Here is a 57671-nt window from a genome sequence, read left to right as displayed (position 1 = left end):
CCAGTATGATCGCCTCTGGCGATTTAACTCATAATTTACCGCATGTTCAAACGGATAATCACCTGATGAGTTGGTTGGCGCGGATGCAAACTAAGCTCAAAGAAATCATCAGTCAGCTGGTGGGCGTTGGGCATGAACTTGAATCCGCCGCCGAACAAAATTCTGCCGCCATGACCCAAGCCGATTGCAGTATTCAGATGCAGGCGAAAGAGACTGATATGCTGGCTACTGCGGTTGAAGAAATGAGTTATGCCGCCGCGGAAATCAGCACTAATACAATGAAATCCTCCGATGAAGTGTCTGCTTGTACCCATTCGAGTGAAATTCTGTCGCAAAATTTGGCCAGTACACGTAAAAGTTTGAAGGTGACCCTGAGCAGTTTTGCGACCATTCATCAACAAGTCGGTAGTCTTGAGGCCGACAGTCAGAAAATCGGCTCGGTATTGGCTGTGATTAATGCGATTGCCGAACAAACGAATTTGCTGTCACTTAATGCGGCGATTGAAGCGGCGAGAGCTGGTGAGCATGGCCGCGGCTTTGCCGTAGTTGCCGATGAGGTACGTCAGTTAGCGGTTAAGGTTCAGTTGGCGACTCAGGACATTGGCCAAGTACTAAAAGGCATTCAGCAGCAGTCTGGCGTGCTGGCGCTGCATAGTGTGACTTGTACTACTGAAGCCTCTAAAACCGCAGAAGATGCCGATGGTATGCAAACCGCAGTGGATGACATAGCTTTGCGCTTAGAAACCTTAAAGGCACTAATGATCCAAACCGCCACCGCCGCTGAGGAGCAAACAACAGTTTCGGCAACGATTGCACAGGGGATTGCGGGCTTGAGCGTGGCGGCGGAAGAAAATAGCGCGGCGATCAGCCAAGTGGCGGCGAGTACGCGCAGTTTGTTAGGGTTAGCGAATCAGCTTGGTTTAACTACGGCACAGTTTAAGGTGTAGGTATTTGCGCGGTATTTGCCGTATTCAACCTTAGTTGATGCTGCAAATATGACTGAGCTGGATGTTACACATCCGCCAGAAATGGATTTCTGGCGGATATTTTTATTGAGACTTCAGCTGGTTATCCCATGAGTGACAATTAGCGCTTACGCCAAATGGTCATTTCTGAGATGGAATGTTGGAATTTACGTTTTGTCTCGCGGATGACGAAGGGAATCTCCTTCACTGCGACTAGCTCAAATTGGCCGATCAAGGTTTCGGTCAGGCCATCTAAGGTGGTGAAGTTCTCTCCTTTGACTTTAACGCCACCGAGCCATTTATCCTTGGGCGTATAATCCTCTAGCCAAGTATAGGGCGAAGCAATCACAAGGTATCCACTTTGATTAATCCGCTGGGCAATACTGGTTAAAAAGTGCTTAGGTTCGTTCAGTCTGTCGATAAGATTAGAGGCATAAACCAAGTCATAACCTGTGTACATTGGCTTTAAATTACAGGCATCACCCTGCATAAAGTTGACCTTTTTCGCCTCAAGCTCATATCCCAGTTTCGCGAGACTCGCACTCTTAAATTCTTGTAAGTCGCCTTCGGTACGTATGGTGTAGCGTTTTTCACCTTGTTCGGTCAGCGCATAGGCCTGTTGAATAAAGCGTGCAGAAAAGTCGATACCATCAACATGATCAAACACTTTTGCCAGTTCAAAACTCGCGCGACCTACGGAGCAGCCGATATCGAGGGCTTTGGCGGTATGGCTAAGCTGAATTTCACTGAGCGCTTGTTGCACGCCATTGACGCAGAAGTTAGCCACCCCGAAATATTCGGCACCATAGTGAAACTCAAGGTATTGGGAAATCAGTTCATCGGTTTCGTACACATTGACCTCGGCCATTTGGGCAGGATTTTGCGTGGATTCCACATAGCGGAAGCCAGCGTGTTGATAAAAATGTCGACGAAACGCATAGCGAGACGAAGCAATGGCTTCATTACCCGTGGAGATCCACGAGCCACCTTTGATGAGATTATGTTTACCATCGAAGGTTGGGGTCGAAAAATCATCGTAGAGTGGATGTACGGCAAAACCGTTAAAGCCGTCGATTGCGGTTTCTGTCCATTGCCAAACATTACCGACAATATCGAAAAAGCCATTATGCTCGAAGCGATTCACTGGGCAGGAAGAGGCGTAATAAGCCAAAGCAATATTGCCCGGCACTTCATGCCAGTCTGGCGCATCGGCAGGTACATTCTCACGTAAAATGTACCATTCGGCTTCCGTCAGTAGGCGAATATTGCTTTGCTTTTGCTCGGCTTTCCAATTGCAGAAGGCCTTAGCTTCGAGTTGATTCACTTCTACAGGCCAGTTTAATGGCAGCGGGATTTCTTCCGCTAAGTTACGTTGCCACCATTTATCTTGTTTTAAGCGCCAAAAGCGCGGCATTTGAGCTTGGGTATAGGCAAGCCAAGCTTGGCCTTCTTCATTCCAAAATTGGGGTGAGCGATAGCCGCCAGCTTCGACGAATGCGAGATACTCTTGATTCGAGACTAAGAATTTAGAGGCCTTAAAGTCGGCAACATTAAAGATTTTATGGCCGTATTCGTTGTCCCAGCCGTAGGTTTGATCTTGTTCAGTTTTACCTAAGGTCACTTTTTGCCCTTTTACAGCTAATAAACTGTTGGTCTCGGCAGGGGCGGTGTCTTGGCAAGCAGGCCAGTAGCTGTTAGGTGCGACAAGTTCCAGTGGCAGTTGGCGGATGATCACCGATGAGGTTTCTAAGTGAATACGCTCATGTTCAATGCCCATTAAAATGATCCAAGCTGGGCTGTCTTGAGTGAGCGGCAGCGCCAGCGGCATTTCATCAATCACGCGATTGACGACAGCGTTAACTTGCTGGCGATAGCTGCGCACTTCTGCCACGTTCGGCCATGGATAATGTTGCTCGTTCAGATCGTCCCAAGACATCTCATCGACACCAATGGCAAACATGGATTCGAAGTTATCGTTTACCCGTTCGTCGAGAAATTTGCCGAGTTTGAGCTTGTTGATATAGAAAGTGGCCGTATGGCCAAAATAAAAGATCAACGGATGACGCAGCGGCTCGGCTTTGAGGTAATAGGCGCTATCTTCTTGGATCAAATCAAACAGTGACTCGTACAGAGCCCATGTGTGATTAAAATACTGCTTAAGCTCTTGACGCTTTCCGGCCTCAGTTTCACCAATGAGCTTAAGGGTTTGAGGGGGTTGCGTTATGGGCTTATCCATAGGCAAGTAAACTCCGTATTTATCGGCCTGCGCTGCAAGCATGGGGACATGAATCTATCGTGTGTGACTCTATACGCGATTACTGGGCTCAGGATCACTTTGTCAGCTTAATGTGTCGATTTGATTTACAAACTAACAGAAACACGAATTGAGTCCAACATCAGCCACTGGCGCTAAAACATCTCGGATATGACCTGTAGAGTTAAGATTATCTTACAAAGGAAGTGAGCACTGCGTTTTGTGATGCCAGCCTTTTTAGGATTAAAATTATTTTATCCCTGAAGAGTATTTTCTCTGTCGGGGTTAAGGCAGAATGATCCCGTCCGTAAAATTATTATGCAGGATATAACGGGATGACAATTAACGCATTATGGATACCCGCCTGGTACGAACTTGATCAATCGATCGTAGTGGGTGTGACTGAGGAGTTTGTCTTTCATAAGACTGTCGCAAACGAGGCGTTAACATTTTACAGCGGTGCAAAGGGGAGTGATGCCGTCAAGGCTACGGGAACCATTTCGGCCATTAAACATAATGTCTTGGGGGGCATTGAAAGTGTCGATGCACAGGGGCTCGATTATACGCTGGTATTGCAAGATGGACGGCGTTTATTAGTCAATGCTGAGGAAAATCCAGGATTGATTTATGAGTGGGTTGATGACAGTTGGCAGCCGTCAGATATGGTCATCACAGATTGGACGTTGGCAGTACAATTTGCGTCTTTATCACCATTGACGCCAATAAAGTAATTGAAGATTTATGGTTGAGTGACTAAATAGGTAAGTGCAGTTAACGTTCGGGATCTGACGTTGACTGCGCTTTTACTAATTCTGCAAGTTGTTGGTATTCTTTTTTAATTTCTGCGACATATACATCGTGAAAATCCAGCTCATTAAACTCATCAAGGCAGAGCTGGTAACGGCGTAGCTGCTCAGCTTTTTCCTCAGCGGTATCCCATCTTTTCATTAGCATAGCGTTTGATTCCATTCATCAATTAATTCCTTAATTACTTCACTTATTTTAACGACAGTGATTGCTATTTAACTCAGCGGGTTTGAAATTTATCGGATGTCTCTATGCCGTTGGGCGTCATGCAATATAGAAATCTATTTTAAACAGAGTGTTGAAGCCAAAAAGTTGGTTTTACCGTATGAAGATGTATTTTTTCCCTTATCTTATTCGGGACAAATGCTTACACAGGCATCAGCCATAGCCTGATTGTGTTGCTAGCTTGAGGATGGGATTGTACCTATGAGCATTTTGCTCTAGATTGATATTTCTTTGTTTTTATCTTCTGGCCTTGAGTCTTTTTTGTCCTTTGGAGCCGCGTAATGGCGAATATTATGTTAGTTGCCAATCTCAACTGTGATCGGATCTTATTGCTTGATAAACCTTTAAAAACAGGTGGGCGTTTCCATTATCAAGATGGTGGGCAAAGGCTAGGTGGTGGCGGGGCAAATACTGGATTAGGTTTAGTTTGGGCTGGGCATAGCGTCGCGTTGGTGAGTCAAGTTGGTCGTGATGATATGGGGGATTGGTTGATTGCAGAAGCTAGCACTCAAGGGCTCGATTGCCGTTTAGTGCAGCGCCGTGCCGGTAACACTTGCGAAATGCTGCTCGTAATGACGCCAGACGGCGAGCGAACAATTATTCGGCCACAAAGACCCATATTTGAATTATCGGTACCGCCGAAATGGCAACCATGGGATGCGTTATATTTTAATACTTCCGCAGAAGGCACTGTTAGTTGGGCAAAAACAGCTTTAGAACATTGCCTAGTGGTCGCGCAATTAGCCAAGGATGATAGGCAGAGACCTTGTCATATTTTGCTGGCCTCTATGAGCGATATGCAGGGGAGGTGTGAAGCGGCATTCTGGGAGTATGGTGTGAGTATTGCTGGCAATTCATTAGGTTATTTTATTGTCACCGATGGCATCAATGGGGCTAAGGTTTACACGCACGATCAAGTGCAGCATGTTGCGGCTATCCCTGCCACTGTAGTTGATACTACAGGCGCTGGCGATGCCTATGCCGCAGGGCTTATTCATAGTCTATGCACAGGCCAGTCGATTACTGAGGCAATGGCAGAAGGCTCAGTGTGGGCGGCGTTTGCAGTGGCAACCGATAGTTCTATTCCTGGTGAGGCACTAAAACAGTATTTAGAGGCGAAGCAAATCGCATGAAAAATCTGTGGGCGAGCTGTTTGAGTCATCTTTCTGTCATACGCCCTTGCTAGAGTATGTCTTGTGGCGCATAGCTCTTGTCCCTTAACGTTTTCTTGTGCTTTTCTCCCATTTATTGGTTAGTATGTTTTTTGCCTCGTTTCCCCAACGAGGCATTTTTTTTGCTCAAAATAAAGTTATTCCATCGCAGAACATTCATAAGGTTGAAATGTTGTGCGGCCATGGCGCAATTGCGTTAACATTTATTCAACTAAAATAGTTATCGTGACATTAAAATAATAAGCCACTCAAGGTGTTCTGTAGTCTTTGGAGTTGAGAATGGGCAATAACGCTTGGAATGATAAGAATAAATTTATTTGGTTGCTCTCTGTTCTGCTTTTGGTCGCCTTTTTAGTGACCAGTGGTATCAGTTACAAGGTGGCCCATGACTCACTGAGTCAACAAATCGAGAGTAATACCCTACCACTCACAAGTGACAATATTTACTCTGAAATTCAGCAGGATCTGCTGCGACCTATCTTTATTTCATCCTTGATGGCGCAGGATACCTTTGTTCGCGATTGGACATTAAGTCACGAGCAAGAGCCAGAAAAGCTGATCCGTTATCTTAAGGAAATCCAAGAAAAATACGATACTGTCACCAGTTTTTTTGTGTCAGAAAAGAGCCGAAATTATTACCACTCCACGGGGATTTTAAAACAAATCCAAGATGTTGAGCCAGATGATGCTTGGTACTTTCGAGTGCGATCTTTACCCGAATCTGAGCATTATGAGGTTAATATCGACGCCGATACGGCGGACCGCAGTAAAACAACCGTATTCGTAAACTATAAAGTTTTTGATTTTGAAGGCAAATTTATAGGCGTTACCGGTGTGGGTTTGGCGGTTGAAAAGGTTAAGTCCCTCATCGAACTTTATCAAAAACGTTATAACCGCCGAGTGTTCTTTACCGATAGGCAGGGCAATGTCACCTTGCATGGCGATGAATATGATGGTGCAGATTCGCTGCAAACCAGCTTAGGGCTTGAAAATTTAGCGACGCGTATTTTAACGAGTCCAAGTGCGGCTTTTAGCTACCAGAGAAATGGTAAAACCGTTTATCTCAACAGCCGTCTAGTTCCCGAATTTAAGTGGTATTTGATTGTTGAGCAGGAAGATGCGCCACAGGAACGCGAGTTACTAAATACTTTTTGGGGCAACTTGGCGTTAAGCCTAATGGTGACTCTAGGGATTTTATTCATCTCTAACATGACTTTAGGTCGTTATCAGCGCAAATTAGAAGTAATGGCGTCTACCGATAAGCTCACTGGCGCCGCTAACCGTCAGGTGTTTGATGGGTACTTTAGGCAGGCATTAGATAAAGCTAAGCTGACACAATCGCCGATTTCAATACTCTTGCTGGACATCGACCATTTTAAAAAAGTGAACGACAGCTATGGGCATGGGATTGGTGACTTAGTATTAAAAACCATGACAAATATGCTGCGGAGCGCACTGCAGCAACAGGATATCTTATGCCGTTGGGGCGGCGAGGAGTTCTTGATTTTACTTCCGGGGATGGATTTAACCCAAGCGGCAGAGCTGGCTGAGCAGATCCGTGAGCTTATTTTTCAGCGGGAAATTAAAGTGAATGGCTTACACATTTCTATTACCGTTAGTATTGGCGTTGCTGAGCATCAGGCGCAAGAGCCTGCGGAAGATCTGATCAAGCGTGCCGATCTGGCCTTGTATCAGGCTAAAGAAGCCGGTCGAAATCAAGTGGTGTTAAATCATTCATAGATTTAGCCTCGTGCTTACTGGCGGCAAGATTGCGCCTACTTTTATGAGTTATTGAGCGAGTTGATTGTGTTACTGGCGCATCGCAGTTTACACTCTGGCGGTAATGCGAGATGGGTTATGGATTGGGAGTGACAGATGTCAAAGTTGTTGATCAATAAGTTATCAGGATTGTACTTAGGAACCCATCTTCAAGACATGTCCGGTGTTGCTACTGGGATTGATGGTAAGCAAGCGGCTCAACAACTGTTAGTGCATATCGACCATGTAGACGGGGACGCACAGGCCGATCCTAAACACCATGGCGGACTCGATCGCGTGCTACATCACTTTCCCCGCGAGCATTACGGCCAATATCGTCGTTGGGATTTAATCACTCAACTCGAAGATGCGCCCAGTATGGGAGAGAACATCAGTACCGTTGGGCTGAACGAAACCCAAGTTAATATTGGTGATATCTTACAAATTGGCGCAGTAACAGTGCAGGTTACTCAGCCACGTTCACCTTGCTTTAAGTTGAATCTGCAATTTGGGCACAAAGAATTTGCCCTCGCCATGCAGCAGAGCCAATTATGTGGTTGGTTTTATAGAATTTTAACCCCAGGGATTATTCAGTTAAACGATAGGATTGAGTTGGTTGAGCGCCGCACGGACATTAGTGTTGCCGAGGCTATGTCACTCTATTTCTCGCCAACGTTTAATGCTAGCGGCTATGATCGTTTAGCTTGCTGTGAGGGATTAGCGCAGAGCTGGGTGAATAGCCTACAACGGCGCTTAGCATTACAGACAGTAGAAGATTGGCAAATGCGCTTATATGGACCGAGCGGTAAATAAGTATTTATATTCATAATGATAAAACAGGGATGACCTTATGATTGAACCCGTTACAAAAAGTGATAAAGATTTTGGCTTACTGGTATACGCCTCAAGCTTTGTTGGATACCTAGTGCCGCTGGGCTCGATTCTGGGTCCTTTGATTATCTGGCTAATGAAGCGTGAAGAGTCTGCATTTGTCGATCAATGTGGCCGTAGTTGTTTGAACTTTAAATTGAGCCTGCTGATTTATGTAATCATCAGTGGCGTACTCGCTTTGGTCGGGATAGGGTTCATCTTTTTAGCCATACTCGGCATATTCGATTTGGTGTGCACAGTGCTGGCGATTATTAAAGCCAGTGAGGGTAAGGTATATAAATATCCATTAACGATTAAATTCATTGATATGGATTAATCGCTTTTTCGAATTAAAGAAAAACGCCTTAGATGTTTCCATCTAAGGCGTTTTTTTATGGCGTAAGTTTAAGGTGTTACACCTTAAACTTGGCCACTAAGGTATCTAAGCGGTGTGACAGTTGATTCAAGGCTAAACTCGCCTGTGCTGCCGCTTGTGCAGTATTGGCAGTACGTTGAGTAATGTCATTGATTTCAGTGACGTTACGGTTGATGTCCTCCACCACTGTGGATTGTTCTTCCGTTGCCGCAGCAACTTGAATGTTCATGTCGCTGATAAGACCAATGCGATCGCTAATGCCAATTAACGATTTGCTGGCTTCATCGACGGCCACAACCCCCTCGTGGGAGCGAGTACGACTCTGAGCCATCGCATTAACCGCGCGGCTGGCTTCCGATTGCAGCTTGTCGATCATGCCTTGCACTTCATTGGTCGATGCTGCAGTGCGTGATGCTAAGTTACGTACTTCATCGGCGACGACAGCAAAACCGCGCCCAGCTTCACCGGCACGTGCCGCTTCGATGGCCGCGTTGAGGGCTAACAAGTTGGTCTGCTCAGAGATAGCGCGGATCACATCTAAAATCCCACCAATGGATTTAGTGTGGGTCGCGAGGGACTCAATCACTTCGCCCACTTGGCCAACGTCCTTCGACAATTGGTTAATGGTATCACGGGCACGGGTCACGACCACTTGACCGCTGCTGGCTTCAGTGTCGGCATCTCTGGCGGCAACCGCTGCTTGGGCGGCATTACTGGCGATTTCGTTAACCGTCGCGCCCATTTCATTAATGGCTGTGACCACCATCATAGTTCGATCTTTCTGCTCGTGGCTGTCTTCTAAGGTTTGCTGTGCCTGATTCGACACATCCTTAGCCGAGAAGCCGAGTTGTTCGCTGGTTTGCGCTACTTCGATGACCGAATCTTGGATCTTGCTGATAAAGCTGTTAAATCCTTTAGCGAGTTGCGCAATTTCATCTTCACCATTGACGGGTAAGCGTTGGCGTAAGTCACCTTCACCTTCGCCTATGTCGCGGAACATAGCGGCAACTTGGGCTATGGGGCGGCTCACAGAGCCCGCAACAGCGATAGCGAGGACAATAAAGCCCGCAGCAATGATTAGCGTCCAGATTAAGATCTGATAAGCGGCTTCGGTTAATAGCGCAAACACTTCGGCTTCTGGCACTTGTGCCACTAAATACCAATCCATAGATGCGATATAGCTACTGGCAACCAGCATGTTTTCGCCATTGATCTTGGTATTGATCAGATTGAAATCGCTGCGGTTTAATAATGAGCTTGAACTCGCATCCTTGTATAAGTTGCTTAGGCTGCTCTTACCAATTTGGCTCGTATCTGGGTGGAGTTTTACCTCACCTTTAGCATCCACTAAGTAGACTAAACCGGTTTCCTCAATCTTAAACGAGCTTAGTAAGCGCACCATATCATCGAGTGATTTAGCGAGCCCAACTAAGCCACGACCATTGGGTTGTTGGTAGTTGATGAAGAGTTTGACTTCGCCGTTGGCCTCAGTGAATACGTTCAACATACGTTCTTGGCCACTGTCGCGGTAACCAAAAAACCAGCCATCCTGCGCGGGGGTGAGCACGCGCAAAAATCCATCCTGAGTGTAATAGGCGGCAGTTTGTCTGTCGGCGTAGGAGGCTTGCGCTAGCTTATATTGACGCGTGATGTCTTTCAGTTGGGCAACCACTTGGGTTTCTTGGGCCTGCGGTCTGCCATCTTCGAGCCATTGCAGTAACATGCGGCTACTGGCTAATTGCTCTGCAGCATTCATTAAAGTGGAGATGTCGAGATCGATCTTATTGCGGATCTGCATCATCAAACTCGGCAGTTCCGAACCTAACATCCGTTGTTGTACGACATTTTTAGCGCTACGTTGGCTTAATACGCCGACGAGTATGGTCGACAGCAGTACTGCAAATGTCACTGTTAGCAGAATTTTCTGCTTAATGGTGAGGTTATTAAATATCATAAATATCAATATGCCTGTGTTGGACTGTTTTGCGTTATCGGTCAACGCACTCTTGTACGGTAAAAGATTATCGGACAGGAATGTGAAAAGTTAACCTTAGTCTAGGCCGAATGCCGAATAAAACAGCGTATAAAAAACTTATTTGGCTTAACCCGTTGGTCTTGCAGTAGATCTAATTATGTAGAGTATAGATGGAAATGAGATGGTGATTGAAAACGAACTCTTTTTTGTGTGGCAATTGTGGCTAATGTCGTAGCTAAGGGCAAGCAAAAAAAGTGAGATATTTGTGTCAAAGGTGAAAAAAAGGCGCTCTATTGAGCGCCGTTATTAACATTTGTTGGCAACTAATTACATGTTGGGATAGTTAGGACCACCACCGCCTTCCGGCGTAACCCAAGTGATGTTTTGACTAGGATCTTTAATATCGCAGGTTTTGCAGTGAATGCAGTTTTGCGCATTGATTACAAATTTAGGCTGACCCGCCTCTTCGACAATTTCATACACACCAGCTGGACAGTAACGTTGTGCTGGCTCATTAAACTGAGTCAGGTTGATGCCCAGTGGAATGCTGCTGTCTTTAAGACGTAAATGGCAAGGCTGGTCTTCTTCATGATAAGTGCTCGACAGATACACTGAGGACAGTTTATCGAAGCTAAGCTTGCCATCCGGTTTTGGGTAATCAATCTTGCTGTAAGCGCTCACTGAGGCCATTTGTGCATAGTCTGGGTGTTCATCACGTAGCGTGATCGGGAACTTTCCACCAAACCAGTTTTGATCTATGTAATTGAATGCGCCGCCTAAATAGGTGCCAAATTTATGCATCGCTGGGCCAAAGTTGCGCGATTTATACAGCTCCTCATGTAGCCAGCTTTCTTCGATATGAGTCTGGTAACAGTCGAGATCTTTACCGCCTTCAACACCCGCCATCATGGCTTTGCCTAAGGTTTCTGCCGCAACGATACCGCTCTTCATCGCAGTGTGAGTGCCTTTGATTTTCGCGAAGTTCAAAGTCCCTGCGTTACAGCCGATGATCAGGCCGCCGGGGAAGCTCATCTTAGGAAGCGAGTTCAAGCCGCCTTTAGTGATAGCACGGGCGCCGTAACTGAGACGTTCGCCACCGGTTAAATACTTTGCAATCACAGGATGGGTTTTATAGCGCTGGAATTCGTCAAATGGGCTCAGATGCGGATTTTTGTAGTTCAAATCAATAATAAGGCCGACCGCAATTTGGTTATCTTCCATGTGATAAAGGAAGCCGCCACCCGATGCGCCCTCGGTTAATGGCCAGCCACCTGTGTGAACGACTTTGCCTTGTTCGTGTTGCTCGGCGGGGACTTTCCAAATTTCTTTGAAGCCTAAACCATAATGCTGTGGTGTTTTACCATTATCTAAATGGTATTTTTCGATAAGTTGCTTGCCTAAGTGGCCGCGGCAACCCTCGGAGAAAACGGTATATTTAGCATGCAACTCCATGCCTGGCATAAAGCTGTCTTTGGGTTCGCCATCGGCACCCACTCCCATATCGCCAATTAAAATACCTTTAACGCTGTTATCGGCGTTAAATAGCAGTTCGCTGGCGGCAAAGCCGGGGAATATTTCGACACCGAGTTCTTCTGCGCGATTGGCAAGCCAGCGGGACAGATTACCGACGCTGATAATAAAATTGCCGTCGTTGTGCATGGTTTTTGGCACAAAAGCATTAGGCATGACTCGGCCGTCGGTGGCTGAGCTGAGTAGGTAGATTTCGTCGTGGGTGACAGCGGTTTTTATTGGGGCATCTTTTTCACGCCAGTCGCTGAATAGCTCGTCTAGCACTTTTGTCTCGAACACTGCGCCTGACAGAATATGCGCGCCCACTTCTGAGCCTTTTTCTACCACACAGACGGTAATTTCTTTACCTGAATCCTGTGATATTTGCATTAATCGACATGCCGTGGCCAAGCCAGCTGGACCAGCACCGACGATAACAACATCGAATTCCATTGATTCGCGTTCCATCAGTTCACCTCTTCCTTCACGTTTCCCCGATTTTTATCGAGTGTTGTAGTTTGTAAACGGGCGTTTTATTGCTTGTACCACCTTACCTGAAAATAAGATAAGGTCACAGTGGATTACGCTGCTGTTTAGTCTAATTCAATACAAATCTTTAGGTGAGGACTGTCACAGATTATTCACGCTAGCGTGATCTAGGTTAAGAAATACCTGTTTAGGGGTATAGCTAGTGGGTACTTTCGGCCTATAATCACCGACGACGGTTCTCCGAGCTTGCCTGCCTAAGTCGAAAGATATGGAGGTGTAGCCGTGGTAATAATGCCACCGGGGTGGGATAAGAAATGCTCTCACCTCCCACACTTGGAAAGGTGATCATGTCTCAATTACAAGACAGCTTTGGTCGAAAATTTCACTATTTACGGATGTCAGTCACTGACGTTTGTAACTTCAAATGCAGTTACTGCCTCCCTGATGGTTATCATCCTGAAGGTAAACCAAAATTTTTATCTCTCAATGAGATAGAAAACTTAGTCTCCGCATTTAGCCACGTCGGCACCCAAAAAATCCGCATTACAGGCGGTGAACCTACCCTGCGTAAAGACTTTACCGACATCATACGTGTCGTCGCCGATAACCCGCGCATTCATACTATTGCGACGACCACTAATGGATATCGACTCGAAAAGCATGCCAAAGAATGGTTCGATGCGGGCTTGCGCCGTATCAATGTGTCCGTGGATAGTTTAGATCCCAAAATGTTTTACCAAATCACTGGCGAGAATAAATTCGATGAAGTGATGCGGGGGATTGATGCCGCCTTGTCGGCGGGTTTCGAGCGAGTAAAAATTAACGCCGTCCTGCTTAAAGGCTTAAACGATAAAGATTTGCCACGTTTTTTACACTGGATTAAACACACGCCAATCGACCTGCGTTTTATCGAGCTGATGGAAACGGGTCTTGGTCGTGAGTATTTTGAAGCACACCATTTAGCGGGCGCCGACATTAAAGCGCAGTTATTGGCAGATGGCTGGCAATTAGATACGCCAAGTGCCTCCGATGGCCCAGCGCAAAATTTTAGCCGCAGCGATTATCAGGGCCGTATCGGTTTAATCATGCCTTACGCCAATAATTTTTGTGCCACCTGTAACCGTTTACGGGTATCTGCTAAGGGTAAGTTGCACTTGTGCCTCTTTACCGAATCCGGTGTCGATTTACGTGATCTGCTACAGCATTCCAGTCAACAAGCGGAATTGATTGAGCGTTTGCACGGTCAATTAGCCCAGAAGAAAGAAACCCATTATTTGCATCAAGGCATCACAGGTGTCACTCAGCATCTTGCCTCTATTGGCGGCTAGACCAGGTTTTAGGTCTGTTGCCATAGCCAATTTAGCGCGAGTATAAGCACAATTTCCCTTGTACCCTGTTTTGACCTCAATTAAAGGATCGCTCCAATGAGCAATGTATTTACTCATATTAATGCCGATGGCAATGCCCATATGGTTGATGTCACTGAAAAAGCCGTTACCGAGCGCGAAGCCCGTGCAGAAGCTTTTATCGAGATGGCGAGCACGACACTCGAGATGATCATGAGTGGTAGCCACCACAAGGGTGATGTGTTTGCGACCGCGCGTATTGCGGGCATTCAAGCCGCGAAAAAAACCTCAGACCTTATCCCTCTCTGCCATCCGCTGATGCTAACGAAAGTTGAAGTCGATTTAGAGGCACAACCTGAACATAACCGCGTGCGTATTACTAGCCTGTGCAAGTTATCCGGCAAAACGGGCGTAGAGATGGAAGCGTTAACTGCGGCTTCAGTGGCGGCGTTAACTATCTATGACATGTGCAAGGCCGTGCAAAAAGATATGGTGATCTCCCAAGTCCGTCTGTTGGAAAAGCGTGGCGGCAAGTCGGGACATTTTAAGGTTTAGCGTATCAAAAACGAGAGAAGACTATGATTAACGTGTTGTTTTTTGCTCAAGTTCGAGAATTGTTGGGCACAGCTAAATTAAGTCTAGAGGCGAGCGAGCAGACTCAAACTGCCGAAGCATTACGGGCAACGCTGGCGGCCACCGACGACAAATGGGCTAAAGTATTAACCTCTGACAAATTGCTGGTGGCGGTAAATCAGACCATTAGCCAATGGGATACACCTGTAAACGATGGTGATGAAGTCGCCTTTTTTCCACCCGTTACCGGAGGTTAATATGCGTTTATTACCCGCAGTTAGAGTGCAAGAGGTCGATTTTAGTGTGGCTGACGAATATCGCCAGCTAGCTCAAGATGATAGCGATGGTGCCGTAGTCACCTTCGTCGGCAAAGTGCGTGATTTTAACGATGGCGCCGCGGTGACAGACCTAACCTTAGAGCATTATCCTGGCATGACCGAAGCCGTGCTAGAACAAATCGTTGCCGAGGCGCGTAGCCGTTGGCCGCTCAATAAAGTGACGGTTATTCACCGTGTCGGTACTATGACTCTGGGTGAGCAGATTGTGTTTATCGGCGTAACCAGCGCCCATCGCAAGGCCGCTTTTGCTGCTTGTGAATTCTTAATCGACTTTTTAAAAACCAAGGCGCCATTCTGGAAATTAGAAGCGGGCGTGCAAGGTAAAAGCTGGGTTGAGGCGAAAGATGCCGATGAACAAGCGGCTAAGCTATGGCAACACAAAGACTAGTCGCGTGGCAGAGATACTCGTAGTCACAACGCAGCTTGCCAGTTTAAGACCCGCGCGAATATTGCACTAAGGTGACCCAATGCAGAGTTTGACCCGTTTCTTTCATATTCTTGGTTTTGCATTACTCTGGTGCTTGGCGGTCGCGCCATCGTTCAGTCGAGCGGCGGATAATACAGCGATTCCCGCAATTGCCGCTGCCTCAGATTTACGTTTTGCCCTCGATGATATTAGCCAAAAATTTACCAATGAAACTGGGCTAAAAGTAAAAATATCCTATGGGTCATCGGGCAATTTTGCTACTCAAATCCAAAACGGTGCGCCCTATGAATTATTTTTATCTGCGGATGAAAAATATATTCAACAATTGCATAGTGCTGGCGTTGCCCGCGATGCTGGTGTGCTTTATGCCCAAGGGCAACTCGCTATTGTTGTACCTAAAACTGGTTGTTTGTCCGTTGATCCTGAACTTAAGGGGTTAGCCGAAGCACTCGCTGCAGGAAAAATTACCCGTTTTGCTATTGCTAATCCTGATCACGCTCCCTATGGCGAAAAGGCCAAAGAAGCATTGCAGTTTGTGCAGTTGTGGGATGTGATTCAACCTAAATTGATCCTTGGGGAAAATGTGTCCCAAGCAGGGCAGTTTGCGATTAGTGGTTCAACCCAGGGCGGGATTATTGCGCTCTCTTTAGCTATGTCTCCTACATTTGCCAAACATAGCGATTACGCCATAGTGCCAGCAAAAATGCATAGTCCACTGTTTCAGCGTATGGCATTAATGACCAAGGCGGGTGAAACAGCTCAGCATTTTTACGATTATTTAAGAGCCGATAGTGCCCGTCGTGTTTTGGCCGATTATGGTTTTTCATTGCCAGAGCAACCATGATGGATTGGCAGGCACTTTGGTTATCGGTCAAGCTGAGTGGCATCACAGTTTTAGTGTTGATTCCTTTAGCTATTTTGGCTGGACGGGCATTAGCCTATCGTCAATTTGTCGGCAAATCTTGGGTCGAGGCGCTGATCATGGTGCCCTTAGTATTACCGCCAACTGTGATTGGTTATTACTTGCTGGTGGGGCTTGGCAGTCAAAGTTGGCTCGGACAATGGATTGAGCAAGTCATGGGTCAGCAACTCGTGTTTCACTTTTCTGGTCTGGTTATCGCCTCCGTTTTAGTCAATATTCCCTTCGCTGTGCAGCCGATACAACGCGCATTCGAAGCTGTGCCGAATGATGTTCGCGACGCAGCCGCTTGTTGCGGCATGAGTCGACTTAAAATTCTACTTAAAATTGAATTGCCTATGGTGTGGCCGGGTGTGCTAACGGCATTAGTTCTGTGCTTCTCCCATGTGCTTGGGGAGTTTGGCGTTGTGCTGATGATGGGCGGCAATATTGCTGGCGAGACTAAGACTATTTCGATTGCAATTTATGACAGTGTGCAATCATTCGATTTTAATGCCGCTGGCACTATGTCATTAGTCTTATTGCTGTTTGCCGTGACGGCGTTAGCACTAACAACCAGCCTATCGCGGCGTTTAGGAGGTCAGCGTGGCGCAAATCATCGCTGATCTGCAGTGTCAGATCCAAAATCATAAACACATTAAACTCAACGCCGATTTTCGCTGTAAAGCGGGTGAAGTACTTGCTGTGGTCGGGCCGTCTGGCGGTGGAAAAACCACGCTGCTACGGATGATCGCTGGGTTGAATCATCCAGATACGGGACAAATCCACTTTGGCGATCGGCCTTGGTTTGATGATAAAGCGCATATCGCCTTAAGCCCGCAGCAACGCCATATCGGTTATATGCCGCAGCATTTTGGCTTATTTCCGAATCTCACTGCCTTAGAGAATGTAGTCGCTGGGCTTGATCATATTCCCAAGGCGGAGCGGATAGCGCGTGCAAAAGATTGGTTAGAAAGGGTTAATCTACAAGGCCTACCCGATAGATTACCAGCGCATTTATCTGGCGGTCAGCGCCAACGCGTCGCACTCGCTCGAGCACTTGCCCGTGAACCTTCAGTGTTATTGCTCGATGAGCCTTTCTCGGCAGTTGATCGGGAAACTCGCGAGCGTTTATACCTCGAACTGGCGCGCCTCAAAGAGCAGTTACTCTGCCCAGTGATCATGGTTACCCATGACTTAAATGAAGCCTTGTTGCTGGCTGATTCAATGATTTTGATCAGCCAAGGTCAGATGTTACAGCAGGGTGCCCCTTTCGAAGTGTTGTCGCGGCCACGCAATGAAGCGGTAGCGCGGCAGATGGGGCTAAGGAATATTTTCGACGGTGAAGTGGTATTTCAAGACGGCACTAAGAACATTACTTGGCTTAAGTTTGGTGAACAGTTAGTTGCCTGTGACTATGGCAAAGATCGCCCTGTGGGAAGTCGAGTTCGTTGGGTTATCCCCAACCAAGGTATTCGGTTTAATTCGATTTCCAAAGGGCGTTTATGCCGCAGTTTTAATAAGTTAGATGTCACGATCGACGCCATGCTGGTGATGGGTGAGTCGGTTCGCCTTATCTGCTATGTCACGGGGACTCAGTTACAACTTAACACCGAAGTCTCGCTGTATTTTGCCCAAAAGCTTGCACTCACTAAAGGAATGCAAACCACAGTGGCACTCAAATCCGAGCAAATTCATATTTTGGAATCCCCCAGATGATCAAAGCTTAATCTTGTTTCCATCGGTGTTTCAGCTGGTATTAGGTAGACTTAACAGATTAGCCACAAGATGATTGAGTGTTTGGCTTAAAAGCTAATAACTTAGGTGATGTTCAAAGGTTTTTTTGATCCATTTATGACCCAACCTGAGTGAAGGCTTATGTAAGGTGATGCTGTATCCAGTGGTAGATTATGGGGGATTAGCTTGGAATCGCGCCTAGGGGCAATTGGTCCCATCGACTTCTAACTGATTGTCTCATAAGATACAAACTTAGCTGATTTATATGGAGGAGCCATGAGACTATGGTTGCTAGGATTCATGTTGGTATCTGGCGTCGCAACTGCGGCTCAGAGCATGTATTCGATGTTTGCGGGTGGAGACTATGTACCGCCGCTGAGCGTTATGCAGCAGATCGAAAAAGGGTTCTCCGGCGTGATTGCCGAATTTAATATGGAAGAGCAAGAGGGTGAATTAGTCTACCAATTTGAGTTGATTAATCCCTTGGCCAATTCTATAACACGGTTTGAATATCGTGCCCGTGATGGTAAGTTGCTGAAACAAAAGGCGAGTAAAGTGAGCGCGGATGATCTCGGTGAGGTTGAGGCGACACGTTTGATTGCGGCAAAAGATCAAACCTTTTCAGGCTTAATCGCTAAGGCGACTAAAGATCATAAAGCCTTCTTAACCGAGGCAAAGTTAGATCACGACTTAGGTATCAGTTATTTAGAGCTTAAGCTGCTAGACGATACGGGTAAGTTTAAATTGGCTTTTGATGTCGAAAATTTACGCCCGTTACCTTTACTCAAGTGGGATTGAAACATCTAAGTCAATCGAGTGCTCAAACGAGTATTTAGGATTGAGGAGCGCAACATACAGATGAAAATACTTTTAGTTGAAGATGATGCGACAACAATTGATTACATCGTCAAAGGATTTCTTGAGCAGGGCCACAATATCGAAACGGCGAGCGATGGCCACCAAGGTTTGTCACTCGCCACAAGTAGTCAGTACGATCTCGTGATCCTCGACCGCATGTTACCCCAGCTTGATGGCTTAAAATTATTGGCCGCCTTAAGGGCAACGGGCAATCAAACTCCAGTGCTAATTTTATCTGCCTTAGCGCACGTCGATGAGCGAGTAAAAGGCCTGCGCGCGGGCGGCGACGATTATATGACTAAGCCGTTTGCCTTCTCAGAGTTATTAGTGCGCGCCGAAAAACTCATGCACCGTGGCCAATCTGTACCAGTCACTACTGATCTTGTTGTTGGCGGCTTGAAGATGGAATTACTGACCCGTAATGTGACCTTAGACGGGCAGGAGTTAATGCTGCAGCCGAAAGAGTTTCAGTTACTTAAGTATTTGATGGAACATGCGAATCAAGTGATTAGTCGCACCTTGTTGTTTGAAGCTGTGTGGGATTATCACTTCGATCCACGCACGAATGTTATCGATGTGCATATCGCAAAATTACGCCGTAAATTTGAAGAGTTAGGCCATGGCGAGCTTATCGAAACCGTGAGGGGAGCGGGTTATCGCTTACGACAAAGGCATTAAGCCTTACCAAAGCAGCGCCTGGCGCATCACAATTGTCTTTTCGACCTTAGTGACTGTGATCATTGGTGCGCTGCTATTTGCCCTCTATCGACAGTTGATCATCGAGCAACAGTATCAAGTGACTCAATATTTAGAGTCAGAGACCCAACGTTATCAGCAACTTGCCCTAACGGTTGATCGCCGTAGTTTTGCCGCTCAAATCCGCGCCGCCGATCCACAAACGGCGCTCATCGCTTGGCGCAACAGTTATGATATGGTTGGTGCCTTAAGCTTTATGCCCGAAGGCATGCCCATGCTGCCGCAAACGCGAGATTTCCCCATCTTAACCGGTGGCCCAGATAAGCTGCATATTCTTACCGGCGGGCTAGTGATGACCCGCTACGGCCCAGTGTTGATTGCGACCCGTACCGATAACTTAGCGACGTTAATCGATAAGTTTATCAGCGCTGCGGCGACAGCCGTGATGCTGACGATAGTGTTGACCTTAGCGCTCGGCTATCTGTTTTCTAAGGCGATTTTACGTCGATTAGTGCAATACAACCGCTTGAGTGAACAGATTGAACGCGGTCATTATGACACCCGCTTACCCTTGAGTTGGCGTCAGGACGAGTTCGATATGTTGGCGCTGCAGTTTAATAATGTGCTGGATATCCTCGAAAATAACCTGATGGCAGTGCGAGGTGCGACCGATAATATCGCCCATGATTTACGTACTCCATTGTCACATATCCGCATTGGGCTTGAAGAGCTGGCGAGTAAACCCAGCGATGAGATTAGCGAGGGTTGCGCGATTTTGACCGAGGAGCTCGACCATTGTTTAGCGACATTTGATGCCATGTTGTCGCTCACGCGTATCGAAGAAGGTCAGCAGACGCTCGATTTGCAGGAGTTAAGCCTAGCGCAACTGTGTACCGATTTATTGGATATGGCCGATGCTGTGGCGGAATCTAACGAGCAAACCTTAAGTTTGTCGCTGCTGGCTGATCATAAAGTTTTTGGGGATAAATACTTATTATTCCAAGCTTTATATAATCTCGTCGATAACGCGATGAAGTATTCTGGTCAAGGTGCGCGGATTGAAATTATCCAATCAGGCCCGCAAATTCAGATCCGCGATAATGGCCCAGGTATTCCCGACGACAGTAAAGAAAGAGTGTTCGAACGCTTAGTGCGCCTCGACCCTAGTCGGCATTTACAGGGTACAGGTTTAGGATTATCTATGGTCAAAGCGATTCTCTCACGGCACAATGCCAAAATTAATCTCACGGATAATCATCCTGGCTTAGTGGTCACTATTCAGTTTTAAGTCGATGATCCGCATTACCAACGCCGAGTACTCCATGTATCGAATCATAGCCGATGAGGCTGATTTTATTGTTATTTCTAAATCAGCCAAAGTGCATTTCCACAGTCAGGATGGGACGGCAGGCGTGGTGGCGCAGGCTGAGCAAGATTTAGGGATTAAGCTTTTTGCCGTACATAGATTAGACACGCCCACCTCAGGTCTGTTGATTTTGGCCAAGAGCGCGGTCGCCGCCAAGCAATTTACTGAGCTATTTACCGCCCATAAAGTGCAGAAATATTACCTCGCCCTCGCGAAGGGCAAGCCGAAGAAGAAACAAGGCTGGGTGATTGGTGACATGGCAAAGTCGCGTCGTAGCATGTTTAAGTTGCTGCGCACTAAAGAGAATCCTGCGATTACGCAGTTTTTTTCATTAAGTGTCGGCGAGGGATTACGTTTATATTTGCTGAAACCTCACTCAGGTAAAACCCATCAATTAAGAGTCGCCTTGGCCAGTTTAGGCGTACCGATTTTAGGGGATGATTTATACGGTGGTGCGGCAGCGGATCGGTGTTATTTGCATGCCTACTGTCTGCATTTTCGTTATGGTGACGAAGTCACTGGCTGGCGTGATTACGCGTATAGGGATGTGCCGACTCAAGGTGAGCATTTTGGCGCTGCAGGCGTGATTGAGGCGCTGGTCGAATGGCGTGAGCCCGATACTTTGGCTTGGCCAGCGAAAGGGGATTAATACGGGCAGCATTATTTTTGCGTAAGGCTAGCAAGATTTTTGCAAAAGCCTAGCAAGCTTGGCAAATACGGTCTCGACCTTCGGATTTGGCGCGGTACATGGCTTGGTCTGCTTGAATAAGTAGTTTGTCAGGCTGGCATCCTTGATAAATCGTGGCGTAACCTAAACTGGCATGAATGTTTATCGTAATGCCTTGCCAGATAATCGAATTTTCTTTAAGTACTTGATGTAATTTCTCGGCGACGGCTCTGGCGGCGGGGGCATCGGTCGCGGGTAAAATCACCAGAAACTCTTCTCCACCGTGACGACATAATGCGTCATTTTCTCGCAATACCGATCCAAACAGTCTCGCCGCCGTCAATAGGGCGAGATCGCCCGCATCGTGACCATATTGATCGTTAATCTCTTTAAAATGGTCAAGATCCAATAAAATCATACTGTAAGGCACATTATCCTTTAGCCAGCGTTGATGGATATTGTTGAGAAACTTATGCATAGCCCGCCGATTCCACAGGCCTGTGAGTTGATCCCGCTCCGCTAACATACGGATTTTGCTGACGAGTCGCGTCATGGCATTTCCTATCATCACGATATTGATTAATAGGGTTAGAAATACATAAAACCACAGTACAGGTATCGCTTCTTGGGTGTGCATGGCGATAAATATCGGGCTTTCTTCGGGAGACAACAGGGCGATAAAGATACGAATGGTAAAAATACCCACCATAGCGACTAAAGGCATTACCATAGCGATGGCGACTCGGTTACCTGTATCGCGTTTGATGGCCTGATAGTTATCCCGCGTCAGCATGGTAAAAATCAGTGCGGCGCAGGCGGAGAAAGCAACGGCTAAGGTGCGTTCGGAGCTGAAGTTGGGGGGAACCGAGAGCATCACACCGGCTGTGATTGCTAAGAGAATAAGGTCAGATTTAACGCTGGGACCCAGTCTGAAGAGTGCCTTAGTGCCCCAGCGTAATAGGATGAATCCAAACAAAATCGCCATATCGGAGCAGAACCAAAAAAGGTAACTAGAGGCTTCGGAGCGTTGGCTGTTGAGTATGATACCAAGGAGGACGAACAAGTTCGCCAGAGAAAAGCGCATACTGGCTTGAGTCGCAATTTTTAAAGGTTGTGCAATGAGTCCCCATGCGACGGCAGCCGTGCTAGTAAGCAGGCAAATAAACTTGATGAGTAATAAGGCTTGGGGATCAAATATCATTCTTTTAGTTCATATTTTTCTTTAACTATAGATGCTTTTAGGCATTTTCGGTTGAAGTTTATAGGATATCTTAACCTGTATTTAACGGCATGAGGCGGGCTACATCTTCCTTTAAATTTATAGCGATATTAAGTGCTTTGGTTTAGAGAATCACTTGGAGTATTTATCATTCTGTAAGCTAAAAGGTTTGCAAATTCTGAGTCTTCCTGCGAAGTTAGATCTTGTTGATTTGCCTACAATCTCCGTTTTGAGGATGTTCTGTTATGGATACAAATAAACTACTTTTAGTCATTATTGCGATTTTATTGCCCCCAGTTGCTGTATTTTTGAAGGCGGGAGCGGGTAAAGATCTGCTAATAAACATCGTGTTATGTTTACTGTTCTGGTTCCCTGGTTTATTACACGCACTCTGGGTCGTGACCAAGGCATAATTTGCTTTCTTCCACACAATAAAAAAGCGCAATTTAATTGCGCTTTTTTATGTTTCAAAATGGGCCTTTCACTTAGAAAGGTAAGGTGTAGCCTATTGTTGCAGTACGTCCCATCCCTTTGAAATAACGATCATTTGTACCCATGGTTTGTGAGTAATAATTGAAATAATCCTTATTAAATAGATTTTGCAAACCTAGGCTCAGGGTGCCAGTGTAAAGCGGCATTGAGAAGGAAGCATCGACTGTCGTGTAACCATCAAACTCTGCATACTTATTGCCCGCCGCGTTTTTAAAATCGCGGTCCATGTAGTAATTGGCTTGAACGCGGGTCGACATTTCATTATCGAAGCTATGGGTCCAGAACAGGTTGATACGGTTTGGCGAAATATTTGCACCATCGAGATCGGTATCGACTTGGCTATCACCATTTGAATCGTATTCGCCCTGCTGGAAGGCGATATTCATGCCGAGATCATCATTGCTGGTAATGTAGGCGGTGACATTGGCTTCAATACCATCGATCACACTCTTTTCGCGCTTCACGTCGTAGAAACCATCACTATTTAAGGCCAAACGTGAGCCAAAATCAGTGGCGGAACGATAGTAAGCTAGCTTAGCGCTTAAGTATTTACCTTGGTAATCGGCGCCGACTTCAACGTTATCTGTGACGATCGGCGTGAGTGCCAATGAGTCATCTATGCTGGGATTGTCGCCGGGGAAGCTTTTACCATCACGCAGAATACGACCGATATCTGGCATACCAAAACCTTGGTTATAGCTGGTATAAACGCGAAGGTCTGGGGTGATTTTGTAGGAGATACCGACGTTGAATAAGGTTTCATCGAAGGTGGCTGAGCCACCTGCAATTTGCTTATTACCCGCACCCCATAGGGTTTTGTAGTCGTCGACACTTAACTCGGCATGTTCGTAACGAACACCGGTCGATAAGGTTAGATTTTCAATTAGATCATAATCTAACTGTAAGTATGGCGCGACGTTGTCATAGGTGCTTTCAGGCACCCATGAGAAGCCCGTTGTCACTAAATCTTGCTCTGTGGTATCGCGGAAAAGGTCCACACCGTAGGCGGCATCAATGCCTGAGCCGGCAATATCCTTAGCAATCAATGAGCTTTTTAAACCCCATTTAACTGAAGAATTACGGGATTGCTCGTAGTACAAGCTTTCGCCTTTACTGCCGACACCGCACTGGATCACTTGGTCGCTACCTTCGAAGGAGGGGTCGTAGAAACTGTCGAAACAACCGCCACCATAAACCGCTTTAAAATCTTGATTAAAGAGTTGCAGGCTAAGTTGTTGGCCGCCAATATTGGCATGGGTATACGTTAAACTAGTCGTGGTCACTTGATTGTTGGCCGCTTCCCATGGTTGAGTTTCCTTAACTGCGCCCGTGGGCACGCCATTAGGCTTATCACCAGCGACAGGCATCCAATCGCCATTGTTGTCTGCATTGTAATGGTTAACCATTAATTCAAGGCGAGACTCATCGAAGTTATGGCCAAGCTTGATGAAGAAGTCTTTGCTTTGACTGTCCATCGACTCGCCTTGAGTTGTGTCTACGCCAACAACGTCGTGGTTGGCATCGTAGTACACACCATTATTACGGTAGCTAACCGAGCCTATCATATCGATAAATTCAGACTCGCCAGAAAACGCATAGCTGGCACCAAAGCTTAAGCCGTTGGATTTCATCGAATCAGGAACTGTCACATCGAAACTCGCAACCTGTTCGCTGTCGCCAGTGGGCTTTTTAGTGATGTAGTTGATGATGCCGCCTTGGGCACCGAGACCGTGCATCGCATTGGCACCGTGAATGATTTCAATACGCTCTATCATGGCAGGATCGATAGTTTGACCCGAACGCCCTCCACTGCGAAGTGGGTTCGATTGCGGTACGCCGTCGATCATAATCAATGGTGGACGACCACGCAGGGTTTCGCCTGTGTTACTCATCTTCTGGCGACTTGGTGAAAAGCTAGGCGCTAAGTTACCGATAATGGTCGATAAATCTTTAGTGGTGCGGAACTGTTCTTCTAACTGGGCGCGGTCAATGATAGTGACGGTATTAGGGATCGAGCTTGGGGATTTATCCATCCGACTCGCGGTGACAGTTATTCTTTCAATATCTTTGTTTTTATTTGTTCCCGCATCGGATGCTTCTTGTGCCACAGCGGATTGGGTGAGTGCCGCAAAGACGGCGAGAGCAACAAACGAGGTTTTGAACGTCATATAACTTCCTGCTAAGGGGTGGATTTGCTACACCGAATTCCTTGGCATTAGATTCTTCCGTTAAACAACATTGCAAATGATAGTGATTTTTATTCTGACGCGATTTTAGGGCAGGAATTACGGCTTGTCTAGTTGTGTATTCGCGGAAATTGCGCAATTTGGCGGCAGTATTCAAAAATTGCGACACAGCACTCGGTATCGAGATTTAACCTCAAGGGTTACCCAGTGCGAGTTCATGCCGGTCAGCCCGCGCCTTACTTAGCGTTTGGCATAGCTTTCGCGATCTGATGGTTTGGGCGCAGGCTTGATGACTTGGGACTTATTAACTGAGTTAGCGTTGGGCGTGGGTGAGACGATCTGACTTAGTTCTTTCGATTGTCTGGCGTGCAGCTGGAGGGCTATAATCGCGCCCCTTTATTACTAATCCGCATTGGTGCCCTGATGAACCGCAAAAAGAAGATAAACCAAACCTTGAAAAGCAAGGCGAAAAAGGCCAATGCCAAACTGCAATCGAGTAATAAACCTAAATATATTGCGAAGGCGGATAGGGAAGCATTAGCTGCAGGGGCCGGTATCGAGTCGCAGACTATGGATGCTACGGCAGTTAACGCTGTGACTCTTGATACTACATCTATTGAATCATAAGTCTTCGTTGATTTCTTCGTATAATCTGACGGCTGTGCTGGCATTCATTGCGTCTGCCGACATGGCGAGTTGCTGAACCCTCATTTGTAGTTGATATTGCCGCGAAGCTGCTATGTTTACTCATCACCTAAGTCTTAGTACGTTTCTAAGTAGCTGATGGGGTTTTGATAAAAGGCCTTTTTATATCCTTGGGTTGAAGTATCCATCAGCCAAGGTTTCGGCAATAAGCTCAAAATGGAATAATGCAAATGGGGCGGTTTACCTTGCGCATTACCCGTATCGCCGACTGTACCCAGCGTTTCACCTTGGTGGACCATTAATCCCGTGGTCGATTCAATTTGCGCTAAATGGGCAAAGTAATGAATTTGCCATTTAGGGCCTAGACCAACCACCACATTGCCTCCTTCAAAGAAGTCGCCTCGATATAAGATCAACATAGGCGTTGGCGCAATCGCGGCGGTATTTTTGGCAGCGAAAATATCTACCCCCTTGTGCACGCCCGATGAACCCCAAGGTTCATACCAAAAGGTTTGGCTATTCCAGTCTTTACTGCTGGCGCCTTTTACCGGGATCACAGGTGACTCAGGGATCAAGTAACCGCCAAGTAGTAGTAACGCCAGTGCTAATCCAACAGATGTTAATTTCATTTTTTATCCTGCATTAAGCCTTAGTGCTTCTTTCAAACCTTAATGGAAATCACTGAATTGCTGCCAATTTACTGGGTACTGTAAACGCTCAGCTGTTGAGAGTGATAACCAATAGGGTTGCCAAAAATAGTTGCACCAAAAATCGTTGCACCAAAAATCGATATTACCTTGAAGACTGCCAAGGGAATCGGGATCGACATCGGGAAAGCTTTCCCAAGGGTGAGGTAAAGTCGATTTGAACGCAATCAGTTGTTCTAATAGCGCTTTGTCGTTGGTTATTAAACTGACGCAAATCCCCGCAAAATCGGCATATTGGTGGAGCTGCAAGCTGGTCGCTTGGCTCGGATGGGTTATCAGGCCATTAAAGTTGGCGGCATGTTCGGGCAATATCCCAAAACCTGCATTGCCGATTAACGAATCTAAGGTTTGCTTGCCTTCTAAGGTCAGTAAGCAGTGAACTTGATAGGCGTAGATATCAGTCTGCACAATTGATGTCACTAGCGGATAGGCTTGGTTTGTCGGCAAGTCGATGTCTGGCATTTGCGCGGGATGAAAAATGGCGGTTAAGTTATCCTGTTGCTCTAGTGGGCTGTTGCCATAAAAAGTGCGATGAAGTTGTTTCTTAAGCCAAGTGAGCACCGACATGAGCGCGACCTTTAGGGAAATGTTAAGTGATCATGGTGTATCCAAAGATTAAAATCACCAGTCTTGTTCTTGTGCCCGCTATTTTAATATGGTCAGTTAGAAGCATTAATACCATTAATTCAGTTGGGTATAAAAAATGACAAGGCAAGTGATCTTATGCCCAAAATCAAGCAGGCGTCTAGAATTTAGTGTTTGCAGGAGGAGGCTTAATACTGAAGTTGTAAGCTTTTGAGCGCCGACGAGTGAGAATCTGTTGAATGGTAATCCGCAGTGGCTCTCCTGTGTTGGAGAGCCAATGATTTAACGTTTTTTAGTGTATTAATAAAGCTCAGATAAGAGTACTGACTAGAGCTTATCTGAACTCATACGCGCTGGAATGATTTCAAACACGGTTCTGTCTTTGGGCAAATAGGTTTTCCACCAAGCGTGATTCAAAGCAGGGCTATGGGCTAAATCGCTTAGGTTGATGCCTTGACCAAATTCCGGCGTTAGCAGCGGCACGCAATAGGCTTTAGCGGCTACAGAGATTCGTTCCAATGGTTCGTACCAACTATGTAGCGCGAGATCGAAGCTGCTGTTATGTATCGGAATTAAGTGTCGTCCACGAAGATCTAAATGCGCCCGCAGTGATTGCTCTGGCTGCATGTGGATATCTGCCCACATCTCATCGTAGGCACCCGTTTCGATTAAGGTTAAATCGAAAGGCCCGAGTTTGTCGCCAATCGTTTTGAAGCCGCTGAAGTAACCAGAATCACCGCTGAAAAACAGTTTGATCTCAGGGGACTGAATAACCCAAGATGCCCACAGGGTTTGGTTTTTGTCCGAGATACCACGGCCTGAAAAGTGCTGTGCTGGCGTCGCGGTAAAACTCAGACCCGCATGTTGGGTTGCTTGCCACCAATCGAGCGCGACTATCTTGCTGGCAGGCACGCCCCACGCGAGCAAATGTTTATCCACACCCAGTGGCACGATAAATTTTTGCGTGCGCTCGGCGAGAGCTAAAATGCTGTGTTTATCTAAATGATCATAATGATCGTGGGACAAAATAATCCCTGCGAGCGCTGGAATATTATCGAGTTCGATTGGTAACTCGTGGAATCGTTTTGGCCCAAACATTTGGCTTGGCGAGGCGCGTTTCGAAAAAACAGGATCGGTTAACCAATATTGACCGTTGAGTTGCAACAGCACTGTCGAATGACTGATTTTATACAGCATAGGTGTTGCATCCGCAGTGGGGTTTAGCTGCATTTTTTGGATTGGCAGTGCTTGGTTTGGACTCTTATCAGGAATGCTTTCGGTCATGTAACGCCATAAAATAGAAAGTAAATTACCTTCACCACTGTGGGTATTGGGAGCTTCATTGCTGAATGTGTCACCCTTAACATGGGCCGAAGTCTTAGTATTTGCGTCAGTTTCTGTTTGAGTGGCCATGATAGAACTCCCGAGTAGTAGTAAGGTCAAGACAATCTTCAATCGCATTTATAATCGCATGTACAACATTAAAAAGTAAACTACACAGTGTAGTTTACATGCGGCGGTGTAAAAGTAAACTGGATAGTGTAAAATGTCGACAAATGATTTTTATGGTGTAGGAAAACATGGCAGACAAACCCATTAAATTGACAAACACTCAGCAGAAACGTGTGGCAATTCTGCGTGCCTCACGGGAAGAGTTTATGGTTAATGGCTTTGTGGGGGCCAGTATGGACAGGATCGCCCAGCGGGCTAATGTTTCTAAACGTACTGTGTATAACCATTTTCCGAGTAAGGAAGTGCTGTTTGATACCACAACCACAGAGTTGTGGGCGCGAACGAAAGAGGCGGCGACCTTAGTTTACAATCCTGCGCAGAGTCTTGAAGATCAGTTGCAGCAAATTGCGCATCGATGCTGGGCTTTGTATCAGCAGCCTGAGTTTCTCGATGTGGCGCGGGTGGTGATGGCAGAGTTTATTCGCTCGCCTGTCCAAGCGACTGAAGCGATGGAGAAGCTTGCGAAGCAAGAAGGTGGACTCGAAGCTTGGCTTGCGGGAGCGGTAGAACACAAGGCGCTGAATATCGATGATATTGCAATGGCATCGACTCAGTTTTGGGGCATGTTTAAGGCGTTTGCATTCTGGCCTAAGCTGTTCCATATGAAAAATAATGATGATAATCAGCAAGCGATTATCGACGCCAATATTAAGATGTTTTTGGCTATGTATCGCGCTTAAATCTAGCGTTTAATCCTATTCAAAACAAAGGCCGCATCAGCGGCCTTTGTTATTTGTGAAATACAGCCTAGAGCAAGGCTGTCGCCAGCAGATAACCTACGCTCGATGCGGTACCTACACCGATAAAACCTGGAATAATAAAGCTGTGGTTAATAATGAACTTACCTATTTTAGTTGTGCCTGAACGGTCAAAGCCGATACAGGCCAGATCGCTTGGATAAGTAGGGAGCACAAAATAACCGTAGCTTGCAGGAAGGAAAGCGATCAAGAGTTTTGGATCGACCCCCAAAGCGAGGCCCATAGGCGCAATGGCAGTCAGCGCCGCCGCTTGGCTATTAACAAGCTTAGAGATAAGAAACAGCACTAAGGCATAGGTCCAAGGCTGGCTTTGCACCACGTGGGAGAGGTTTTCCTTGAGCACATCCATATGGCTGATAAAGTACGTATCGCTCATCCAAGCCACGCCAAATACGGAGAAAATCGCCACCATGCCAGCTTTAAAAACTGGACCATTGGCAATCTCAGTCGGTTTGACTTTGCAGGTCATCAGAATAAAAGCTCCTGCAATTAACATCATCATCTGGATGACTAAGTTCATCGATAATAAGGTTGTTTTCCCTTTAACTTCAAATGCAGGGCGCAGTTCACTAAAAGAACCTAGTAGCACCACAGCAGCAATAGCCGCAAAGAAAATCCCCGTTGCCCAGTAAGCTTCCTTAGTAAAACGTTGATTAAGCAGGGTTTCGCTTTTGTCATAGATAAAGGCTCTTTGGACTGGATCTTTAATGCGTTCTTGAAATTCTTCATCTTTATCTAAATCTTTACCACGACGCAGACTCCAAAGTGCTGCAGCCATGACACCGCAAAGCGATGCTGGCACTGACACCATTAAAATTTCGAGCAGATTGTAAGCGCGGCCTACACCCTGTTGTGATGCCAGAATCGACACCATAGACACCACAGCTACCGACACAGGCGAAGCGCAAATCGCCATTTGTGAGGCGACAGATGCCACTGCCATTGGACGTTCTGGGCGAATATTTTTCTTCAGCGCGATATCGGAAATAATCGGGAACATGGTGTAAACCACATGGCCAGTACCGCAAAGGAAGGTCAGCGTCCACGTGGTCAGTGGCGCCAGAATCGTGATGTATTGTGGATGACGGCGCAGTAAGCGCTCGGCATACTGCATCATCACATCTAATCCGCCCGCGGTTTGCAATACGGCCGCACAGCCGATCACCGCAAGAATCGTTAGCATAACTTGTACTGGCGGTTGTCCCGGCGCTAAACCGAAGACAAATATCAGTAAAAATAATCCAATACCACTTATCAGTCCGAGTCCCATACCACCGTAGCGGGTACCCAGCAGCAAGCAGCCGAGTACGACAATAAATTCCATTAAAATCATTTTGATTTACCCCTGCGGAACCTGCCGCGCTATTTGTATTAGGACTATCTGTATTTGGCGTTATTTTGCGAGGCGATTGATTTTGATAACTTGCGCTGGAGCAAGGTGTAAATAAAAAGTGGCATTAGAATTTTCATAAATTTGAGCTAGCGCTAGAAACGCATGGCGATAAGTTGCATTCTGGTTAACGAGTTTTACGGAAAGGGCTAAGACTTAGCGCTCGCTCCGTTTACAAGAACGATAACAATACTCAAGGATAAGCCCGTGAAACCTGCCACCTTTAATACCGAAGCCTTCGATGATTGGATCCGCAGTCGCTTTGTGGAACTCAACTCAGAGCTAGAACAGCTTTATTATCAACAAACGGACCGAGCCAATGTGCTCGATATCGGCGCAGAAGCTAAGTTGGCGCTAGAGAGCGAAGGCCGAGGATTGATTAAGGCCTTGCTCGATGAGGGGAATACCGATGAAGGGTTCGACAGTGCCTTTGATTTACTCGGTAACGTGGGGCTATACATGGCAGCTTGTCGACGCCATGAAATTACTGAGCCCTCACGGGAAACCACCTCACCATTAGCTGAGGCTTCTGCGCTCGCCATGCATATTGGCGCTTCAATAGGCGTCACGCCGCGCTTTGCCACCGCACATTTAACTACCCATAATCGTGCCCACAATGGCATTTATAAGCGCTTTACCGATCTGAGCGCCGAAAAGCTGTTTGTGGATTACAACACTAAGGGCATTTTGGCCTATAAACGCGCTGCCGATGCGTTATTGAAAATCCAGCCTTTGGGCATTTCCCATCCTATCAGTCACGATTTACTGCGAGTCGCTAAACAGGCATTGCAAGATGTGATTGAGTCGAATACTCAATTATTCAATCGATTAGATACGGATCGTTTCTTTTACTGTGTTCGCCCTTACTACAAACCTTATCGGGTGGGCTCGGTTATTTATCGCGGTGCCAATGCAGGGGATTTTGCGGGGATTAATGTCATCGATTTAACACTAGGTCTTTGTTTCGCTAATGAAGCTTCCTACTCGCAAATGCTGGTGGACAAGTTTTTATACATGATGCCGGAGGATCAACAGATATTGCGCGAGTGCATGCGTCGGCCGAATTTGATGGATGACTTTCTGCAGGCAAAAGATTGCTCAACCCAAGATTGGTATCAAGAAAACTTGCGACTCTTTATTGAAGTCTGCGAATTACATGGCGAGACTGCGATTCAGCACCATAATGAGTTAGTGACTAAATATATTGCCGAGCCTTCGACAACGATGGAGCAGCAGCATTTAGCTAAGGTCACCGCCAGTGGTCCGCCACTGCATGTGCTACTCGGTTCATTGGAGCGACTCAGAGATAGGCGCGCCGCCGCTCAGCGCAGCGACATCCGGACGCGTTATGATGAGATTAAGAAACTGAAAGAGAGTTTGAGATAACACTATGTTTGCAGACTATAAAAAGGACTTTTACCTCGCGGGTCCAGGATATCTATTGAACCATTCCGTCGGTCGACCGTTAAAATCGACCGAACAGGTCTTCAAAGAAGCCTTTTTTGCGCCTTGGCAGGAGTCGGGGCGCGAACCTTGGGGTCAGTGGCTGAGTGTGATTGATGATTTTACTTTCGCCTTATCTAAATTGTTTAACGGCCATCAAAAGGACTTTTGTCCTCAGGTGAATCTCTCCAGTGCGCTGACTAAAATCGTCATGTCACTCGACCGATTAAATCGCGAACACGCCGTTGTGTTAATGAGTGAGATTGATTTCCCCAGTATGGGTTTCGCCCTTAAAAAAGCACTGCCAGCCAGCTGCGAAGTACGTTTCATCCCTAAGGGGCTCGATGTCACTGACCCTAATGTGTGGGACGCGCATATCAGTCGTGATGTGGATCTGGTGTTTGTTAGTCATGCTTACTCGAATACTGGGCAGCAAGCGCCATTAGCCAATATTTTTACCATAGCCCGTGAGCGAGGCTGTTTGAGCTTAGTGGATGTGGCGCAATCGGCGGGGATTATTCCGCTAGATCTCGCGCGCCTACAACCTGACTTTTTAATCGGGTCGAGTGTGAAATGGCTCTGCGGCGGCCCTGGTGCAGCCTATCTTTGGATTAACCCTGCCATTTTGGATCGTTGCCAACCTAAGGATGTGGGGTGGTTTAGCCATGAGAATCCGTTCGAATTTGATATCCACGACTTTCGTTATCAGCACTCCGCAATGCGCTTCTGGGGTGGAACGCCTTCAATCGCCCCCTATGCCATTGCCGCTCACAGTATTCATTATCTGGCGGGTTTAGGTGTCCCCTTGCTGCGTAAATGTAATCAGCAGTTGATTGATGCTGTGGCGCAGGAGCTTGAGCATGAGTTTGTATCACCACGTGATGTTGAAAAGCGCAGCGGTACACTGATCTTACAGTTTGGTGAGCAACAACATAAAATCATGACGGCATTAGCGAACGCGAATATTAGTGTCGACGCCCGCAGCATGGGTATCCGGATTTCGCCGCATATCTACAACAATATGGCCGATATCAAGCTGTTACTTGATGTGATAAAAGCGAATCGCTAACTTAAATGATTTAAAATGGCTTGCTAGGCTAAGTTGTACTACGTAACTGCAACTAACAAGGCATAACTAACAAGACACAACACTCAGGGAGGCAAACCGCGACATGGTCGTTCCCGTATGCCGGCGTTAACTCACCGCCACACAGGCAACTTGAGGTTATTTATTGGGTGCGATCATGCTTAAATCTTATAGTCATAGCGGCAGACCATAGGTCGCGGGGTGTGGAGCTTGGGATCGCTGGGCGTGATCGCTAAATCTACGGGTAGCATAACAGTATCGACGATCAGCGCACTGCTCATATCAACGAGTGTCAGCGGGATGGTAAAGAGCAGCAAGGGCGGGGCCGCCAACGCGGAGATAATCATACACTCCTCGCCATTATCAACAGCCGTTTGCACACTTGAGAAAGAGTGACCCCAAGTTGAATCTTCCCCCATCCTCGACGTTATCGTTGCACATCCCGTGAGAGAACAGCACACGACCAACCAAGTCAACCAACGCATAACCACTCCATTGTTTATAGGTGAAAAACCGCATTGCTTCGGTATGATCTACTCACTTGATCAACTGAAAGCGTTAGTGATGTGGAACCAGATCTAGTTTCATTCGACGCCAACCTGTTCTGTTTCAACAGCTTGGCATTCTAACTATATGATTATATCTGTCAATTATTCATCAACAGAAACGAGATACAACCAAGCTCAATAACCTAGTTGTTAACGGCGACTATTGTTTTGGATAAGCATTAAACATGGAGGTTTGTATGCCTTGCCCTCGCAGAACTCAGATAAGTTTTGAACATACTCTTCAAAATCAGTCTCCACTTCCCTCACTGGCCATCTAGCTACTTTTATTACTTTCCTTAAAACTGCTTCAGTAAATATTCGCTTGAGGGTAGGCCGAGAGCATATTATGTTGCTGATTTAAAATGGATGGCTGGATTATTGTCTCTAGCATAAAAATCTGTGTGCTACCTAGTGGTGTAACTGTTTGATGGTGTTAGAATATCCCGCAGTTAAAAGGAGATTTTATGGCAAACTTGTCACGCAGAGATATATCTAGCTTAGAAAAATACTTACAGATGGAAGGTGGGCATCTGCTCGACTTCTCACATAAAACACTAGCTGATTTCTTCGATGATTATGGTATTGATATCAATGAGGAACAATACCAATTCGGGTCAGGTTCAAAGGCAAACAGAATGCGTGGCTTTTGGCACTTTAGTGATGAAGCAACAGTCGGGACAGTTCTCTTAGGTATAATTGATTACTACGATGAGAAGCGGGAGAACAGTTACTATGGCAGCCAAAATCATAGCGATGATTTACGTGCAAGATGTCTTGATATAGCTAATAGACTAGTAGCTGGCTCATACCGTGCTCAGAGTCATTTAAGTGCTCCACATCCACAGCCCTCGAGTACACATGCCTCAAATCCGACCAAACCATTCAGCCCTCCTCCTGTGCAACAACCGCATCAGCCATTCGTACCGTCCGCATCTGTCCAGCAACCTCCAAGTTCCCAGACACTGCTACAACCATCAATATTGTATCAGCAACCACAACAAGTGCTTCAACCGACCCAACAATTAAGCGATACACAGAAGGTATTTATTGTTCATGGTCATGATGATGTTTTGAGGTTGGAGGTTGAGAACTTTGTTCGAACTGTCGGATTAAAGCCCGTCGTGTTGATGAATCAAGCGAGCGGTGGTAATACTATCATCGAGAAGATTGAAGAGCATGGTGCAGTTGACTACGCAATAGTGCTATATACGCCTTGTGATGAAGGACGGAAAAAGGGCACTGAAGAACTGAATGGCCGCGCTCGCCAGAATGTTGTGTTTGAGCATGGCTACTTCATCGCTCGCCTAGGTCGGAAGAAAGTCTCAGCAATTGTTAAAACAGGTGTTGAGATTCAGAATGATATTCAAGGTGTTGTCTACATCAGTGCTGAACTTGATTGGCAGACACAATTGCTAAAAGAGTTTAAGAAAGCCCGCATAACATTCGATGCGGACGCTTTATTTGTTTAGGACAGCTAAGTTGGACACCCAACCTTAATGGCGTGGTCGTTACCTTTTTAGCCCTGCTTGGATTAAGCATTAAATAAGGAAGTTTGTATGCCACGTCCTCGCAGAATTCAGATAAGTCTCAAATTCTGTGTTACATCTATCGCCATGACCATTGTTATCTTCAAGATACAAAAAAGCCCCAACAGCAAAACTGTTGGGGCTTTTATACTTTACGCATGCATTTATACAGTAAGTAATTACATGTCGTTAGCCATTACAGGCTGTAGTACATTTCAAACTCAAGTGGGTGAGTAGTACGTGCTACACGCTCAGCTTCAGCTGTTTTCAGTACGATATAAGATTGGATGAAATCTTCACTGAACACGCCGCCTTTTGTCAGGAACTCATGGTCAGCTTGCAGATTTTCAAGGGCGTTTTCTAATGACGTTGCCACTTGTGGGATTTCAGCCGCTTCTTCTGGAGGCAGATCGTACAGATCTTTGTCCATCGCCTCACCTGGGTGGATCTTGTTTTGGATACCGTCAAGACCCGCCATCAGCAGCGCTGCGAAACCTAAGTATGGGTTGGCATGTGGATCAGGGAAGCGTGCTTCGATACGACGGCCTTTAGGGCTTGGTACCACTGGAATACGGATTGATGCAGAGCGGTTACGGGCAGAGTAGGCCAACATAACAGGTGCTTCAAAGTGTGGCACTAAACGCTTGTAAGAGTTAGTGCTTGGGTTAGTGAAAGCGTTCAGCGCGCGAGCGTGCTTGATGATACCACCTATGTAGTACAGCGCCGTTTCACTTAAACCTGCGTATTTGTCGCCAGCGAACAAGTTAACACCGTCTTTCGCCAGAGATTGGTGAACGTGCATGCCGCTACCATTGTCACCAACGATAGGTTTAGGCATGAAAGTCGCCGTCTTGCCGTAAGCGTGTGCCATGTTGTGCACTACGTACTTCAGAATTTGGATTTCATCCGCTTTCTTAGTCAAAGTATTGAAGCGAGTAGCGATTTCGTTTTGACCTGCAGTCGCCACTTCGTGGTGATGCGCCTCAACCACTTGGCCCATTTCTTCGAGCACCAAACACATAGCGCTACGTAGGTCTTGTGATGAGTCAACCGGTGCAACTGGGAAGTAACCGCCTTTAACAAATGGACGGTGACCAGTGTTGCCGCCTTCGTAGCTAGTCGCTGAGTTCCAAGCCGCTTCTTTAGCGTCGATCTTAACGAAACAACCTGACATGTCAGTACCGAAACGGACATCGTCAAATAGGAAGAATTCTGGTTCTGGTCCAATCAATACAGTATCTGCGATACCAGTAGAGATCAGGTAAGCTTCTGCTTTTTTAGCGATTGAACGTGGGTCACGGTCGTACCCTGTCATTGTACCGGGTTCAAGAATGTCACAACGGATCAGCGCTGTGGTTTCTTCGGTGAAAGGATCCAGTACGAATGTCGTTGGATCTGGCATCAGTACCATGTCTGATTCGTTAATACCCTTCCAACCTGCGATAGAAGAACCGTCAAACATTTTGCCGTCTTCGAAGAAATCAGCATCTACCTGATGAGAAGGAATAGATACGTGCTGCTCTTTACCTTTAGTGTCGGTAAAACGTAAATCAACGAACTTAACTTCTAATTCTTCAAGTTGCTTTAAAACTGATTCAACTGACATTCTCAAGCCTCCGGTAGGGTAAAGGGATGCCCCTTCTATAATCTTTTAACTCAAGTGATTTATCTTGAGCCAAACTTACGAGCTATATAGCGATATCCATGCCAATAATTTAAATTACTGATTAACATGGTTTAAAATCTTTGCTGCACTTAATTGGATTCCAGTTTGCACCACTTTGGTGCTATTGGTTGAGGCATTTTGGTGCATTCATCCATTTTGGTGCGCACTGAATTGATTCATGCAAAGCTAAGTTTCAAAGCATAAGGTTCAAAGCACTAGTATGCATCGCTTATGTGGCAGTGAGATGGCAATCGCGCCTTGGCTCACAGGGACTACATAAGGATAGCGGCACTGAATCCAGTACCTATTTCAGCACTATTCTGGACTATTTTCTCTGGGCGATTTCACCGCCGCATAGTTGTCATAAAACCACGCTAGTCTGTTCAACTATGCCATGCATTCTCAATTCAATAGTGGTTTATTATCATATTATTAGGAAAGAGTTCGTTCTCATGTGCGAAATGTCTTTGCTGTTCACAGGCCAAGTGAAATCAGTGATGCGTAATAAAGGTATTGCGTGACAATGAAGTGAGTCTTAAAGGCATTCAGTTTTCGCGGTCATAAATGCCAATATCAACGCCCAGTTAAATCTGCGCTAGAAATTATTGCTGTTTCACGTCGAGATGATTTTGTCGCGGGAACATCAATTTGATTGATGTTTAAATCAGCAGAAATACTTTGCGTCTAGATTATGAAAAATAGTAAATTCAGCTGTTTAACTCGGATTTTTCCTACGAATATGGCAATTGAACAGTGCTTTAACTGTGGCATTAGCGGATTTCACTCAATGGAATATTGGCAGGAATTAGCCAAGGATCGGCGGATTGTTTTATAAGTGTTCAAAAATAATCCTGTGCGCCAAGGCCGCTCTGGAGTAGAATGACCCGCTTTTTATTATGGTGGGTCGAGTCGGGACACTATAACGAATTACTGAAATATCCCTATTTTTGTTTGATGGTAAGAGGTTTATCCGTGCTAGAGAATTTACGTAACATCGCCATTATTGCACACGTTGACCATGGCAAAACGACCCTGGTAGACAAGTTGCTGTCACAGTCAGGCACCCTTGCAACCCGAGGAGAAGCTACTGAGCGGGTGATGGACTCCAACGATCTTGAAAAGGAACGTGGGATCACGATTCTGGCAAAAAATACTGCCATCAAGTGGAACGACTACCGTATCAACATCGTTGATACCCCTGGCCACGCCGATTTCGGTGGTGAGGTTGAGCGTGTTCTGTCTATGGTTGACTCAGTATTATTGCTAGTTGATGCCGTTGACGGTCCAATGCCACAAACTCGCTTCGTAACGAAGAAAGCGTTTGCTCAAGGCTTAAAGCCAATCGTTGTTATCAACAAAATTGACCGCCCAGGCGCGCGCCCTGATTGGGTTATCGACCAAGTATTCGACCTGTTCGATAACTTAGGCGCAACTGACGAGCAGTTAGATTTCCCAATCGTTTACGCTTCAGCGTTAAACGGTTTTGCAACTTTAGATCCAGATGTTGCAAGTGAAGACATGACGCCGCTGTTCCAAACTATCGTTGAAAAAGTATCATTCCCTGATGCTGACTCAGAAGGTAGTTTCCAGATGCAAATTTCGCAGCTGGATTACAACTCATACGTGGGTGTTATCGGTATCGGCCGTATCAAGCGTGGTAGCATCAAAACTAACCAACAAGTCACTATTGTTGGTGCTGATGGCAAAACCCGTAACGGTAAAATGGGCCAAGTATTAGGTTACATGGGTCTAGAGCGTACTGAAGTTGAAGTTGCTAACGCAGGCGATATCGTTGCTATCACTGGTTTAGGTGAGTTGAAAATTTCTGACACTGTCTGTGCTGCTGGCGCTGTAGAAGCGTTACCGCCATTATCAGTTGATGAACCAACTCTGACCATGACGTTCCAAGTCAACACTTCACCTTTTGCGGGTAAAGAAGGTAAGTATGTGACTTCACGTAACATTCTTGAGCGTTTACAACAAGAATTGGTCCACAACGTGGCACTGCGTGTTGAAGAAACTGAAAGTCCAGATCGCTTCCGCGTATCAGGCCGTGGTGAATTGCATTTATCAATCTTGATTGAAAACATGCGTCGTGAAGGTTACGAGTTAGCTGTATCACGTCCAGAAGTTATTCTGAAAACCATCGACGGTGAATTGTGTGAGCCATTCGAAACGTTAACTGTTGACGTTGAAGAAGAAGATCAAGGCACAGTGATCGAGAAGTTAGGTACCCGTAAAGCTGAAATGAAAGACATGCAGCTTGATGGCAAAGGTCGTGTACGTATCGACTTTATTATCCCAAGCCGCGGTTTAATCGGTTTCCAAACTGAATTCTTAACAGCGACTTCTGGTACAGGTCTAATTTACCACTCGTTCGACCATTACGGTCCACACAAAGGTGGCGATATCGGTCAACGCGCTAACGGCGTATTGATTTCTAACGCAACGGGTAAGGCTCTGACATTCGCACTGTTCGGTCTACAAGACCGCGGCCGTCTCTTTATTGGCCACGCTGCTGAAGTATACGAAGGCCAAGTAGTTGGTATCCATGCTCGCTCAAACGACCTGACAGTTAACTGTCTGAAAGGTAAGCAGCTGACCAACATGCGTGCTTCAGGTACTGACGAAGCGCAAGTGTTGACTACGCCAATCACAATGACACTTGAGCAAGCGCTTGAGTTCATCGATGATGACGAATTGGTTGAAGTAACACCTAAGAGCATCCGTGTTCGTAAGAGACACTTGACTGAAAACGATCGTAAGCGCTTTAACCGCGGTTAATGCCAGCCTGTTGATTCAGGTGGCACACCCTTAAGGTGAGTCAATCGGTGTAAAAAGCCCTGCATAGGAAACTATGCGGGGCTTTTTGTTGGGGCTGATTTGGTCATGGGTATGCCGGCGATTAATTCAAACTTCTGAATCTTGAGATCTTGTATTACTCCTTATCGATTCACCATACGCAATTGCGGCAAGATTTTGTAAGGAGAGATCTAACATTTAGTATGGTTCCGCTTAGGTCTTGTGCAAATTCATTGTCGAGTGAACAGCAGGCATTTTTCCCTGTCAGTAACTTCCTGGGTAGCAGATAAAGTTCTTACTAAAGCGACGGCTTAGCCTGTCATCGTGGAAGGAATAAATTTTAATATATTCGTCAAAAAGGGAACGGATCAGTTGCTGTCGGTCTGGCTGTATAGTGTTAGCTATAAAACCATTTATCTGGTATTCGCATAGGAATAGTATCAGCGATAAGATTGAGTGATTTACTAACTGTAATCAATATTCTGGTGTATACATTAAAAACTGCAGATAGTGATATAAACCATTATCTGCAGTGTGCTTCGTTAGATTGGCAGTGCTTTGATGCTATTTAACCCAAGTATTGTTCAAAACTGCTTGCTGTGAGAGTTGAAATTCAAGCTTTAGCTGTTCTGCATACTTAGGTGCCAGATTCTCAATAAAGTCTACACTTTCACTCTCAGATATGATTTTATCTCCAGCGATTAAAAAACTACCTGAGTTGGTAAATGCGCCAAGCAAGTCGCCTTTTACTACAATACTATAGGGTTTTCGTTCCCTATAAAGAGAGCGACCAACTGATGCAAACTCGTCATTAAATCCGAGCAAATCAAAAGCGGTAGGTAAAATATCTAATTGGCTTGCGAGTATTTTATGTCGTTTAGGGGGAATATTTTGCCCAGGACGATAAATCCATAACGGAATATGGAATGCGCTTTCTAAGCCCGGCGTTTTCGTTTTGAACAAAGTGTGATCTGCCAAAATCATAAAGGTTGTATTTTCGTACCAGTCCTGTTTTGATGCTTCCGCAAAAAATGCTTTAAGAGATTCATCTGTATATCTAACAGTATTCAAAAAGTCGGTGAATGTATCTTGTCCATATGGATAAACCTGTAAATGCTTCGGTGTTTCTACATATGGCATATGGGTGGTACCTGTAAACGAAAAACTAATAAATGGCTTAGTTTTTTCGTTTGCTAATTCGAGTGTTTTCATCAACATCTCATAATCCCAACCAAACTGTGCGCCATCAGGATCGGGGTAGTCAGTTCGTGTTATTGGGATATCACTACGTCCAAGATATTGCTGAAAACCAGCATAGTTGGCTATCGAATCTAAACGAATCGAGTCACGTTTTGAGCTTTGCAGCATTTGGGTTTGGTAGCCATGAGCTTGAGCAATATTACCAATTTTTGTAAGGCGTGATAATTCCAGTCCTCCTCCGATATAACCAACACTCTCAAGGGGAGGTATGCCAAACAAGCTCGCTTGAACACCTAAATTACTGCGTTGAGCAACAGCATAGAAATTATCATAAACCTCAGCTTTTTTTGACAGTTCATCTAAAAATGGTGTGACTTTATAGTCTGAACCCGATAATCCATCTATATAAGCATAGCTTAACGCTTCTACCAAAATGATAACTAAATTTCGGCCATTGGGTGTATTCTCTGAGAATTGGCTTACGTATGGATATTTATATGCTTCATCTTCTGTCTTATTTAGCTGTTGTTTAAGCTCTTCGGAATTAAAGAATTTATAATCAGTACGCTTGAAGTTTTGAGTCGTTCCTTTGCCACCTGTATAAATACCATTTAAAATTAAATTAGCTTGCTGCTCACTTTGGTTTTTATATGCATCGATAATGCCAAGTGGCTTTCCATGCAAGTTTAATCCTCGTAGAAATAATATCAAGATAGGGATCGCAATAACAAAAACGCCAATTTGTGATGCTAGAGTCTTATGGTTTTTATTGTGGTAGAAAAATAGTTGGTATTTTTTTGCCAGCAAAATAATTATTATGGCAATAGTAGCAACGCTAAATATCGTTAACGCGAAATGATCTTTCATTAAAAATGGTAATACAAAAGATGTTTCAGTCATTAATAATGGTAGATCGCTAAATGTGTGTCTATTTACTACACCAAAATAAATAAAATCTCCAATAAGTGCGAGTGTAGATAGCAATAGCATTATTAAACCAAGCTTTAAACCCATATCTTTTATGAAACAAGTAATGCGGCCACTTCCTGGTACTAATATTAACAATGTAGGTATGATCATGACATAAGCAGTAGTCATGATATCAAAGCGAAATGATGTAAATATCACCGTGAGCAAATCGAATGTTTCTTTATAATAATCGTGATACACAATGTAATTCGCAATGCGAGAACAATTTAATATGAATAGCATGGAAATATATAGAAACAACACGCTGCGAAATTTACTCTGTTTCATACGATAAATTTTTTCAATGACTGTTTAAGGAGGTGCATAATAACACACCAACTTAGACTAGTTCAAAAGCAAACCTATACTCAGTTAATGCCCCACTCTATCTATCACTTGGATCAGTTCCATGCGGATATTGTCGGGTGTTTGGCTGTGCCAGAAGCCAGCTAAGTAAGCGCCAAGCGGCAGCATAAATAAGGCGATGAGCACTAATGCGAGTAATCCCTTATGGCCGAGTCTGTGGCCAGATTTAAGCCCTAGACCAAGGGCGGCTGATTTTGGACAAGCGGCGACGCAGCGCATACAGGCCTGGCATTCATCACTGCGCACCGTAGTCTTAGTGTGCACTATGATGTTTGCTGGGCAGGCGCGGGTGCACTTATCGCATTTCATCCCTTTTGCCTCGATAAGACAATGCTGAGTATCACGGCGTATTTTTAATGGGCTCGCAAAGCTTAAGATCCCGAGCATGGCACCATAAGGGCACAAGTAACGGCAGAATCCCTGACGGCGCCATGCGGCTAAGGCAAGGATCAGCGCAAACACAAACAAGGTAATCAGGCTCGGCGTCAGAAAGAACAGTGCCATTTTCAAGTCGGCAATCTTGTGATAATTACCTTCGAGATAATAAGGAATCGACTCACTTGGCATGCCAATCACTATGTAGCAAAGGCCAAGCAGCAATAGATACTTGAGCATACGCAGTGGCCAATCGAGCCAAGCGGGTGGTGTTAGTTCTGATTTAATAAAGCGTTTTCTAACAGCATACAAATATTCCCCTGCCAAACCTAATGGGCAAGCCCAACCACAAAATGCCCGCTTACAAAGTAATCCTGTGAGCAATACCGCCGCTAACATCACCGCGGCTGCAGGATGGGTTTGATCCCACAAATTTAGACTGACAATGGCCTTCAGTTCAATGCCGCCGGCAATCGGTAAAAAGGCATCGACCATATCGGGGCGCATTAGCCAAGGTGTAATCCCTTGCTTAAGCAATACGGTATTGATTGTGTATTGCACGGCAACCAGCAAAAGCGATAGTGCTAAGACATGTTGAGTGCCTTCCCGCAGAGTATTGATCTTAATCTCACCTTTGAAGGAGTCAGGCGCAAATTTATGTCCTACTAACGCTAAAGGCAGCGCAATAATCAGTCCGAGTGCTAAAGGCCAGTAAAGGCTGATCGCGACGGCGCTGACACTGAGTAACAGTGTTACGACAGCGCCCCATTTCTGGCCGCTCCAATAGCTCAGGGAGGCGAGATACATGAGTGCCAACATCAGAGTAAGTGATTCGATAAAAGTCATAGTGATGAATACAGCAAATGAGTAACGAGTACAGTGTCTGAGTGATGAGCTGATGATAAGTTTTTGAGTACTAAATGAAATTGTGCGGCAGGTCTAAGATTGGTGCTATCAATCCACTAAAGCGCGCCATAGCTCACAAAGCTAAGTGTTTTGGGCTTGCACAAATAAAGTATGGCTTGCAGGGACAGCGAGCGAGGTCACACAAAGCATAAAAAGCCCCAGCAATTTAGTGTGCTAGGGCTTAGGAGTTAAGTAGCAGCTTTGGTTCAACTTTTTGATTTTTCGAGTGACTCGATAAACTTGTTCGACTCATTAATCGATTTATTCATCTCTTTAATCAGGCCCGAAATGTCGGTTTGCAGACTAGCAAATTCGCCTTTGATCGCGCCAATGGCTTGGGCGTTCAAGTTATGCTTGAGATACAGCATATTGTCTTTCATGGCGGTGAGGATAGGCGGCATTTTTGATTCGGCGCGGTGCATGCTTTTGATCAATTGTTCGTAGGCGCGGCGCGTTTCTTTGAGCTTAGCTTCACTGTTACGGCGCAGGCTGGCTTTGCTGATCTCGCCAATTTCATCTTGCCATTCATCGAATAACGCTTCGGCCACATCTTCAACTTTCTTGATGCGGTTGCTGACGTTGTCTGCGGCGCTTTGGGCCGATTCGTATTCATCCTTGGCCTTGTTATAGGCTTTTTCTAGGTTGCCGCCATCGTGATTGAGCAGGGCTTGCATCTCTTCGAGGGCCGAGCTGAACTCTTTTTGGGCGTCCTCTTGGGATTCTTTTGCGTCTTTAACTCTGTCGACCATAATATCGCGTTTATGGTAACCGACCTTTTCCATCGCGCCGTAATAGGCGCTTTGGCAACCACTGAGCAGGAGGCTTGCGGCAATCAGGCCTGAAGTTATCAGTCTTTTCATTGGGTATTCCGTCGCTGAATGAAATTAATCGGCCTTAAATCGGGCCGCATCTATAATGCTCCACAGATGAAAGATAGCACCTATTACCGCGGGCACAATTAGCCACCAGAGTGCATAACCCACCACTGTGATAATGAAAAATAACAGTGCGGCCATAATGCGGCCTTGTAATAGTTGGCCTAACCCAGGGAAAAATAAGCTAGCAATAGCGGAAATAACGTTACCCGCAGATCCTTGTTGAGACATCAATTCACTCCTTAGACTTGTAAATTAAGTGTTTATTGTACGAAGATAACGAGTCTATACCAACAGAATCAAGAGAAACCCGTGACTAAGAAGATAGAACTGGCACAAATTCGCGTCTTATTCCTCGGGATCTGGCACTTCCTGCTGCATTTGCAGCGGCGTTTAGTGGAAGATCAGATCAATATCCGCGCCGGACATTTGGCCTATGTCACGCTATTGTCACTTGTGCCTATGGTAGCCGTGACTATGTCTATGTTGTCCGCTTTTCCTGTGTTTAAAGGCATACGTGGGCAGATAGAAGGCTTTGTTTATCAGAACTTTTTACCCGCCGCCGGCGATACTGTGCAAGTGTATATCAATGAGTTTGTCGCCAATGCCTCTAAGGGCACAGCTGTCGGGATTGCCGCTTTAGTGGTGGTCGCTATTTTGCTGATTTCCGCCATAGACAAATCCCTCAATAACATTTGGCGTACTAAAGAGAAGCGTTCTGTGGTGGTCGCATTTTCTATGTATTGGATGGTCATCACTTTGGGCCCTGTTTTGGTGGGGGCCAGTTTGGTGGCGACTTCCTACGTAGTGTCATTGAAGGTTTTTGACGGTCAGTTGTCGGGTGTGGTGCCCGTGTTTCTTGAGCGCTTGCCCATGCTGTTTTCAGTTGCAGCATTCTTGCTGTTATATATGGTGGTGCCTAATCAAAAGGTGAAGTTTCTACATGCACTATTAGGGGCGATTGTCGCCGCAATCTTGTTTGAGTTTGGCAAAAAAGCCTTTGCCTTGTATGTGACTCAGTTTCCGAGCTATGAGGCTATTTATGGGGCTTTAGCCGTGATCCCTATTATCTTTGTCTGGGTGTATTTATCGTGGATGATAGTATTACTCGGCGCGGAAATTACCGCGGCTATGCCAGAGTATTTAGATTATGAATCGAGCTGTGATGACGATGAAACGGATTTGGATGGTAAGCCTTTACAAGAGCGCCAAGATAATCAGTCTGTAACCTTAACTTCGGCAGAAGTCGATGCACTTAAGGCCGTGGCGAAATCGGAATGACATCCCTAAACGGTTATGTAATAGCGATAACACCTAATGCCTGAATCAGTGCCCGAATCCTATCCCCCTTTTATCCGCCGCGACTGGTTTAGCGTTGGCAATGGTCAGCAATTACATCTGGCGCAATACGGTAATCCTCAAGGTATTCCGCTGTTGTATTTGCACGGTGGTCCGGGAGCGGGTTGTGATATCGGTGATTTAGCCTTATTTAATGGCGAACAATATTGGATTTTGCTGTTAGATCAACGCGGTTCTGGGCAATCTTTGCCCTTTGGTGATTTAGCCCATAATCATCTTAATGGTCTGATCTGCGATATGGAGGCGATTCGCCTCGCGTTAGGTATTGAGCGCTGGTGTTTAGCGGGCGGCTCCTTTGGGGCCACATTAGGCTTAATTTACAGCGGATTGTTCCCAGAGCGGGTGATAGCACAAGTGCTGTGGGCATTATTTATTCCGTCTAAAGAAGGTATCGATTGGCTCTATGGCGCGGATGGCGCGGCAAAAGTGCAACCTGCGGCTTATCGACTCTTCAGTGGTAATGCGCCTGTTGCGCCATCGCTGGCTGAACTGCTGGATTCATACCATCAAGGTTTGGCATCGACCGATGAAAACCTGCGGCACCATTTTGCGCGGCGTTGGGTTCAGTGGGAGTTAAAGCTCGCGGGGGCAAGATTAGTATTACCAAGGCTGTTACCCAGCGCAGTATTGGCGTTAGCGGATATCGAGCTGCACTTTGCTCGACATGATTACTTCAATGCTATGAATGTATTACAGCGCGTGACGCCTAGGGTGAAGGCGCGTAGTGTGTTATTGCAAGGAATGCAGGATGCGATTTGCCCAGCGGCGCTATTGCGCGATTTTTTGGCTGGGTTAGAGCATGCTATTACGATTCAATCTGTTGCCGACGGCGGACATATGCTCAATAGCGAGTCGTTGTTTTTGGCGGTCACAGCAGAAATCCATGCTATGTGGTCGTGGATACATCAAAGGGAAATACAATGAAAACATTGCTCATCAGTGCCAGTTTACTCGGATTAACCGCCTGTGCCGCTACGGCGCCCTCGCAAACCCGCGCGATTGACCCAGTGGTGGCTCAGGAGAACGTGAGTGCCCCCGTCGCGCCCAAAGTCGTTGAACTGGGTGGGCTAAACAATGACGCTGCCGCTGAGCGCTTGTATCAAGCGTTAATTAACGCTAACTACTTGGCCACCAAAGTTGCGCCGACTAAAGTTGCGGTGCAGTTTGGCGATAACCAGTTTTTGCTTGAGCCGAGCATTAATTCTGCGGGCATTGACCGTATTTTAATGAATCGTTTCTATGCCGTGCACCCGCAATTACAGGCTAGCCAAGAGCTGCCTGTGGTGATTGGCACTTTGAATCAAAAGCTTAATTTTGCCAAGTTTGTGTTGCTGGACCAAGGCGCTGTGATCCAAATACAAGGCACTGTCACCTTTGCCGACCATGTTGAAATTGAAGAGTTACGCCGTTTTATGCTGTGGACCAATGGCGGTTTGGCACAAGTCGCGCAATCTTTGCCCGATGGTATCGACCAATATATTCGTCCTATCCCGCTCATGCAGCAAATGGTTCCCGTTAAGCCTTAATCTAAAAGGAAAAGTTGTGATTGCGTTAATTCAAAGAGTGAGCCGCGCCAGTGTGGTTGTCGATAATCAAACCATAGGTGCAATCGATAAGGGCCTGTTGGTTCTGCTGGGCGTTGAGCAGGAAGATACCCGCGAGAAGATGGAAAAACTGGCAACTAAAGTGATGAGTTATCGCGTGTTTTCCGATGAAAATGGCAAGATGAATCTCAACCTAGAGCAAGTCGGTGGCTCTTTATTAGTGGTGTCGCAATTTACCTTGGCCGCCGATACGGGTCGCGGTCTGAGACCGAGTTTTTCGGGAGCCGGTACGCCGGATCAAGCCTTGGCACTCTATGAAGAGTTTGTCGCATTCTGCCGCACTAAGGGTGTCAACACAGAAACCGGACAGTTCGGCGCCGACATGCAAGTGTCTTTAGTTAATGATGGCCCTGTGACGTTTAATCTGCAGGTGTAGCTTCTTATCGCGCGAGTGATTGTGTTAGTTATTACGTTGACTATTACATTAGTCAACGCGTGGTTTTTCTGGGGGATAGAGTGTTGAACTTATTCAGTGTTAGCTGTGAAGAGGGATGTATCAAGGTAAATGCGCATGGATGAACGACTTACTCAACTACTCACTCAATTACGCCAGACGTGGCACAGTACTATTCCTGTTAGCGAGTTTATGCAGATTGCGCCGCTCGATTACAGTGAGGGTGAGTTTCGAGTCACGGCGCCGATAGCGCCTAATATCAATCTGCATCAGACCATGTTTGCCGGCAGCATTTATACGCTGATGACCTTAACTGGCTGGGGCGCTGTGTGGCTGAACCAGCAGTTAGCCGGCGTTGCCGGTGACATAGTGCTCGCCGATGCCCATATTCGTTATCTCGCGCCAGTGACTTGTGATCCTGTGGTAACAGTGCAATGGCCAACTGTGGATCTCAGCCCGTTGCAAAGAGGTCGCAGAGTGAAAGTGAAGTTAGCTGTGCAATTGTATTGTGATGCTAAGCTTTGTGCGGTATTCGAAGGCCTGTATGTCAGTGCGCCGAAAGTGAGTTAATGTAAAGCGTCGTAACAACCGATAACCTTTCTAAAAAATCGAAGTGAATCTCAAATTTTATCCACTTTATTTCTTTTTTATGGGCGAATACACTAGCGTCATAGAGTTGAGATATTCCATCTGACTCTGAGTCATTTACCTATTTTCGGAGCAGATTATGTCTAAAGTCTTAATTTTAAAATCAAGCATTCTTGGCGGTTATTCACAATCTGCCGTGTTAATTGATCACTTAGCGAGCCACTGGGAAACCCAAGGCGCCGCTATCACAGTACGTGATTTAGGCGGTAAAGATGTGCTGCCTATGGTAGACGGTGAAATCGCTTCTGGTTTACGTGGTGGTGCAGAATTATCGGCACGTCAGCAAGAAATGCTCGCCTTATCAGATACTTTAGTTGCTGAATTAAAAGCGAACGATACGATTGTTATCGCAGCGCCTATGTATAACTTCACTATTCCGACTCAACTTAAAAACTGGATTGATTTCATTGCCCGCGCTGGTGTGACTTTTACTTACACAGAAACAGGCCCAAAAGGATTAGTGGAAGGTAAACGCGCTGTGTTAGTGACGACCCGTGGCGGCGCTCACAAAGATGGCCCAACGGATCACGTTGTACCTTACTTGAAAACGGTTTTAGGCTTTATTGGTATCACTAATGTTGAAGTGGTTTACGCCGAAGCGCTGAATATGGGGCCTGAAGCCCACGACAAAGGCATGAGCGAAGCGAAACACTGTATCGATCAGCTGAAGGCTTAATCGTTCTGTTGCTTTAGTTGAGTCATTTGATTTAGCTGAATAAATAATGCCAGCCTTAATAGGCTGGCATTTTTGTATGTGCATTTTAGCTAGGTTGGCAGCAGACTAAATCTTTAAGCGAACCGCCATTTATCACGTAACTAAAACCATTGGCCTTGAGGATATCGCAGCCTTTCTGTGCTCGAATCCCCGCGCCATAGTAGAGCACGAAGGGATGCTGTTTATTGTCGACTTGATGCAACCATTGATCGAGCGTTGGCAATGGCACATTAATGGCTTGGGGCAAATGACCCGAGGCAAATTCCTCTGGTGAACGCACATCAATCACCCGTGCGCCTTGCTCAATCAATTGCCAACACTTTTCGCCCGAGTGGCTGCCGGATAACTTAGCCAGTAAAGATTGAAACATAGCATTGCTCCTACCATTAGAAAATTTTCAATAAGTTTATTCTAATGAATTGATGAGTGCAAGTGCGGCAAAATATCGGCAGTGAATAGTTTGATCTTTGGCTGTGCAGATACTCGAACTCTGTATTACTGGCGTTAGATAAGTTGCTACAAGCTAAATTCATTGCCTCGTTGATAGTGAATTAAATCGTGGAAGACCACGGCTTGCTCGTTGAGATTTCGATAGCCATGGGGTTTGTCGGCCGCAAATCGTACCGCTTCACCTTGCTTGAGCGTTTGCCACTGACCATCGACTAACACTTCCATAGTACCGCTTAATACAATGACATGCTCAGTCACGCCAGCTTCATGGGGCTCGGAAAGGCGTTCATAGTGTGGCAGCAGCGTGAGTTCAAACATCTCAAAACCGAAGCGCTCTTCAAAGGGAAACAGTGACGCCACTAACATACCGTCGGTGGCGGGTTGTTGGCGTAGCTCGTCGGGTTTACGGAATACTGCGCTTTGGCTCTGGGGCGTGGGTTCGAGAAAGGTCGACAGCGAGATATTGAATCCACTGGCAATTTTCCACAGCGTCGCAATGGTTGGGCTGGATTCACCGCGCTCGATTTGGCCTATCATGGCCTTACTAACGCCAGTCTCTTGGGCGGCTTTATCTAAACTCCATCCCTTTTGGCTGCGAAGTGCTTTAAGCGTGGTGGCGAGATAGCTGTTTATCGTCTGCACAATGGCCCCATCATTTTTATGAAAATTTAGTTTGTACGTTATAACGCACAGGTGCTATCTTGTCCATCTCGTACGTTATAGCGCACAAAAAGCTATCTTGTTCATTTTATAAGTTATAGCGCACAAAGTAATGGCGACACTAATTGCAGAGAAAGGGAGTGGATATGTGGCGAGATGCAGGAAGTTTGTCAAAAATATCGGCGGGTTTTATTGCGGTATTAGTGGGTTATAGCAGCTCGGCTGTGATCATCTTTCAAGCGGCGGAGGCTGTGGGTGCGACACCTGCACAGATCAGTTCATGGCTGTGGGCTTTAGGTGTTGGCATGGGCGTGACCAGCATAGGGTTATCGCTTTACTACAAGAATCCTATTCTAACGGCTTGGTCTACACCGGGCGCGGCGCTGATGGTGACTAGCTTAGCGGGGTTGAGCGTAAACCAAGCCATAGGCGCTTTTCTGGTGAGTTCGATGCTAATCACTCTTTGCGGGGTGGCGGGCTGGATGGATAAACTTATTCGTATCATGCCGCAGTCAGTCGCTTCAGCCATGTTAGCGGGGATCCTGCTGCAATTTGGGCTAGGGCTATTTCAGGCGATGCAAACCCAGCTGAGCCTCATATTAATCATGCTGTTGGTGTTTGTCGTGGTTAAGCCTTTTGCGCCGCGCTACATCATCTTGCTGACATTGCTGGTGGGCATCGGCATGAGCTTTCAATTAGATTTGCTCAAGTTAGATGCCGTTCAGTTGCAATTGGCGATGCCAGTGTGGACCACGCCTGAGTTTTCGCTGGCGAGTGTTATTGGCGTGGCGCTGCCGCTGTTTGTGGTGACTATGGCCTCGCAAAATATGCCGGGCGTCGCCGCGCTGCACGGTAATGGCTACAGGCCGCCTATTTCGCCTTTGATCACGACGACAGGATTCATCGGGGTTATCCTCGCGCCCTTTGGCGGTTTTGCCTTTAACTTATCCGCCATTACAGCCGCTATTTGCATGGGTAAAGAAGCAGACCCGAATCCAGCGACCCGTTACTGGGCGGCGGTGTGGGGCGGGGTGTTTTACTTTATCACTGGGTTACTCGGCGCCACTGTGGTTGGCCTGTTTTCCGCTTTCCCGAAGGAATTAGTACTGGCCATCGCCGGATTAGCGCTACTTGGCACTATCGCCAATAGCCTGACCGCCGCATTAGCTAAAACCGAAGATCGCGAAGTGGCAGTGATCACTTTCTTGGTCACGGCATCAGGTTTTAGTGTGCTGGGTATCGGCAGCGCATTTTGGGGGCTGTTGCTTGGGTTTATTATCCATTGGTGGAATGGGCACAGAACTGCAGCTGTGGTGAAGCGAGCGAATACTTAGCTGCAACAAAGCGCCTTAGTAGATGAATTTCAAAGACGAAGGCGCATGTGTTTTAGATTTTCTTCGTCATAAACACGCTATTGGGGTCGAGTCGATAATCGGCAAAGGGGCCGCAGCTTTCGAAGCCAAATTTGCTGTAGAGCAGGCGAGCTGGGTTGAAGAAGTCCATCGAACCTGTCTCTAGACTGAGGCGTTTGACGCCAGCGCTTTTGGCATCGTTAATTAAGTGCTGCAATATCTTAGATGCTATGCCTTGCTGTTTATAGGGCGCAGCAGTGCGCATGGATTTGATCTCGGCATGCTCGGCATCTAACCATTTTAGTGCACCACAGCCCGCTAAATTGTTACCATCCCATAGGGTCCAAAAACGAATATTGGGCTGACGCAGGCCATCAAGATCTAATGCGTGAACACTTTCAGGCGGTGAAGTTGCCCGCATATCGTCGAGGTGTTCTTGCAGTAATGCCGCTATCTCTGGCCCTTTTAGATCATCTAGTATTATTTTCATCGTTGCTCTCAAGATTAAAATTCCCTGTGTTGTTGCTTATCCATCATAGCGTTATCGCGTTTCGTTGTTTTTAGGGGTAAAACGCTACGGTGGATAAGCAAAGGGTGAGCCAAGAGTTTGTCGCTTTAGCTAAAGCTAAACGCAGAATCAAAGTCGTGGGGCCTCTCCCCCTGATTTTTAATCAAGAGTCGACCAAAAGGGAAAAAGCACCTGTTCCCCTTTTGGCTTATTTATAAAATATCCCCCGGCGTCCCCAACGGAGTTGAAACCCCCTTGGGCATTAAGCATCCTTATGCTATCGCGTCAGACACTCGTCCCTGATTCGACTGACGCCATCTCGGCATCTGATAGGCAGGATGCCTGAATGTCGTGAAGTGCATGGATGCACAAGAACGACCATGCCTCGCTCACGCAACGAACGCTAATGCCCTGCGGCAGACCCGAGGGGATGGTGTATTCCTTTGACTCTAGTGTTATTGGTCAATTTTTAATGAATAAAAGTTATGTCTTTCCGACCTTTTTTGTTAGCTTTACATTATTTACTTTTTTGTGTTGGAGGCTTAACTTTAGGCATAGGTGTAGACGTTGTGGAAGGGGGGAGTTGTTTATTGAAACCTTCTGAACGACCGCTATCTGATGGCTTCGGGTTATTACTTTGTGGTTTAGTCATTTTCTATTTCCTTAATAATAAGTAGACTGTAAATAAATATCAGCTTCTTTTTCTGCTAATGTGAGAGCTGATTTGTTTTTTGGTAGAGTTACACCATTTAAACATTTATTTTCAGCAGATAAAGCATCTTCTTTTAAATCTGCCCACTTTGAGTGAATTTCTTCTTCGCTCCATTTTCCCTCTGCTACGAAGTACCAATCCCTTTCTGCTTTTAATGAAATTAACGAAAGCATGTCCCCTAGTTTATTTAGGGCTGAAAGCCTTTTTCTGTATGGTAGTAGCGGTTTTATAGCTGTAATCACTTGAGACGCAGCAATAATAAAAGCCCATAAAAATTGGTAATCTTTCCATAGTGCCCATGCAGCAATGCTTGAAGACGACGTTATCGCTAAAAAAATATTTATAATCTGATCATATTTGTTTTGCTTAACGGCATAAGCCTGGACATAGTAGACATGCACTTTTAGCTCTTTTAGTTGGTTCCAATATTTATGCTGGTACATGTATTTCCTTGTAAACCTAACGCGTAGAACAGTACGAGATCAATTGACTCTGATTGTTATGTTGTCTTTTTTAGTTCTTTAAATAGGTCTAAGTACCTGATTTCAAGGTAATCTAAACTGTCTACATCAAAATTGATATAGTTGGCTCCCTGGGAATGAGGCTTAGAGTAAAGAAAGATAAACGCTCTTCTGTCATCTGAATTTGAAATTTTTGTTAGCCGCTTAGTTACCAGATTCTTTACTGGGTAATTTTCTATTTGGCTTTCAGACACGAAAAACGATGGGTTTATGAAATTGCCATTATGTGACATTTTACTCTTGAACCCAACACGATATGTTTTTTTATCTGGTACATACGTTATATAAGCAACTCCCCAATAAATTCTATATTCATCAGGTAATGCTGATATTTGTTGATTATAAACACCCTTAAACAGTTCACTATAGCTAATATCTTTCCCATCGATATTTACATAATTCTCTGACAGTGAATTATCTTTTTTATACTTAATGAACTTAGTTACTAAAGATCTTACTGCATAATATTCAGAACCTGTTTCTATCTCGTGCTCACCTTGAACTTTAGGCCTGAGTCCATTATTTTTTCTCTTTTTATTTGAATCTCGCTTGCCTTTATTTTTTCTGGCAAATTGATTTCTAGGCCTATGTAAATTAAAAGTATCTGATTTTCGGTCACTTAGTATAACTGTTGAAGCACTTGGCTCATATTCATCACCAGTACCTATAGTTACTTTATTCCCTATGGTAGCATCGCATTCATCAGAATGATTATACCCTCTAAAATGTGGAGATTGCCTCATATCCTGCTTTTCCACATCCATATTTATACAAGTAACTTTTGCATTACAAAACTCACTCGGGCATTCAAAAGCTGATTTGCTTTTAATGACACCTGCCCAATAAAGATCGTAAGCGAGTTCAGCATCGATAATATCGCCATATTCAATGCTGTAAGCTTCTTCTAATGATGCCAATTTAATACTCCTTCTTTATTGGGCGACATAAAATTGTATAGTACGCATGAGCATCGTTTTACCTCTGTTCTCTTGGTAAAATAACTCGCAACCCACTGATTTAAAATTTAATTTATACGATAGCAAAAATAATTCTGGGTAGATAGTATGCATGCGCATGATTTCTGCTCGTTTTTTTGCGTATTGTTTATAGCCAATTAAATATTAGGGAAGGCTTACTAAATAATCAGCCGTTGATTATGTTAGCGTTTAGTAGTAACTATTTATTTTTCATAGCATTACAGTAGTTCAATATTTTTCAATCAACAGATTACACTTATGTTCGAAAGGCAGGCCATGGTGATTGGCGAGACGACCGTCCGCCCCATGGACGGGGCGGTCGAGCATCCAAGGATGGACTTGCTGCGTGTCGTCGAGTCAGTGCCATGGTAGGCCTCGCTCCGTGGTGTGTCGTTGGGCCTGTATCATAGTTGGTCTCACTCCGTGGTGTGTCGTCGGGCCTATATCATGGTTTGCCTCACTTCATCATTTCACTAGCATTTCAGCTGGTTTAACCCTCAGTTTTGATATTCGCAAATAGATCCGCATGCTGAAAGGGGAAGTAATTATTTCAGATGATTTTGCGGTAGCTGTGGTTGACCTAACAGGGCAACGATAAGGATGAAGTCGTCTTCTTTTGTGAAGTAGGCGGTGTGTTTACCAATAGGAAAGTAGAATCCGTTGGGGTAAATATCGTCGCAGCTTCTGCCTAATCCGGGGTTATCGGCTAACATTTGCAAGTCGGATATTAGGCTTTGTTTGTATTTGTGCCACTGCGACTCAGAAAAGTGTTGAATGGTGTAGTCTTTAATCTGTTGTAGGTGAGTCTGAGATAACCTACTTAGTTTATAGCGTTTATTTTTCATGTAAGTTGCTACAGGGCGTTAAGAAAATCTTCACCATCAACCACATTGCCCTTCGCTAAATCTTCTTTGGCTGCGTTGAAACAGTGCTTCAAATAGTCGGCTTTCATCGCCTCAAGCTGTTCGAAGTCGTGGATAGACATCACGACAACCGCATCTTTACTGTTTTTGCTGATCTTGATGGGTTCGCGTTGAGCATTTAGCAGTAACTCACCGAAATTTCGTTTGGCGTCATTGGCTGTTAATGTTTGCACGATTAAGCCCTCTTATTTGGAAATACAGTGGCAGTATAGTGTATTGTGCGAAACGCTCAAAACGATTAAATCGTGCGATCTTTTCGAAAACAAATGGGTCATAAAGCTTTATCGCCAACAAAAAGCACTGGCTACAGGGCCAATCGCGCTGTGCGGCATTCTGCGGGGGGTCCCTAATCCGCTTACTATTAATTATCCTTTCCGATTCTCAACATTATCCAAACGAATATAAAAATGGCCGAGGATAAGCTCGGCCATTATTTGTTTTATTAAGCGTAAAACGGGCTAGTTTAGTAGAATTTCTTCAGGTAGCTTGCCGCGTATTTTTGCAGTTTTCGGTTTGAACTTGTGGTCGCAATATTCTCAATCACGTCGCGGTAATCTGCGTTGCCTGAACTGGCGAGGGCTTTTGCCATATTGGCATAGGTATCGATGGCGAGTTTATCATCGGCCATTAAGCGTGGCGTTTTCAATTCGTTACTGAGTACGGCTAGGATAAAATCATCGTACTGACGGTCATCCATAATGCGTTTAGCCGCCAGTCGCATTAACTCTAAATCATCGCTGCGTAGGGCATTGGCAAAGGCATTATTTTGCTGACTTTGGTCGGCAGTATATTGGCTTTTATCCGCAAGAATCGCATTCCATTTTTTATATATCGTTATGTTTTCTAAAGCCTGACCTGCGTATTTTTTGAGTTTTTTGTGATAGTTGCCATTCACAATGCTGTTAATGGTTTCGCTGTACTTGTCGTTACCCGAGTAGGCTAAGCCTTTGACTAACCAAGCACTGTAGTCGATGGCATTTTTTTCAGTGGCTTGGGGCAAAGATGCGAGTAGCTTTGCTTCGAGCACATCGTATATCGCAGGATCGGATAAGCCTGCAAGGGTTAAGGATTCGATGGCTTGCTTCTGCTTAAATTCGTTGTCGCCCTTAAAGACTTCTTGGTAGGTTTCTACCGTGTATTCTTTGGCAAACAGTGGCGCGGTTAATAAACTGATGCTCAGCAGCATCCCTGCAAACAGTGGTTTCATTGCTATGTCCTTATGTGGGTTTTAGGTGTTATCTATTCCAGCGTTTAAAAATCAGCGAGGTATTAATGCCGCCAAAGGCGAAATTATTACTCATCACATAATCTGTGTCGATTGGGCGCAGTTCGTTGCGGATATAGTCCAAATCGGCGCATTGTGGGTCGATACTTTCAAGATTGAGTGTCGGCGCAAACCAGCCCGCATTCATCATCTCAATACTCACCCAAGCTTCTAACGCGCCGCATGCACCTAAGGTGTGGCCCGTGTAGCTTTTAAGGGATGAAATCGGTATGTTAGTGCCAAATACCGCGTGAGTCGCGTGACTCTCGGCAATGTCACCACGGTCGGTGGCTGTGCCGTGGGCGTTCACATAGCCTATGGCGCTAGGCTCGAGCTGCGCGTCTTTGAGGGCCAATCTGATGGCGATTTCCATGGTCTGGGCATTCGGTTGGGTGACGTGTTGACCGTCTGAATTTGTGCCAAAACCGACTAACTCAGCATAAATTTTTGCACCACGCGCCTTGGCGTGTTCTAGCTCTTCTAGCACCAGCGTACAAGCGCCTTCGCCAATGACGAGGCCATCACGGCTTGCATCGAAGGGGCGCGGCGTGAGTTCGGGCGTCGTATTTTTAGTGCTAGTGGCAAATAAGGTGTCAAACACCACAGCTTCAGTGGGGCAGAGTTCTTCGCCGCCGCCCGCCAACATTAAAGTTTGCTGACCGTATTTGATGGCCTCATAGGCGTAACCTATGCCTTGGCTACCCGAAGTGCACGCGCTGCTGGTGGTGTGAATGCGGCCCTTTAAGCCGAAGAAGACGCCAACGTTCACCGCTGTGGTGTGTGCCATCATGCGAATATAGCTAGTGGCGGTGACGCCCGACATATCACCGGTTTTCAGCATATCGCCAAAGGCGGTTATAGGATCGGTACTGCCCGTGGATGAACCATAGGCGATGCCCATTTCACCCGAGGATACGATAGGGTCATTCAACAATCCCGCATCGATTAATGCAAGTTCACTGGCGCGGGTCGCCATAATAGAAACCTTGCCCATGGAACGAATTTTCTTGCGCGAATAGTG

56 protein-coding genes and 1 riboswitch (2 of these 57 only partly in view) are annotated in these 57671 nt (G+C 45.9%); of the genes, 31 read left to right on the top strand and 25 right to left on the bottom strand.

Annotated features, from left to right (window positions below):
* Positions 1 to 947, top strand: the 3' portion of a protein-coding gene (locus AYJ58_RS01350; RefSeq protein WP_106648417.1) for a methyl-accepting chemotaxis protein. 1009 nt of this gene lie to the left of the window's left edge; 947 of the gene's 1956 nt are visible here — the last part of the coding sequence; its start codon lies off the left edge, out of view; its stop codon occupies positions 945 to 947.
* A 139-nt stretch (positions 948 to 1086) separates the two neighbouring features.
* On the opposite strand, the gene ovoA is transcribed toward AYJ58_RS01350, so the two are convergent.
* Positions 1087 to 3201 carry a 5-histidylcysteine sulfoxide synthase gene (ovoA, locus tag AYJ58_RS01345; RefSeq protein WP_106651720.1) on the bottom strand — a complete coding sequence of 705 codons (2115 nt, stop codon included), beginning with the start codon at positions 3199 to 3201 and terminating at the stop codon, positions 1087 to 1089.
* Positions 3202 to 3554: 353 nt separating this feature from the next.
* On the opposite strand from ovoA, the gene AYJ58_RS01340 reads away from it, so the two are divergent.
* Positions 3555 to 3950, top strand: coding sequence for a hypothetical protein (locus AYJ58_RS01340; protein ID WP_106648416.1), 396 nt, complete (start codon positions 3555 to 3557; stop codon positions 3948 to 3950).
* Between the two features lie 40 nt (positions 3951 to 3990).
* Here the strand turns inward: AYJ58_RS01340 and AYJ58_RS01335 are convergent, their stop codons facing one another.
* Positions 3991 to 4173, bottom strand: a complete 183-nt coding sequence (locus tag AYJ58_RS01335; protein ID WP_106651719.1) for a hypothetical protein — start codon at positions 4171 to 4173, stop codon at positions 3991 to 3993.
* Positions 4174 to 4532: 359 nt separating this feature from the next.
* On the opposite strand from AYJ58_RS01335, the gene AYJ58_RS01330 reads away from it, so the two are divergent.
* The 4 genes from AYJ58_RS01330 (at position 4533) to AYJ58_RS01315 (ending at position 8388) form a co-directional block, all read left to right on the top strand.
* Positions 4533 to 5384, top strand: a complete 852-nt coding sequence (locus AYJ58_RS01330) for a PfkB family carbohydrate kinase (RefSeq protein WP_106648415.1) — start codon at positions 4533 to 4535, stop codon at positions 5382 to 5384.
* A 318-nt stretch (positions 5385 to 5702) separates the two neighbouring features.
* Positions 5703 to 7163 carry a sensor domain-containing diguanylate cyclase gene (locus tag AYJ58_RS01325; RefSeq protein ID WP_106648414.1) on the top strand — a complete coding sequence of 487 codons (1461 nt, stop codon included), beginning with the start codon at positions 5703 to 5705 and terminating at the stop codon, positions 7161 to 7163.
* A gap of 135 nt (positions 7164 to 7298) precedes the next feature.
* Positions 7299 to 7994, top strand: a complete 696-nt coding sequence (locus AYJ58_RS01320; RefSeq protein WP_106648413.1) for an MOSC domain-containing protein — start codon at positions 7299 to 7301, stop codon at positions 7992 to 7994.
* A gap of 37 nt (positions 7995 to 8031) precedes the next feature.
* Complete coding sequence (locus tag AYJ58_RS01315) at positions 8032 to 8388, top strand: DUF4870 domain-containing protein (protein ID WP_106648412.1); 357 nt, start codon at positions 8032 to 8034, stop codon at positions 8386 to 8388.
* Positions 8389 to 8464: 76 nt separating this feature from the next.
* On the opposite strand, the gene AYJ58_RS01310 is transcribed toward AYJ58_RS01315, so the two are convergent.
* A complete protein-coding gene (locus tag AYJ58_RS01310) occupies positions 8465 to 10381 on the bottom strand; it encodes a methyl-accepting chemotaxis protein (protein WP_106648411.1) in 1917 nt (638 codons plus the stop codon).
* 348 nt (positions 10382 to 10729) lie between these two features.
* Positions 10730 to 12379 (bottom strand): electron transfer flavoprotein-ubiquinone oxidoreductase, encoded by a 1650-nt coding sequence (locus AYJ58_RS01305; RefSeq protein ID WP_106648410.1) that lies wholly within the window; start codon positions 12377 to 12379, stop codon positions 10730 to 10732.
* A gap of 247 nt (positions 12380 to 12626) precedes the next feature.
* Positions 12627 to 12760, top strand: a riboswitch (molybdenum cofactor riboswitch).
* Here AYJ58_RS01305 and moaA point away from each other — a divergent pair.
* The 11 genes from moaA (at position 12748) to AYJ58_RS01250 (ending at position 21288) form a co-directional block, all read left to right on the top strand.
* Positions 12748 to 13728: a GTP 3',8-cyclase MoaA gene (moaA, locus tag AYJ58_RS01300; RefSeq protein ID WP_106648409.1), complete on the top strand. Its 981-nt coding sequence runs from the start codon at positions 12748 to 12750 to the stop codon at positions 13726 to 13728. (Overlaps the previous riboswitch by 13 nt.)
* Positions 13729 to 13824: 96 nt before the next feature.
* Positions 13825 to 14301 carry a cyclic pyranopterin monophosphate synthase MoaC gene (gene moaC, locus AYJ58_RS01295; RefSeq protein ID WP_006079755.1) on the top strand — a complete coding sequence of 159 codons (477 nt, stop codon included), beginning with the start codon at positions 13825 to 13827 and terminating at the stop codon, positions 14299 to 14301.
* 23 nt (positions 14302 to 14324) lie between these two features.
* Positions 14325 to 14576 (top strand): molybdopterin synthase sulfur carrier subunit, encoded by a 252-nt coding sequence (moaD, locus tag AYJ58_RS01290; protein WP_006079756.1) that lies wholly within the window; start codon positions 14325 to 14327, stop codon positions 14574 to 14576.
* A 1-nt stretch (position 14577) separates the two neighbouring features.
* Positions 14578 to 15045 carry a molybdopterin synthase catalytic subunit MoaE gene (gene moaE, locus AYJ58_RS01285; RefSeq protein ID WP_106648408.1) on the top strand — a complete coding sequence of 156 codons (468 nt, stop codon included), beginning with the start codon at positions 14578 to 14580 and terminating at the stop codon, positions 15043 to 15045.
* A gap of 79 nt (positions 15046 to 15124) precedes the next feature.
* Positions 15125 to 15928: a molybdate ABC transporter substrate-binding protein gene (gene modA, locus AYJ58_RS01280; RefSeq protein ID WP_106648407.1), complete on the top strand. Its 804-nt coding sequence runs from the start codon at positions 15125 to 15127 to the stop codon at positions 15926 to 15928.
* Positions 15928 to 16608, top strand: coding sequence for a molybdate ABC transporter permease subunit (gene modB / locus AYJ58_RS01275; protein ID WP_106648406.1), 681 nt, complete (start codon positions 15928 to 15930; stop codon positions 16606 to 16608). The genes modA and modB overlap by 1 nt, the downstream gene beginning before the upstream one ends.
* The gene (locus tag AYJ58_RS01270) at positions 16589 to 17701 is read left to right on the top strand and encodes an ABC transporter ATP-binding protein (RefSeq protein WP_106648405.1); all 1113 of its coding nucleotides are present in this window, start codon (positions 16589 to 16591) and stop codon (positions 17699 to 17701) included. The genes modB and AYJ58_RS01270 overlap by 20 nt, the downstream gene beginning before the upstream one ends.
* A 294-nt stretch (positions 17702 to 17995) precedes the next feature.
* Entirely contained in the window at positions 17996 to 18517 is a 522-nt protein-coding gene (locus AYJ58_RS01265) for a hypothetical protein (RefSeq protein ID WP_006079762.1), read from the top strand.
* 60 nt (positions 18518 to 18577) lie between these two features.
* Complete coding sequence (locus tag AYJ58_RS01260; RefSeq protein WP_006079763.1) at positions 18578 to 19255, top strand: response regulator transcription factor; 678 nt, start codon at positions 18578 to 18580, stop codon at positions 19253 to 19255.
* 49 nt (positions 19256 to 19304) lie between these two features.
* Positions 19305 to 20561 carry a sensor histidine kinase gene (locus AYJ58_RS01255; protein WP_106648404.1) on the top strand — a complete coding sequence of 419 codons (1257 nt, stop codon included), beginning with the start codon at positions 19305 to 19307 and terminating at the stop codon, positions 20559 to 20561.
* 34 nt (positions 20562 to 20595) lie between these two features.
* A complete protein-coding gene (locus AYJ58_RS01250) occupies positions 20596 to 21288 on the top strand; it encodes a TIGR01621 family pseudouridine synthase (RefSeq protein ID WP_106651718.1) in 693 nt (230 codons plus the stop codon).
* 49 nt (positions 21289 to 21337) lie between these two features.
* Here AYJ58_RS01250 and AYJ58_RS01245 read toward each other — a convergent pair whose 3' ends face one another.
* Positions 21338 to 22507, bottom strand: a complete 1170-nt coding sequence (locus tag AYJ58_RS01245) for a GGDEF domain-containing protein (RefSeq protein ID WP_106648403.1) — start codon at positions 22505 to 22507, stop codon at positions 21338 to 21340.
* 263 nt (positions 22508 to 22770) lie between these two features.
* Between AYJ58_RS01245 and AYJ58_RS01240 the strand changes: the two genes are divergently transcribed.
* Positions 22771 to 22938, top strand: a complete 168-nt coding sequence (locus tag AYJ58_RS01240; protein WP_006079767.1) for a YqaE/Pmp3 family membrane protein — start codon at positions 22771 to 22773, stop codon at positions 22936 to 22938.
* A gap of 72 nt (positions 22939 to 23010) precedes the next feature.
* Here the strand turns inward: AYJ58_RS01240 and AYJ58_RS01235 are convergent, their stop codons facing one another.
* Complete coding sequence (locus tag AYJ58_RS01235) at positions 23011 to 25185, bottom strand: TonB-dependent receptor (protein WP_106648402.1); 2175 nt, start codon at positions 25183 to 25185, stop codon at positions 23011 to 23013.
* 441 nt (positions 25186 to 25626) lie between these two features.
* Between AYJ58_RS01235 and AYJ58_RS01230 the strand changes: the two genes are divergently transcribed.
* Positions 25627 to 25830, top strand: a complete 204-nt coding sequence (locus AYJ58_RS01230) for a DUF2986 domain-containing protein (RefSeq protein WP_106651717.1) — start codon at positions 25627 to 25629, stop codon at positions 25828 to 25830.
* Between the two features lie 134 nt (positions 25831 to 25964).
* On the opposite strand, the gene AYJ58_RS01225 is transcribed toward AYJ58_RS01230, so the two are convergent.
* The 3 genes from AYJ58_RS01225 to AYJ58_RS01215 form a co-directional block, all read right to left on the bottom strand.
* Complete coding sequence (locus tag AYJ58_RS01225) at positions 25965 to 26477, bottom strand: M23 family metallopeptidase (protein WP_106648401.1); 513 nt, start codon at positions 26475 to 26477, stop codon at positions 25965 to 25967.
* Between the two features lie 39 nt (positions 26478 to 26516).
* Entirely contained in the window at positions 26517 to 27122 is a 606-nt protein-coding gene (locus AYJ58_RS01220; protein ID WP_106648400.1) for a hypothetical protein, read from the bottom strand.
* A 345-nt stretch (positions 27123 to 27467) separates the two neighbouring features.
* Positions 27468 to 28553, bottom strand: coding sequence for an MBL fold metallo-hydrolase (locus tag AYJ58_RS01215; protein WP_106648399.1), 1086 nt, complete (start codon positions 28551 to 28553; stop codon positions 27468 to 27470).
* 167 nt (positions 28554 to 28720) lie between these two features.
* Here AYJ58_RS01215 and AYJ58_RS01210 point away from each other — a divergent pair, with 167 nt between their 5' ends.
* On the top strand, positions 28721 to 29332 hold the full coding sequence (locus AYJ58_RS01210) for a TetR/AcrR family transcriptional regulator (protein WP_106648398.1): 612 nt from the start codon (positions 28721 to 28723) through the stop codon (positions 29330 to 29332).
* Between the two features lie 67 nt (positions 29333 to 29399).
* On the opposite strand, the gene AYJ58_RS01205 is transcribed toward AYJ58_RS01210, so the two are convergent.
* Positions 29400 to 30743, bottom strand: a complete 1344-nt coding sequence (locus AYJ58_RS01205; RefSeq protein WP_106648397.1) for an anaerobic C4-dicarboxylate transporter — start codon at positions 30741 to 30743, stop codon at positions 29400 to 29402.
* A 264-nt stretch (positions 30744 to 31007) separates the two neighbouring features.
* On the opposite strand from AYJ58_RS01205, the gene AYJ58_RS01200 reads away from it, so the two are divergent.
* Both AYJ58_RS01200 and AYJ58_RS01195 read left to right on the top strand, forming a co-directional pair.
* A complete protein-coding gene (locus AYJ58_RS01200) occupies positions 31008 to 32186 on the top strand; it encodes a PrnB family protein (RefSeq protein ID WP_106648396.1) in 1179 nt (392 codons plus the stop codon).
* A gap of 4 nt (positions 32187 to 32190) precedes the next feature.
* Positions 32191 to 33312 (top strand): aminotransferase class V-fold PLP-dependent enzyme, encoded by a 1122-nt coding sequence (locus AYJ58_RS01195; protein WP_106648395.1) that lies wholly within the window; start codon positions 32191 to 32193, stop codon positions 33310 to 33312.
* A gap of 179 nt (positions 33313 to 33491) precedes the next feature.
* Here AYJ58_RS01195 and AYJ58_RS21995 read toward each other — a convergent pair whose 3' ends face one another.
* A complete protein-coding gene (locus AYJ58_RS21995; RefSeq protein ID WP_232790845.1) occupies positions 33492 to 33677 on the bottom strand; it encodes a YceK/YidQ family lipoprotein in 186 nt (61 codons plus the stop codon).
* 665 nt (positions 33678 to 34342) lie between these two features.
* Between AYJ58_RS21995 and AYJ58_RS01185 the strand changes: the two genes are divergently transcribed.
* Positions 34343 to 35347, top strand: coding sequence for a TIR domain-containing protein (locus AYJ58_RS01185; protein ID WP_106648393.1), 1005 nt, complete (start codon positions 34343 to 34345; stop codon positions 35345 to 35347).
* A 253-nt stretch (positions 35348 to 35600) separates the two neighbouring features.
* Here AYJ58_RS01185 and glnA read toward each other — a convergent pair whose 3' ends face one another.
* Positions 35601 to 37010, bottom strand: a complete 1410-nt coding sequence (glnA, locus tag AYJ58_RS01180) for a glutamate--ammonia ligase (protein WP_106648392.1) — start codon at positions 37008 to 37010, stop codon at positions 35601 to 35603.
* Positions 37011 to 38042: 1032 nt separating this feature from the next.
* On the opposite strand from glnA, the gene typA reads away from it, so the two are divergent.
* Entirely contained in the window at positions 38043 to 39854 is a 1812-nt protein-coding gene (gene typA / locus AYJ58_RS01175; protein WP_106651716.1) for a translational GTPase TypA, read from the top strand.
* A gap of 582 nt (positions 39855 to 40436) precedes the next feature.
* Here the strand turns inward: typA and AYJ58_RS01170 are convergent.
* The 4 genes from AYJ58_RS01170 to AYJ58_RS01155 all read right to left on the bottom strand — a co-directional run bounded on the left by AYJ58_RS01170 (position 40437) and on the right by AYJ58_RS01155 (position 44794).
* Positions 40437 to 42329, bottom strand: a complete 1893-nt coding sequence (locus tag AYJ58_RS01170; RefSeq protein WP_106648391.1) for an LTA synthase family protein — start codon at positions 42327 to 42329, stop codon at positions 40437 to 40439.
* Positions 42330 to 42413: 84 nt separating this feature from the next.
* Complete coding sequence (locus AYJ58_RS01165; RefSeq protein ID WP_106648390.1) at positions 42414 to 43628, bottom strand: 4Fe-4S binding protein; 1215 nt, start codon at positions 43626 to 43628, stop codon at positions 42414 to 42416.
* Positions 43629 to 43894: 266 nt separating this feature from the next.
* Positions 43895 to 44548 carry a DUF2959 domain-containing protein gene (locus AYJ58_RS01160; protein ID WP_006079785.1) on the bottom strand — a complete coding sequence of 218 codons (654 nt, stop codon included), beginning with the start codon at positions 44546 to 44548 and terminating at the stop codon, positions 43895 to 43897.
* 24 nt (positions 44549 to 44572) lie between these two features.
* A complete protein-coding gene (locus AYJ58_RS01155; RefSeq protein WP_006079786.1) occupies positions 44573 to 44794 on the bottom strand; it encodes a hypothetical protein in 222 nt (73 codons plus the stop codon).
* Between the two features lie 81 nt (positions 44795 to 44875).
* On the opposite strand from AYJ58_RS01155, the gene AYJ58_RS01150 reads away from it, so the two are divergent.
* The 6 genes from AYJ58_RS01150 to azoR all read left to right on the top strand — a co-directional run bounded on the left by AYJ58_RS01150 (position 44876) and on the right by azoR (position 49244).
* Positions 44876 to 45844 (top strand): virulence factor BrkB family protein, encoded by a 969-nt coding sequence (locus tag AYJ58_RS01150; protein WP_106648389.1) that lies wholly within the window; start codon positions 44876 to 44878, stop codon positions 45842 to 45844.
* A 36-nt stretch (positions 45845 to 45880) separates the two neighbouring features.
* On the top strand, positions 45881 to 46846 hold the full coding sequence (locus AYJ58_RS01145; protein WP_198555567.1) for an alpha/beta fold hydrolase: 966 nt from the start codon (positions 45881 to 45883) through the stop codon (positions 46844 to 46846).
* Positions 46843 to 47448 carry a hypothetical protein gene (locus tag AYJ58_RS01140; RefSeq protein ID WP_106648388.1) on the top strand — a complete coding sequence of 202 codons (606 nt, stop codon included), beginning with the start codon at positions 46843 to 46845 and terminating at the stop codon, positions 47446 to 47448. Before AYJ58_RS01145 ends, AYJ58_RS01140 begins: the two co-directional genes overlap by 4 nt.
* A 16-nt stretch (positions 47449 to 47464) precedes the next feature.
* On the top strand, positions 47465 to 47902 hold the full coding sequence (gene dtd / locus AYJ58_RS01135) for a D-aminoacyl-tRNA deacylase (protein WP_106648387.1): 438 nt from the start codon (positions 47465 to 47467) through the stop codon (positions 47900 to 47902).
* A 135-nt stretch (positions 47903 to 48037) separates the two neighbouring features.
* Entirely contained in the window at positions 48038 to 48490 is a 453-nt protein-coding gene (locus AYJ58_RS01130) for a thioesterase domain-containing protein (RefSeq protein ID WP_106648386.1), read from the top strand.
* A 157-nt stretch (positions 48491 to 48647) separates the two neighbouring features.
* Complete coding sequence (gene azoR, locus AYJ58_RS01125) at positions 48648 to 49244, top strand: FMN-dependent NADH-azoreductase (RefSeq protein WP_106648385.1); 597 nt, start codon at positions 48648 to 48650, stop codon at positions 49242 to 49244.
* 85 nt (positions 49245 to 49329) lie between these two features.
* Here the strand turns inward: azoR and AYJ58_RS01120 are convergent, their stop codons facing one another.
* Entirely contained in the window at positions 49330 to 49653 is a 324-nt protein-coding gene (locus tag AYJ58_RS01120; protein WP_106648384.1) for a rhodanese-like domain-containing protein, read from the bottom strand.
* A gap of 146 nt (positions 49654 to 49799) precedes the next feature.
* Positions 49800 to 50375 carry a helix-turn-helix domain-containing protein gene (locus AYJ58_RS01115; protein ID WP_106648383.1) on the bottom strand — a complete coding sequence of 192 codons (576 nt, stop codon included), beginning with the start codon at positions 50373 to 50375 and terminating at the stop codon, positions 49800 to 49802.
* Positions 50376 to 50539: 164 nt separating this feature from the next.
* On the opposite strand from AYJ58_RS01115, the gene AYJ58_RS01110 reads away from it, so the two are divergent.
* The gene (locus tag AYJ58_RS01110) at positions 50540 to 51727 is read left to right on the top strand and encodes a benzoate/H(+) symporter BenE family transporter (RefSeq protein ID WP_106648382.1); all 1188 of its coding nucleotides are present in this window, start codon (positions 50540 to 50542) and stop codon (positions 51725 to 51727) included.
* 52 nt (positions 51728 to 51779) lie between these two features.
* Here the strand turns inward: AYJ58_RS01110 and AYJ58_RS01105 are convergent, their stop codons facing one another.
* From AYJ58_RS01105 to AYJ58_RS01075, 7 genes are all read right to left on the bottom strand, one after another.
* Entirely contained in the window at positions 51780 to 52235 is a 456-nt protein-coding gene (locus tag AYJ58_RS01105; protein ID WP_106648381.1) for a GNAT family N-acetyltransferase, read from the bottom strand.
* A gap of 681 nt (positions 52236 to 52916) precedes the next feature.
* A complete protein-coding gene (locus AYJ58_RS01100) occupies positions 52917 to 53408 on the bottom strand; it encodes a hypothetical protein (RefSeq protein WP_106648380.1) in 492 nt (163 codons plus the stop codon).
* Positions 53409 to 53464: 56 nt separating this feature from the next.
* Positions 53465 to 54403, bottom strand: a complete 939-nt coding sequence (locus AYJ58_RS01095) for a hypothetical protein (RefSeq protein WP_106648379.1) — start codon at positions 54401 to 54403, stop codon at positions 53465 to 53467.
* 605 nt (positions 54404 to 55008) lie between these two features.
* Entirely contained in the window at positions 55009 to 55308 is a 300-nt protein-coding gene (locus AYJ58_RS01090; protein ID WP_106648378.1) for a type II toxin-antitoxin system RelE/ParE family toxin, read from the bottom strand.
* 8 nt (positions 55309 to 55316) lie between these two features.
* Positions 55317 to 55559 (bottom strand): type II toxin-antitoxin system Phd/YefM family antitoxin, encoded by a 243-nt coding sequence (locus tag AYJ58_RS01085; protein WP_106648377.1) that lies wholly within the window; start codon positions 55557 to 55559, stop codon positions 55317 to 55319.
* A 290-nt stretch (positions 55560 to 55849) separates the two neighbouring features.
* A complete protein-coding gene (locus tag AYJ58_RS01080) occupies positions 55850 to 56593 on the bottom strand; it encodes a hypothetical protein (RefSeq protein ID WP_106648376.1) in 744 nt (247 codons plus the stop codon).
* A gap of 28 nt (positions 56594 to 56621) precedes the next feature.
* Positions 56622 to 57671: the 3' portion of a beta-ketoacyl-ACP synthase gene (locus AYJ58_RS01075; protein WP_106648375.1), read on the bottom strand. Its footprint extends 210 nt past the window's final position; 1050 of the gene's 1260 nt are visible here — the last part of the coding sequence; its start codon lies off the right edge, out of view; its stop codon occupies positions 56622 to 56624.

The sequence above is a fragment of the Shewanella sp. Pdp11 genome (assembly GCF_002838165.1).
GTDB lineage: Bacteria > Pseudomonadota > Gammaproteobacteria > Enterobacterales > Shewanellaceae > Shewanella > Shewanella hafniensis.
This window is presented reverse-complemented; position numbering and strand designations above follow the sequence as displayed.

What these genes read in the sequence shown, in the direction of transcription:
- AYJ58_RS01330 (WP_106648415.1), top strand. Translation starts at nt 4,533, where the DNA reads ATGGCGAATATTATGTTAGTTGCCAATCTCAACTGTGATCGGATCTTA.
- glnA (WP_106648392.1), bottom strand. Translation starts at nt 37,010, where the DNA reads ATGTCAGTTGAATCAGTTTTAAAGCAACTTGAAGAATTAGAAGTTAAG.
- AYJ58_RS01340 (WP_106648416.1), top strand. Translation starts at nt 3,555, where the DNA reads ATGACAATTAACGCATTATGGATACCCGCCTGGTACGAACTTGATCAA.
- AYJ58_RS01245 (WP_106648403.1), bottom strand. Translation starts at nt 22,507, where the DNA reads ATGATATTTGATCCCCAAGCCTTATTACTCATCAAGTTTATTTGCCTG.
- AYJ58_RS01320 (WP_106648413.1), top strand. Translation starts at nt 7,299, where the DNA reads ATGTCAAAGTTGTTGATCAATAAGTTATCAGGATTGTACTTAGGAACC.
- AYJ58_RS01120 (WP_106648384.1), bottom strand. Translation starts at nt 49,653, where the DNA reads ATGTTTCAATCTTTACTGGCTAAGTTATCCGGCAGCCACTCGGGCGAA.
- AYJ58_RS01260 (WP_006079763.1), top strand. Translation starts at nt 18,578, where the DNA reads ATGAAAATACTTTTAGTTGAAGATGATGCGACAACAATTGATTACATC.
- AYJ58_RS01160 (WP_006079785.1), bottom strand. Translation starts at nt 44,548, where the DNA reads ATGAAAAGACTGATAACTTCAGGCCTGATTGCCGCAAGCCTCCTGCTC.
- AYJ58_RS01100 (WP_106648380.1), bottom strand. Translation starts at nt 53,408, where the DNA reads ATGTACCAGCATAAATATTGGAACCAACTAAAAGAGCTAAAAGTGCAT.
- AYJ58_RS01165 (WP_106648390.1), bottom strand. Translation starts at nt 43,628, where the DNA reads ATGACTTTTATCGAATCACTTACTCTGATGTTGGCACTCATGTATCTC.
- AYJ58_RS01155 (WP_006079786.1), bottom strand. Translation starts at nt 44,794, where the DNA reads ATGTCTCAACAAGGATCTGCGGGTAACGTTATTTCCGCTATTGCTAGC.
- AYJ58_RS01210 (WP_106648398.1), top strand. Translation starts at nt 28,721, where the DNA reads ATGGCAGACAAACCCATTAAATTGACAAACACTCAGCAGAAACGTGTG.
- AYJ58_RS01315 (WP_106648412.1), top strand. Translation starts at nt 8,032, where the DNA reads ATGATTGAACCCGTTACAAAAAGTGATAAAGATTTTGGCTTACTGGTA.
- AYJ58_RS01230 (WP_106651717.1), top strand. Translation starts at nt 25,627, where the DNA reads ATGAACCGCAAAAAGAAGATAAACCAAACCTTGAAAAGCAAGGCGAAA.
- modA (WP_106648407.1), top strand. Translation starts at nt 15,125, where the DNA reads ATGCAGAGTTTGACCCGTTTCTTTCATATTCTTGGTTTTGCATTACTC.
- AYJ58_RS01185 (WP_106648393.1), top strand. Translation starts at nt 34,343, where the DNA reads ATGGCAAACTTGTCACGCAGAGATATATCTAGCTTAGAAAAATACTTA.
- modB (WP_106648406.1), top strand. Translation starts at nt 15,928, where the DNA reads ATGGATTGGCAGGCACTTTGGTTATCGGTCAAGCTGAGTGGCATCACA.
- AYJ58_RS01170 (WP_106648391.1), bottom strand. Translation starts at nt 42,329, where the DNA reads ATGAAACAGAGTAAATTTCGCAGCGTGTTGTTTCTATATATTTCCATG.
- AYJ58_RS01110 (WP_106648382.1), top strand. Translation starts at nt 50,540, where the DNA reads ATGTGGCGAGATGCAGGAAGTTTGTCAAAAATATCGGCGGGTTTTATT.
- AYJ58_RS01080 (WP_106648376.1), bottom strand. Translation starts at nt 56,593, where the DNA reads ATGAAACCACTGTTTGCAGGGATGCTGCTGAGCATCAGTTTATTAACC.
- moaD (WP_006079756.1), top strand. Translation starts at nt 14,325, where the DNA reads ATGATTAACGTGTTGTTTTTTGCTCAAGTTCGAGAATTGTTGGGCACA.
- AYJ58_RS01105 (WP_106648381.1), bottom strand. Translation starts at nt 52,235, where the DNA reads ATGAAAATAATACTAGATGATCTAAAAGGGCCAGAGATAGCGGCATTA.
- moaE (WP_106648408.1), top strand. Translation starts at nt 14,578, where the DNA reads ATGCGTTTATTACCCGCAGTTAGAGTGCAAGAGGTCGATTTTAGTGTG.
- AYJ58_RS01310 (WP_106648411.1), bottom strand. Translation starts at nt 10,381, where the DNA reads ATGATATTTAATAACCTCACCATTAAGCAGAAAATTCTGCTAACAGTG.
- AYJ58_RS21995 (WP_232790845.1), bottom strand. Translation starts at nt 33,677, where the DNA reads ATGATTATCTCCGCGTTGGCGGCCCCGCCCTTGCTGCTCTTTACCATC.
- AYJ58_RS01215 (WP_106648399.1), bottom strand. Translation starts at nt 28,553, where the DNA reads ATGGCCACTCAAACAGAAACTGACGCAAATACTAAGACTTCGGCCCAT.
- ovoA (WP_106651720.1), bottom strand. Translation starts at nt 3,201, where the DNA reads ATGGATAAGCCCATAACGCAACCCCCTCAAACCCTTAAGCTCATTGGT.
- AYJ58_RS01195 (WP_106648395.1), top strand. Translation starts at nt 32,191, where the DNA reads ATGTTTGCAGACTATAAAAAGGACTTTTACCTCGCGGGTCCAGGATAT.
- AYJ58_RS01220 (WP_106648400.1), bottom strand. Translation starts at nt 27,122, where the DNA reads ATGTCGGTGCTCACTTGGCTTAAGAAACAACTTCATCGCACTTTTTAT.
- AYJ58_RS01225 (WP_106648401.1), bottom strand. Translation starts at nt 26,477, where the DNA reads ATGAAATTAACATCTGTTGGATTAGCACTGGCGTTACTACTACTTGGC.
- AYJ58_RS01235 (WP_106648402.1), bottom strand. Translation starts at nt 25,185, where the DNA reads ATGACGTTCAAAACCTCGTTTGTTGCTCTCGCCGTCTTTGCGGCACTC.
- AYJ58_RS01140 (WP_106648388.1), top strand. Translation starts at nt 46,843, where the DNA reads ATGAAAACATTGCTCATCAGTGCCAGTTTACTCGGATTAACCGCCTGT.
- AYJ58_RS01335 (WP_106651719.1), bottom strand. Translation starts at nt 4,173, where the DNA reads ATGCTAATGAAAAGATGGGATACCGCTGAGGAAAAAGCTGAGCAGCTA.
- AYJ58_RS01205 (WP_106648397.1), bottom strand. Translation starts at nt 30,743, where the DNA reads ATGATTTTAATGGAATTTATTGTCGTACTCGGCTGCTTGCTGCTGGGT.
- AYJ58_RS01250 (WP_106651718.1), top strand. Translation starts at nt 20,596, where the DNA reads ATGTATCGAATCATAGCCGATGAGGCTGATTTTATTGTTATTTCTAAA.
- AYJ58_RS01130 (WP_106648386.1), top strand. Translation starts at nt 48,038, where the DNA reads ATGGATGAACGACTTACTCAACTACTCACTCAATTACGCCAGACGTGG.
- moaA (WP_106648409.1), top strand. Translation starts at nt 12,748, where the DNA reads ATGTCTCAATTACAAGACAGCTTTGGTCGAAAATTTCACTATTTACGG.
- AYJ58_RS01240 (WP_006079767.1), top strand. Translation starts at nt 22,771, where the DNA reads ATGGATACAAATAAACTACTTTTAGTCATTATTGCGATTTTATTGCCC.
- moaC (WP_006079755.1), top strand. Translation starts at nt 13,825, where the DNA reads ATGAGCAATGTATTTACTCATATTAATGCCGATGGCAATGCCCATATG.
- AYJ58_RS01090 (WP_106648378.1), bottom strand. Translation starts at nt 55,308, where the DNA reads ATGAAAAATAAACGCTATAAACTAAGTAGGTTATCTCAGACTCACCTA.
- AYJ58_RS01305 (WP_106648410.1), bottom strand. Translation starts at nt 12,379, where the DNA reads ATGGAACGCGAATCAATGGAATTCGATGTTGTTATCGTCGGTGCTGGT.
- AYJ58_RS01325 (WP_106648414.1), top strand. Translation starts at nt 5,703, where the DNA reads ATGGGCAATAACGCTTGGAATGATAAGAATAAATTTATTTGGTTGCTC.
- azoR (WP_106648385.1), top strand. Translation starts at nt 48,648, where the DNA reads ATGTCTAAAGTCTTAATTTTAAAATCAAGCATTCTTGGCGGTTATTCA.
- AYJ58_RS01145 (WP_198555567.1), top strand. Translation starts at nt 45,881, where the DNA reads ATGCCTGAATCAGTGCCCGAATCCTATCCCCCTTTTATCCGCCGCGAC.
- AYJ58_RS01265 (WP_006079762.1), top strand. Translation starts at nt 17,996, where the DNA reads ATGAGACTATGGTTGCTAGGATTCATGTTGGTATCTGGCGTCGCAACT.